We start from the raw sequence: 57,256 nt of genomic DNA on the forward strand, positions 1-57,256 counted from the left end.
GAATCGTCCCCCGCCGTGCTGACCGAGCAGGACGTGCTCGCCGGCCGGGGCGCCACCGGCACCCTGCCCGAAGGCCCCGACGAGGAGGCCGTGCTCATCGAGCGGGGCGACATCGTCGTGCCCGTCCTCGGCAGCGGCACCGTCGTCCGGGTGGCCTGCGACGCGCTCGCGGGCGCCGCGCTCGGCCGCAACCTCCAGCTGCTGCGCCCCGATCCGGCCGCGCTCGACGCCTGGTTCCTCGCCGGGTTCCTGCGCGGCAGCGCCAACCAGCGGCAGGCCAGCAGCTACGCGTCGACGGCCACCCGCCTCGACGTCCGCCGGATCCAGCTCCCCCGGCTGCCGCTGGCCGACCAGCGCCGCTACGGCGAACGCTTCCGCGCCCTCGCCGAGTTCGAGGACGCGCTCCGCCTCGCCGGCCGCCTCGGCGAACAGCTCGTGCAGGGCCTCTACGACGGCCTCACCGACGGGAGCGTCCTGCCGGAGTGACCCGGGCGCCGGGCCCCGCCCGGGTGCGGATTCGGGCGCGGGTCGGGGCGCGGGTCCGGGCGCGGATTCGGGCGCGGGTCGGGGCGCGGATTCGGATGCGGGTCGGGGCGCGGGTCCGGGCGCGGATTCGGGCGCGGGTCCGGGCGGGGCCCGGGCCGAGCTCCCGGTGCCGGGGCGGCGGGCGGCGGTTCCGGCCGGGCGGGAGTGATGTATCGGACAACCGTTCCGTACAACCCGCCGCGGGGTGTCGGTGTCGGTGTATACGCTTCAGTCCGCCTCAGTCAGCCTCAGTCCCGTCCGCCGCGTCCCCAGGCACCCCAGGAGCAGGAATGCACGGCCACGGCTTCGCGCCGCCGCAGCCCGCGCGCCCTTCGACAGCGCTGCTCGTCGTCGTGCGCATCGTCCTCGTGGCGCTCGCGCTGCTCAGCCTCGGACTGCTGGCCTGGGGCACGATGCTCCGCATCGCGATCATGCGCGGCAGGCGCATGGACTGGGTGCTGTTCTGGGTCTCCCTGGTCGTCGCCGTGACCGCGCTCGTGGTGATGGGGGAGTTCAGCACCGCGGGGGAGACGGCCTCGGCGCAGGAGGACCCGCGGGCCGTGGACTGGGTGTGCCTCGCCGCCCTGTTCGCCCTCGCGATCGGCGTCCCCGTGCACTACCTGGTCACCGACATCCGCCACCACCAGCCGCCCCGCCCGGGCACGGGCGCACCGCCGGCGGCCGGCTCCCCGTACGGCACCGCGGGCCGGTTCACGGGCCCCTACGCGACGCCGCCGCGGCAGACCGCGCCGCCCGCGTACGGCTATCCGCCGGTGGCCCCGCCGATATCCGCGGGGCCCGCGCCCGCGCACCACCCCACGCCGCCGCCCGGCTCCGCGCCCACGCCGCCGCCCGGTTCCACGCCCGGGTCCACGCCCGTTCCCGCGCCCGGTTCCGTGTCCGCGCAGACCCCGCCCCCCGGGCGGACCCCGCCCCCCGGCACCCCGCGCATCGACCAGGTCCGCGCCGAACTCGACGAGCTGAGCGACCTGCTGCGCGGCACCGACCGCCGGGACACCGGGCACGAGGACCGGGGCGGCGCCCGGTGAACGGACGCGTCGTCGGGGGCCGTTACGAGCTCTCCGCACTCATCGGACAGGGCGGCATGGGCCAGGTCTGGACGGCCTACGACGGCCGGCTCGACCGCCGGGTCGCCGTGAAGCTGCTGCGCCCCGACCACATGGCCGCCGCCACCGCCGCCGACGAGATGCGCCGCCGCTTCGTGCGCGAGTGCCGGGTGACGGCCCAGGTCTGCCACCCCGGCCTCGTCACCGTGCACGACGCGGGCAGCGACGGCGACGACCTCTACCTCGTCATGCAGTACGTCGAGGGCGCCGACCTCGCCGACCACCTCGCCGAGCACGAGCCCTACCCGTGGGAGTGGGCCGTCGGGATCGCCGCGCAGCTCTGTTCCGTGCTCGGGGCGGTGCACGCGGTGCCGATCGTCCACCGGGACCTCAAGCCGCGCAACGTCATGGTCAAGCCCGACGGGACGGTCACCGTCCTCGACCTCGGCGTCGCCTCCGTGATCGACACCGACACCACCCGCCTCACCCACACCGGCTCGCCCATCGGCAGCCCCGCCTACATGGCCCCCGAGCAGGCGATGGGCGGCGCGGTCGGCCCCTACACGGACCTGTACGCCCTCGGCGTGCTGCTCCACGAACTCCTCAGCGGCACCGTGCCGTTCGCCGGTTCCACCGCGCTCGGGGTGCTCCACCGGCACCTCCACGAGCCGCCGCTCCCGGTGCGGCAGCTCCGCCCCGAGATCCCGGAGCCCCTGGAGGCGCTCGTCCTCCACCTGCTCGCCAAGGACCCGCAGCACCGGCCCTCCGGCGCGCAGGAGGTCTACCAGGCGCTGGCCCCCCTGCTGCCGTCGCCCGGCGGCCCCACCGGCCCGCTGGACCCGACCCGGCCCTTCGTGCGCCCGCACGCGCCGTGGCCGGACCGTGTGGGCCAGCCCCCGGCACCCGTCGTGCCCCCGGCCGTCCCCGCGCCCCGCCCGGACGTCGCCGCCGCGGTCGACGAGGTGAAGCGGCTGCTCGGCGAGGGCAGCATCACCCGGGCCGTGGACGTCCTCGGCGGCATACTCCCGGCCGCCGCCGCCGAACACGGCGAGCGGTCGCCCGTCGTGCGGATCCTGCGCAAGCAGTACGCGGCCACGCTGATGGACGACGGCCAGTACCGCCGCGCCCTGCCGGAGCTGCGGCGCCTCGCCGACGACCGGACGGCGGAGGCCGGCCCGGCCGACCCGCAGACGCTGCAGTTCCGCCACGACGCGGCCCAGTGCCTGGAGCAGCTCGGCGAACCCGCCGCCGCGCTGGCCGAGTACCGGGCGGTCCTGCCGTACTACGAGAGCACCGACCGCGACCGCGCCTTCCAGGTACGGCACCGGATCGGCCACCTGCTGCTGGCGGTGGGCGACCACACGGCGGCCCACGGCCAGTTCCGCTCCCTGCTGTACGACGCGGAACTGGCCTACGGCCCGTACCACCACCTCCCGGGGGAGCTCCGTCGAGCGCTGGAACACCAGCGGCAGTTCCGCACGTGATGCGTGCTGGGGGCCACTCCAGCCCGTAACGCCGGCGGGGCTGGTTTCACGGGGCCGGCCACGCCCGGGTATCTCAGCCCGTCCGGCGCTTGAGGACACGGCCGCAGGCCGTGCCGCGGCCACGGGCGCGGAGCCGGGTCCGGTGAGGTCGGCTCCCCGGGCTCGGCCGGGTCCGGACCCGTGCCCCGGTCCGGCGGGGCTCCGCCCCGCACCCCGCGCCTCAAACGCCGGCGGGGCTGGAGAGGTTCGGGTCACTTCAGCCCGTCCGGCGCTTGAGGACACGGCCGCAGGCCGTGCGGGCCCACCGGCGTGCAGCCGGGTCCGGTGAGGTTGGTTTCCCGGGCCTGGCCGGGTCGGGACCTGTGCCCGGGTCCGGACCTGTGCCCGGGTCCGGACCCGGACCCGTGCCCCGGTCCGGCGGGGCTCCGCCCCGCACCCCGCGCCTCCATCGCCGGCGGGGCTGGTTTCACGGGGCCGGCCATGCCCGGGAATCTCAGCCCGTCCGGCGATTGAGGACACCCGCGCGCAGCGGGGGTGCGGGCACACTCCCACCCGCACCCGAGCCGGCCTCACGGCCAGGCCCGGAGGCGCGGCGCCGGGCGACGGCCACCGTGACGAGCAGCCCGAGCAGCGCCCCCACCCCCGCTCCCGCCCCCGCGAGCAACCCCGGAGGGCGGAAGGAGCAGCTCACCGTGGTGCGGGTGCCGTCGAGGGGGACGGCGACCAGGCCGAGGTGGGCGTCCGCCGGGCGCCCGTCGCAGGACCATCCGGCGATCCGCGGTGCCGCGAGCACCGCCACCCCCGTGCTGCCCGGCGGCAGTTCGGCCCTCACCCCGTGCGCGGAGACCTCGACGGAGACCGCGCCCGTCCGGCGGAGCCCGTCCACGGCGGCGGAGAGCCGGGCCGGGTCCAGGCAGCCGATCTCGGCGTCCCGGGGCGCCTCGCCGCTGTAGACGACGGGCGTCCCGGGCGCGGTGGCCGTGCCGAGCGGGGTGAGCGCGGCCCGCCGCCGGGGCTCCCCGCCGAGCAGCCGCTCCCCGGGGTTGTCGCCGAGGCGCGCGGTGCCGGTCCACTGGGGCGCCCACAGGAAGACCTCGGTGCCGGCCCGGCACACCCCGTCCACCGCCGGTTCGTAGACGCGGGCGCCCAGCAGCAGTTCCTGGTTGCGGAACGGCGAGTCCCCGTAGACGGGCTCACCTCCCGCCGGCCGGACGGTCACCAGCGGCGGCACCTCCCGGCGGACGGTCAGCGGCTGTCCGCCGGGCGCGGTGCGCAGCCGGGCGCCGACCGAGAACACGGCGTCCGTGACGGGGTTGTCCAGGGACTGGAGGCTGCGCCCGCGCGACGTCCAGCCGCCGCCGAGCGCCGAGAGGGTGCGGGTCCACACGTCGGCGGTGTGGCTGCTGTAGTACGCGCCGCCCTGCCCGCCGAGCAGCAGCGCGTCGTTGGCGGTGAGCTGGGTGCGGCCGGGGTCGGTGCGGTGGGCGGGCCAGCCGTCGGCGGCGGCGACGGCGGCGGCGCGGGCGTCGTGCCCGGCACCCCACTGCGGATAGTGGTCCAGCCGCAGCGGCCGTTCCCGGTCGGCGTACGCGGTGGTGGCCGCCGCCTGGCCCGCCACGGCGCCGGTGAGCAGCACGGCGGCCACCACCAGGGCCCGCCCGCGTGCGGCGAGCAGCAGTCCGGCGACGACGGCGGCGAGGCCCGCCGCGAAGAGCAGGTACGCGTCGCGCCCGGCGAGTTGGCTGCCGGTGGCGCCGAGCGCGAGGGCGAGCACCGCCGCGGTGCCGCCGGCCAGCGCCCGGCGGTCCGGCCAGCCGCGGGCGACGCAGGTCCAGGCGGTGATCACGGCGAGGCCCGCGAGGACGAAGGTCTGCCGGTAGGGGCTGCCGTTCGGGGTGGCGAAGGCGTGCCACAGCAGATGGGTGGGCCCCCACTGGAGGGAGAGGGCGACGGCGGCGGTCAGCACCGTCCACACCATCCGCTCCCGCCGGGGCGCGGCCCGGTGGAAGGCGAGGGCGAACGCGAGGAGCAGCGTCGCACCGCCCACGAAGACGGCCGGGCTGAAGAAGCTGTACGTGGCGGGCAGCGTCCGGGCGAACACGTCCGTCCAGGGCGCGGGCGCGAACTCCTTGGTCCAGCCCGGGTACGCGTGCGTCGAGCCGAGGAACACCGGGACGAGGACCGGTGCCGCGAGCCCGACCCCGAGCAGCACCGTCCGTGTCGCGCGCAGCAGCGCCCCGATCCGCTCCCGGCCGCCGGTGCCGTCGAGCAGCAGCCGGGTGGCCAGGACGAGTGCCGCGCCCAGGGTGGCCATGTAGGCGGTGTAGAAGTTGGCGGTCCACGCGAGGGCGACGAGCACGGGGCCGAGCAGCGGACGCCGGCCGGTGCGCGCCCACTCGGCGGCCAGGCACAGCAGCGGGAAGGCGATCAGCCCGTCGAGCCACATCGGGTTGTACGACGCCTCGGTGACCGACCAGCCGCACAGGGCGTACGAGGCGCCGAGCACGCCCGCCATCCAGCGGCGTCCGCCGCCCCGGTGGAGGGCGGTGAGCAGCCAGGCCATGGCGGCGGCCGCCACCGCGGTCTTGACCAGTGTGACGACGTACACGGCCAGGTCGATCTCGTCCCGCGGGAAGAGGCCGACCAGCAGCGAGAACGGGCTCGTGAGGTAGGTGCCGAGGTCGGTGAGCGCGTTGCTCCCGTAGCCGGACTGCCAGTCGAGCAGCACGCCGCCGTCCGCCCGCCCGTGGAGCAGGTCCCACAGCCGGGCGTGGAACGGGACGAACTGGTTGCCGAGGTCGTTCACGCTGCGGGTGTGCGGGCCGAACGGGAAGGTGCGGGCGGCGAGGTCGCCGGCCGTCACCGCCCCGACCGTGATCAGCGCTGCGAAGGCGGCGGCCCGGCCGCGCGCGGAGGACAGATTCCACATGATGGGCTCGAATATGCCAGCGCCGATGACGAAATCACCGGCCGCGAAGGGCAGTTCACTCAATGGTCGCCGGGAGGTCATGTGGAGCACCGGGAAGCGACATTCGGGCCGGTTGTTGTTCTTCCGTGCTGATCTCGATAGTGGTCCCCTGTTTCAACGAAGAGGAGATCATCGGCCGCTTCCACGCCCATGTGACCGCCGAACTCGACCTGCTCGGGCAGGAATTCGAGCTGGTCTACGTGGACGACGGAAGCCAGGACCGGACACTCGACCTCCTCCAGGAGATCGCCGGCGCCGACTCCCGTACGCGATACGTCTCCTTCAGCCGCAACTTCGGCAAGGAGGCGGCGATGCTCGCCGGCCTCCAGCACGCCGACGGCGACGCGGTGGTCATCATGGACGCCGACCTCCAGCACCCGCCGGAGCTGGTCCGCCGGATGCTGGCGCTGCACGAGGACGGATTCGACCAGGTCATCGCCAAGCGCACCCGCAAGGGCGACCGGGTCACCCGCACCGTCACCGCGCGCGCCTACTACTGGCTGATCAACCGGCTGGTCGACGTCGAGCTGGTGGACGGCGTCGGCGATTTCCGGCTGCTGTCGCGGCGGACGGTCGACGCGATCCTGGAGCTGACCGAGTACAACCGCTTCTCGAAGGGCATTTTCGCCTGGGTCGGATTCCGTACGACGACGTTCGAGTACGAGAATGCGGTGCGTGAGCAGGGGCGCTCCAAATGGAGCTTCGGGAAACTGCTCAACTACGGCCTGGACGGCCTTCTGTCGTTCAACGACAAACCGCTGCGCGCCGCGATCTATCTGGGAATGCTGCTGCTCGGCGTGGCCATGGTGTACGCGTCCTGGATCGTCGGTGTCGCCATGGTGAACGGCGTGGACACCCCCGGGTATGTCACCCTGCTGGTGGCGGTCATCGCGCTCGCCGGTGTGCAGATGCTGATGCTGGGGGTGGTCGGCGAGTACGTCGGGCGCATCTACTACGAGGTGAAGCGCAGACCGCACTTCCTGGTGAAGGCGACCAACGCCGGCCTTCCCCGGCGGGACGACGACCGCAACAGGCGTGCGGGGGAACTGGTAGGCCGATGACCCTACGGGGCCAGATCGTCAGATTCGCGTCGGTCGGGGTGGTGAACACCGGTACGTACTACGGCCTCTACCTGGTGCTGCTGCGGTGGCTGCCGTACGTGGCGGCGCATGTGGTCGCCTTCCTGGTGAGCATGGTCGGCTCGTTCTTCCTGACCTCGTACTTCACCTACCGGACGCGTCCCACCTGGCGAAAGTTCCTGCTGTTCCCGCTGACCAACGCGGCCAACTTCGCCGTCACCACCGGCGGGGTGTGGCTGCTGGTGGACGTGCTCGGGCAGAACCGCACGTACGCGCCGCTGATCGCCGCCGCGGCGGCGATCCCGGTCACCTTCGTGGTCTCCCGCACGATCATGCTCGGCCCCGACCGCCGCCCGCCGGAGCTCACGCGCGAGCCGGTGGCGTAGGGCCTCCGGCCCCTCCCGGGGCACGGGCACCACGCCTCACCGCCCCCCGCCGGCCGCGCCCGCATCCGACCGCCTGGCGAATCGTTTGGCGAATCAGTGGCCCACGCCACTCCGACTGCCTACCATCGATCACCGCAAGGCCTTGTGCACCGATGCACAATCTCGCCCCGGGAGGCTCCTTTGCACCGCCGTCGTCGCACCGCGCTCACCCTCTCCGCCGCACTCGTCGCCGCCGTGCCGCTGCTCGCCGCCTGCGGCAGCGAGGCCCACCCCGGGGCCGCCGCCGTGGTCGGCGGGCAGCGCATCGAGGTCTCCACCGTGCAGGCCCAGGTCAGGGACGTGCGCGACGCGCAGCAGTCGTCGGAGCAGGCCGCGGAGCTCATCAAGGGCACCGGCCAGCTCGGCCGCGCCAAGCTCTACGACCTGATCGTCGACCGGGTGGTGACCAAGGCGGCCGAGGACGCGGGCGTGAGCGTCAGCCGCAAGGAGATCCAGGCGGCCAGGGCCGCGCTCGCCCAGCAGTCGGGCGGCGACGAGCAGATGGCCGCCATGTACCTCCAGCAGCGCGGCGTCGCCCCCGACCAGCTCGACGACGTGGTCCGCCGCGACGTCATGGTCGGCAAGATCGCCGAGGCCATCGGCGCCACCAACACCCCCGAGGGCCAGCAGAAGATGAACGAGGCCTTCACCGCGGCGGCGAAGGCCCTCGACATCGACGTCAACCCGCGCTACGGCGCCTGGGACGACGCCAAGCTGGAGCTCGGCGCCTACAAGGCGCCCTGGATCACCCAGGTCACCAAGGACGAGGAAGCCGCCCCCGAGGGTGCCTGAGCGGCCGTCGGCACGGCCCCCGGGGCGGCGCGGTAGGTTCGACGGGTGACCGAAGAAGCATCCGTCGACACCGGCCGAATCGTCCTGCTCACCGCCAGCCACCGGGTCGCCCCCGGCCTGCTGTCGTGGCCCGCCTGGCAGGTGCTGCGCGCCGCCGACCTGGTGCTCTGCGCCGACGACGCGCATCCGCAGCTTCCGTACCTGCGCGAGGCGGGCGTCACGGTGGAGCTCCGGGTGCCCGGCGCCGAGGACCTGGTCGCCGCCTGCGCGGGCGGGCGGACGGCCGTCGTCGTCACCTCCGGCGCCGGCGAGTCCGCGCTGACCGACGGCTTGGCCCGCCTCGGCGGCTCGGGCCGGGTCGCCATGCCGGACCTGGAGCTGCTGCCCGGCTCGTACGACCTGCCGGGCGCACGCCTGCTCGACCTGGTCGAGGTCATGGACCGGATCCGCCGCGAGTGCCCCTGGTCCTCCCGGCAGACCCACCAGGGGCTCGCCAAGTACGGCATCGAGGAGGCGTACGAACTCGTCGAGGCGATCGAGGACGGCGACCGCACCGAGCTGCGCGAGGAACTGGGGGACGTCCTGCTCCAGGTCGTCTTCCACGCCCGCATCGCCGAGGAGGACGCCGGGGAGCCGTTCTCGGTGGACGACGTGGCCGCCACGATCGTCGAGAAGCTGATCCACCGGCACCCGCACGTCTTCGGGGACGAGAAGGCCGAGACCCCCGAGGAGGTCAAGGCCCACTGGCTGCGCACCAAGGCGATCGAGAAGCAGCGGGAGTCGGTCACCGACGGGGTGCCGCTCGGCCAGCCCGGCCTGGCCCTCGCGGCCAAGCTCGCCTCCCGGGTCCGCACGGCGGGGCTGGACGTGACCGCCCCGTCCGGCGAGGGCGTCGGCTACGAGCTCCTGGCCCTCGCCGTGCGCGCGGAGGCGGCCGGTACCGACCCGGAGGCCGCCCTGCGCGCGGCCGCCCGCACCTACCGGGACGCCGTCCGCGCGGCGGAGGGCCTCGGCGGGCCGGACACCGGGGCGTAGGGCCGCGGCGGTCCGGACACCGGGGTGTAGGGAGCGGGCGGGCCGGACACCGGGGCGTAGGGCCGCGGCGGTCCGGATACCGTCGGGGGGTGAACGCCCCGGAAGACCCGCACACCGCCGCCCCCGAACTCTTCACCTGGGAGTTCGCCACCGACCCCTACCCGGCCTACGCCTGGCTGCGGGAGCACGCGCCCGTGCACCGCACCACGCTGCCCTCCGGGGTGGACGCCTGGCTGGTCACCCGGTACGCGGACGCCCGGCAGGCCCTCGCCGACCAGCGGCTCTCCAAGAACCCCGCGCACCACGACGAGCCCGCGCACGCCCGGGGCAGGACCGGCATCCCCGGGGAGCGCAAGGCCGAGCTGATGACCCATCTGCTGAACATCGACCCGCCGGACCACACCCGGCTGCGGCGGCTGGTGTCGAAGGCGTTCACCCCGCGCCGGGTGGCCGAGTTCGCGCCGCGGGTGCAGGAGCTCACGGACCGGCTGATCGACGGCTTCGCGGCGAAGGGGAGCGCGGACCTCATCCACGAGTTCGCCTTCCCGCTCCCCATCTACGCCATCTGCGACCTGCTCGGCGTCCCGCCCGAGGACCAGGACGACTTCCGCGACTGGGCGGGCATGATGATCCGGCACGGCGGAGGACCGCGCGGCGGGGTGGCCCGCTCGGTGAAGAAGATGCGCGGCTATCTCGCCGAGCTGATCCACCGCAAGCGCGAGCAGCCGGGCGACGACCTGATCTCCGGTCTCATCAGGGCGTCGGACCACGGCGAGCACCTGACCGAGAACGAGGCCGCCGCGATGGCCTTCATCCTCCTCTTCGCGGGTTTCGAGACCACGGTGAACCTCATCGGCAACGGTGTGTACGCGCTGCTGCGCCACCCCGTTCAGCGCGAACGGCTCCAGGCCTCGCTGGCGGCCGGCGAGAGCGCCCTGCTGGAGACCGGGGTGGAGGAACTCCTGCGCTACGACGGGCCGGTGGAGCTGGCCACGTGGCGGTTCGCCACCGAGCCGCTCACCGTCGGGGGGCAGCCGATCGCCGCCGGGGACCCGGTGCTGGTGGTCCTCGCAGCGGCGGACCGGGACCCGGCGCGGTTCGCCGAGCCGGACACCCTCGACCTGTCCCGGGCCGACAACCAGCACCTGGGATACGGGCACGGCATCCACTACTGCCTCGGCGCGCCGCTCGCCCGGCTGGAGGGGCAGACGGCGCTCGCCACCCTGCTGAGGCGTGCGCCGGATCTGCGGCTTGCGGTGGATCCGGACGATCTGCGCTGGCGGGGCGGGCTCATCATGCGTGGATTGCGTGCTCTGCCCGTCGAGTTCACCCCCGCCGGCAACTGACGGAGCATCAGAAATGTGACTTTCACGTGATCTGCGCTGCATCGACTTGTGACTTGCGTTCGAATGCGGCTACGTTCACCCCCACCCGAGGACCTCATCCGGTCACACGGGCCTCAGCAGTCACGCGAAAGGCAACCGCATGCGCTCCGGGAACGGACGTCACCGCCGCCCCCGTCAGGCACCGGCCATCGTCGTCGCGGCGGGGGTGACCGGATCGGCCATCGCCATCCCGCTGCTCGGGGCGGGCTCCGCGTCCGCGGCCGACGCCTCCACCTGGGACCGGGTCGCCGAGTGCGAGTCCGGCGGCAACTGGTCCATCGACACGGGCAACGGCTTCTACGGCGGCCTCCAGCTCTCGCAGGAGTCGTGGGAGAGCTTCGGCGGCACCGCGTACGCGCCGAGCGCGGACCTCGCCAGCCGCTCGCAGCAGATCGCCGTCGCGGAGAAGGTGCTCGACGCCCAGGGGCCCGAGGCGTGGCAGGCGTGCTCGATCGTGGCCGGTCTGGTGGACGACGGCTCCGACAGCGGCGTCGACCCGGGCGGTCTGCCCGGGGACCTGCTGACGCCGGAAGCCGGCGCGAGCGAGGGCGCGCGGGACACCACCAAGCGCGAGGTGGCCCCCGAGCGCGAGTCCGGGTTCGGCAAGAAGCCGGAGAAGAGCGCGACGCCGAGCCCCGGGGCCACCGGCCCCGCCGCCACCCCCGAGGCCGGCGAGAAGGAGGCGTCCGAGGACGCGGACGCCACCGAGGAGGCGCCCGCGCCAGCCGACGGCGCCACGGGCAAGCACCGCGGCGAGCCCGCCCGCGAGGACGCCGGGGCGGAGGGCCAGACCGATGGGGCCAGTGGAAGCAATGAGGGCAATGCGGACAAGGAGCGCGAAAACGCCCGTCATGCCTCACGGGGTGACGGATCTGCACGCAACGGTGTGACCGACTCCGCTCCGGCCGGGGCGTACACGGTGCAGGCCGGCGACAGTCTCTGGGCGATCGCCGACGAGCGCGAGGTCCCCGGCGGCTGGACCGCGCTCTACCAGGCCAACGAGGCCACCGTGGGCGACGACCCCGACCTCATCCTGCCCGGTCAGAGCCTCGATCTCGGCCTGGAGCAGGAGTAGTTCACGGAGTCGTCCGGCGGGTTGGTTCGCTGGTAAATGTCCGTTCTGTGCGAGTGAGACAAGGGTCTCTTTGCCGCAACTCGCCCTTTTCGGCGGCCGATTTCGGTCATCTCGGCCACGACCTGCGGAAACACCCCTGACATCGACGGCGGTTCGTCCGAATTCTCCCCGATGTTCGTCTTTGAACATCGGGGAGCGGTGTGTTTACGGTCGAATCGCTCGCCACCGCGGGCACCGCTGACCGAAACGCCGAATCCTGCCGTCGGTCGGGGGGAACAGTCGACGCTCGAAAAGCGCCGAAGGCAGGAGCGGGGGACCCAGGTAGGTGCCGGCCCGGCCGTCCGACGAGGACGCCGGTGACGGCTAGGGGTGGAGCCGCGCGCAAGGACGCGCGGCCGGGCAACTTTCCGGCCCGAACCCGACAGCTCACCTCGCAGGCGTCGGTGAGGAGTACTTCATGCTGCGTTCCGGCATCGCCAAGCACCGCCGCCCGTCGAAGTTCGCCCGCGTCGCCGCGTTCGCCGGCGTCACCGGCGCCGTCATCGCCGCCCCGCTGCTGGGTGCCGGCTCCGCCTCGGCCGCGACCGCCTCCGAGTGGGACAAGGTCGCCCAGTGCGAGTCCGGCGGCGACTGGTCCATCAACACGGGCAACGGCTACTACGGCGGCCTGCAGTTCTCCGCCTCCACCTGGGCGGCCTACGGCGGCACCGCCTACGCGTCCACCGCCGACCAGGCCAGCAAGGCCCAGCAGATAGCCGTCGCCGAGAAGGTCCTCGCCGGCCAGGGCAAGGGTGCCTGGCCGAGCTGCGGCGTCGGCCTGTCCAGCGCCTCCTACGACGGCGGCGCCGCCGAGCAGCCCGCCGAGAAGCCCGCCGAGAAGCGCGCCGAGGCCCCGACCACCCGCTCCGAGCGCGCCGAGGCCCCCGCGCCGAAGAAGGCCGCCGAGGCCAAGAGCTTCAAGAAGGGCGACGGCGAGTACAAGGTCGTGGCCGGCGACACCCTCAGCTCGATCGCCACGGCCGAGAAGGTCGAGGGCGGCTGGAAGAAGCTGTTCGAGCTCAACAAGGACGTCGTCGAGGACGCCGACGTGATCCACCCGGGCCAGCAGCTCCACCTGCGCTGACCCGCTCCCTCCCCCCACCGCTCCCGGCCCGGCGCCCCCTTCCCCCGAAGGCGCCGGGCCGGGCCCGTGTGCGGCCCCTTCCCGCCCGGCCGCCCCGGGCGCCCCCCCCCCCGCCCCGCCGGGCGCCCCGGTCCGCCGGCGCCCCCGTCCCCACCCGCACCCCAAAACGCACCCGCACCGCGCCGTCCCCACCCGCACCGCCCCCGGTCCCGTCGGGGTCCACCCCGGTTACCGCCGGGTAGAAGCAGAGGGTTTGTCCGTCCGCGAGGGTCTTGATGCCCTTTTTCGTCCCAGGGGGCGGGCATCGGCCCGGCGTACGCCGCCGCGCCGGTTAGGCTCTTGTCGCAAGGCCAAGCAGACCTCTGCACTTTTCTCGCGTCACATCCCAGAAGGAGATGCTCGTGCCGTCCATCGACGTCGTCGTAGCCCGGGAAATCCTCGACTCCCGAGGCAACCCCACGGTCGAGGTCGAGGTTGGCCTCGACGACGGCAGCACGGGTCGTGCTGCCGTTCCGTCCGGCGCCTCCACCGGTGCGTTCGAGGCCCTCGAGCTCCGCGACGGTGACCAGAACCGCTACCAGGGCAAGGGCGTCGAGAAGGCCGTCCTCGCCGTCATCGAGCAGATCGGCCCGGAGCTCGTCGGCTACGACGCCACCGAGCAGCGGCTGATCGACCAGGCGATGTTCGACCTGGACGCCACCCCGGACAAGTCCTCGCTCGGCGCCAACGCCATCCTCGGCGTCTCCCTCGCCGTCGCGCACGCCGCCTCCGAGGCGTCCGACCTCCCGCTCTTCCGCTACCTGGGCGGCCCGAACGCGCACCTGCTGCCCGTTCCGATGATGAACATCCTGAACGGCGGCTCGCACGCCGACTCCAACGTGGACATCCAGGAGTTCATGATCGCGCCCATCGGCGCCGAGTCCTTCTCCGAGGCCCTGCGCTGGGGCACCGAGGTCTACCACACCCTCAAGAAGGTGCTGAAGACCAAGGGCCTGTCCACCGGCCTCGGCGACGAGGGCGGCTTCGCGCCGAACCTCGACTCCAACCGCGCCGCCCTCGACCTCATCCTCGAGGCCATCAAGGAGGCCGGCTACGCCCCGGGCAAGGACATCGCCCTGGCGCTCGACGTGGCCGCGTCCGAGTTCTACAAGGACGGCGTCTACGAGTTCGAGGGCAAGTCCCGCTCGGCCGCCGAGATGACCGAGTACTACGAGGAGCTCGTCGCCTCCTACCCGCTGGTCTCCATCGAGGACCCGCTGTTCGAGGACGACTGGGCCGGCTGGAAGGTCCTCACCGACAAGCTCGGCACCAAGGTGCAGATCGTCGGCGACGACCTCTTCGTCACCAACCCGGAGCGCCTGGCCCGCGGCATCGAGGACGGCGCCGCCAACGCCCTGCTCGTCAAGGTCAACCAGATCGGCTCGCTGACCGAGACCCTGGACGCCGTCGAGCTCGCCCAGCGCAACGGCTTCAAGTGCATGATGTCCCACCGCTCCGGCGAGACCGAGGACGTCACCATCGCCGACCTGGCCGTCGCCACCAACTGCGGCCAGATCAAGACCGGCGCCCCGGCCCGCTCCGAGCGCGTCGCCAAGTACAACCAGCTCCTGCGCATCGAGGAGATCCTCGACGACGCCGCGGTGTACGCGGGCCGCTCCGCCTTCCCGCGGTTCCGCTTCGCGGACTAGGCACAAGCGTTCCGGGGGCCGAGCCCCCGGAGCCGAGCGCCCCGGCGAGGGCCGACGCCCCCGCCTCCGTACGTCCCCGGCCGCGGTCCCGTACCGTGTCCGGGGACGTACGCGCGTAACGGGGAGGCGAGACCATGGCCCGCAGGCCGCCGGGGGACCAGGACCGGTTCTCCACCGCGACCAGGATCCGGCTGCTCGGCGAGCAGACCGCGGCCCGCGTCTACCGGTCCCAGAACCGCCGCCAGGCACGCCGCTCCCGGCTCACCGGCCGGGCCGCCTTCCTCGCGCTGGTCGTCTGCTCGCTGGTCGTGGCGCTCGCCTACCCGATACGGCAGTACGTCTCCCAGCGCGCGGAGATCGCCGAGCAGGAACGCCTCATGGAGGAGGCCCGTGACGAGGTCGAGCGCCTCCGGGACGAGAAGGCCCGCCTCCAGGACGACATGTACGTCCGGCGGCTCGCCCGCGAGCACCTGCACTACGTCTTCCCCGGCGAGACCTCCTACACGGTGATCGACCCGGAGGCGGCCGAGGAGCGGCGCGCGGACGACGGCGCCGCCGACCGGCCCTGGTACTCGAACGTGTGGAACGGCGTCGACGAGGCCGACCGCGAGTAGCACCACGGCACGGGCCGCGCCCGCGCCACCGCCGTCCGACGGCGGGCACAGCATCCCGACAGCGAACACAGCATCAAGGCAGGCATGGAAACCCCTCCTCCCACCACCGAGCACACCGAGCCGACCGACGCGGACATCGCCGCGTTCGAGCAGCAGCTCGGCCGGCCGCCGCGCGGACTGCGCGCCATCGCGCACCGCTGCCCCTGCGGCCGGCCGGACGTCGTCGAGACCGCCCCCCGCCTGCCGGACGGGACGCCCTTCCCGACGCTGTACTACCTGACCTGCCCGCGTGCCGCGTCCGCGATCGGCACCCTGGAGGCCAACGGCGTCATGAAGGAGATGCAGGGCCGGCTCGCCACCGACCCCGAGCTGGCCGCCGCCTACCGGGCCGCCCACGAGGACTACATCGCCCGCCGCGACGCCGTCGAGGTGCTCCAGGGCTTCCCCAGCGCCGGCGGCATGCCGGACCGGGTCAAGTGCCTCCATGTGCTCGTCGGCCACTCCCTCGCCGCCGGCCCCGGGGTGAATCCGCTGGGCGACGAGGCGATCTCGATGCTGCCCGAGTGGTGGCGCAAGGGCCCCTGCGTGACCGGCTGCGCCACCGGGGAGGAGTCCGAGTGACCCGTGTCGCCGCCATCGACTGCGGCACCAACTCCATCCGCCTGCTCGTCGCCGACGTGGACCCCCGGACCGGGAGCCTCACCGACCTCGACCGCCGGATGACCATCGTCCGGCTCGGCCAGGGCGTCGACCGCACCGGCCGCCTCGCCCCCGAGGCGCTGGAGCGCACCTTCGCCGCCTGCCGCGACTACGCGCGGGTGATCAAGGAGCTGGGCGCCGAGACGGTGCGCTTCGTGGCAACCTCCGCCTCCCGCGACGCGGAGAACCGCGACGCGTTCGTGAGCGGGGTCCTCGGCATCCTCGGCGTGGAGCCGGAGGTCATCACCGGAGACCAGGAGGCCGAGTTCTCCTTCACCGGCGCCACCCGCTCGCTCGCGGGCCGCTCCGACCTGGCCACCCCGTACCTGGTCGTCGACATCGGCGGCGGCTCGACCGAGTTCGTCGTCGGCGACGAGCACGCGCGGGCCGCCCGCTCCGTCGACATCGGCTGTGTGCGGCTCACCGAGCGCCACGCGCCCGACAGCCCCGCCACGCCCGCGCAGATCGCCGCCATCGGCGCCGACATCGAGGCGGCGCTCGACCTGGCGGCCGAGACCGTCCCGATCGGCGACGCGGGCACCCTCGTCGGCCTGGCGGGCTCCGTCACCACCGTCGCCGGGATCGCGCTCGGCCTCGACGCCTACGACTCGGAGCGCATCCACCACGCGGTGGTCTCCTACGAGCAGGTCGAGGAGATCACCACGATGCTGCTGGGTTCGACCCACGACGAGCGCGCGGCGATCGGCGTGATGCACCCCGGCCGGGTGGACGTCATCCAGGCCGGGGCGCTCGTCCTGCTCACGATCATGCGGCGGACCGGCGCCCGCGAGGTCGTCGTCAGCGAGCACGACATCCTGGACGGCATCGCCTACAAGGCCGCCGAGGGCTGGTTCTGAGCCCCACCGCGTGCTGAGCCCCACCGCGCGAGCGGGACGACCGCGTCAGGCGCCCGGCGCGCCCGGAGCCGGCGGGGCGGGGGTCAGCACGACGAACTCCGCCCCGGCCGGGTCGGTGCAGACCGCCAGCCGGCCGACGCCCTCCGCGTCCTCCGGGCCCATGGACACCCCGCCGCCGCCCTCGCGCACCCGGGCGACCGTGGCGTCGCAGTCGGAGGTGCCGAAGACGGGGTGCCAGTAGGGCTTCACCTCGCCCGACGCGAACATCTCCGGCATGGCCATCACACCGCCGAACATCCGCTCCGGCGGCTGCCCCGCGGGCGTCACCATCGTGTACGTGCCGCCGCCCCCGGGGAGTTCGGTGTCCTGGCCGGTCCAGCCGAAGACACTGCCGTAGAAGCGCTGCGCGGCGGCCGAGTCGGTCGTCATCAGCTCGACCCAGCCCAGGCTGCCCGGGCCGTCGGTGGCCCCGATGCCGGGATAGGCGCCCGCCTGCCAGACCGCGAACTGCGCGCCCTGCGGGTCGGTGAGCTGGGCGAACCTGCCCTCCTCGGACACCTCGGACGGCGGCATCCGCACGGTGCCGCCCGCCTCCTCGACGGCCTTGACGGTGGCCTCGATGTCACGGGTGTCGTAGTAGACCATCCAGGCGGAGCGCGCGCCCTGTTCGGTCAGCTTCCCGACCGCGGCCACCGTCTTCCCGTCGAGCTGGAACATCTGGTAGTCGCCGCCGCCGTCGCCCATCGACTGGGCCTGCCAGCCGAACACTCCGCCGTAGAAGCGGGCCGCCGCGTCGACGTCGGGGGCGCCCAGGTCGATCCAGCAGGGCTGACCGGGCACGAAGTCCGTGGTGATCATCTCTCTGTCGCTTTCTCCTGGTTCCTGCACACATCCGCCCTTTCAGCCTGTCACCAGCCGCGAACGGATGCGCGCCGAACCGCCGGGCGCACGGGGGCGCCCGGAACGCCGGGCGCCCGGCCGGCCCCCTGAACCGGCCGGGCTTCTCCGGCAGCCCCGCAGGGCCTCCTCTGTGCCGGATCACACGGTGGACTGCGTGATCACGGACGACATGATCAGAGGGTGGACTTGAACAGCAGGCGGTTCGGCGTCCCGCTCACGTTGCCGCCGATCACGTTGGCGGTCGCGTTGTTGATCAGCCAGGTGTTGACGGTGGCGCTGGACGCGTCGCCGTACGTCGCCTTGTAGAGCGCGGCCACCCCGGAGACGTGCGGCGACGCCATCGAGGTGCCGCTCATCGAGGTGGAGCCGCCGCCCGCGCGGGCCGAGGTGATGCTCACGCCGGGCGCGTAGATGTCGGCGCAGCCGCCGTAGTTGCTGAAGCTCGCCTTGCGGTCCGAGGAGTCCGACGCGGCGGCCGTGATGGTTCCCGCCGCGCTGGCCGGCGAGTAGTTGCAGGCGGGCTGGTTGTCGTTGCCCGCGGCCACGGCCAGGTGCACACCGGAGTTGGCCAGCGCGGTGGCGGCGTTGTTCATCGCCGAGGAGTAGCCGCCGCCGAGCGAGGCGTTGGCGACCGCGGGCTTCACCGCGTTCTGCCGCACCCAGTCGAAGCCCGCGATGATGCCGGAGTAGGAACCGGAGCCCTGGCAGTCCAGCACCCGCACGCCGCGGAGCTGCACGCCCTTGGCCACGCCGTAGGTGGTCCCGCCGACGGTCCCCGCGACATGGGTGCCGTGCCCGTTGCAGTCCGCGCCGTTGCCGCCGAAGGCGTCGAACACGTTCCGCGCCCGGCCGCCGAAGTCCGCGTGCGCGGTGTCGATGCCGGTGTCGATGATGTAGGCGGTCACCCCGGAGCCGTTGCGGGTGTAGGTGTACGAACCGTCCCGCCCGCTGCGCTGGTCTATGCGGTCCAGGCCCCAGGGGGCGTTGTACTGCGTGGCGGTGGAGACGATCCGCTGGTCCTCCTCGATGGAGGCCACCCGCGCGTCGCCGCGCAGCCTGGTGAGCTGAGCGGGCGTCAGATCGGCGGCGAAGCCGTTGATGACGTCCTCGTACACGTGACGGGCCTTCAGCGAACGGGCCTTGAGCAGGCCCGCCGGGTCGGCGTCCGCCTTGAGGGTGACGATGTAGCGGCCCGCGATCTCCTGCGCGGCGGGGGCCTGGGCGACACCGACGAGCGGGGCGGGGGACTCGGCGGCGGCGACCGCGGGGGTCAGGGCCAGGGCCAGGGGCAGGGCGACGGCGAGGGCGCCGATGTGGGTTCTGCGCATGGGGAAGCTGACACCTTTCGTGGGGCCGGCCGCGGGGTGCCGGGGCCGGCGGGTGGGGGAGCGCACGGTCCGCCCCGCCGGGCGGTGGGTGGCCGGCCGGCGGTGTGGGCGGGGCGTGACGCGGAAGGTGGGACAGCACGCTGTGCGGGGGGTGCGCCGGGCACGTGCGGGCGGGGACGAGGCCGCCCGGTGCCCTCCCGTCCCTCGTGACGGGGGCGTCCGGTGCGCACCGCTCACCGGCCGGGGGGACGGGGTCGCCGTCCGCCGGCGCGGTGGAAGTCGCGGTGCGCGGCGAAAACATACTGGGGGTGACGGGAGGTTGACCACGGCCGAATCAGGCGTGACCGATTGCGGTCATCCGCCCCCCTCGGGCCGTCCGCCGCCCCCGGGGCGTGTTCCGGCCATGGCCAAGGCGCCCCGCGCCGCCCTAGGGTCGCCCCATGCCGGACAGCGACCCCCACGACCCCGGCCCCCACGACGCGCTCGGGGGCGTGCCCGAGGAGGTGCGGGCCTGGCTCGTCGCGCACCGGCTCGCCGCCGGTGACGGGCGCCGTGTCGCGACGCCCGAGCGCGCCCTGCACGAACTGGTCGACGAGCAGCGCCGCCGGCTCGACGCCCTCCACCAGGGGTTCGACGCCTTCGACGACGTCCTGCGCCTGCTGCCCGACCTGCGCCGCACCGGGCGCGAGACGCTGGAGGCCGAGTTCTACGACGACCGGGTCCGGCTGCGGCAGCGGATGGAGGACCTGGACGCGCTGTGCCGCGACGAACTCCTCGCCATGCGGGCGACGTTCCCCGCCCCCGAGGTGCTGGAGGCGGGCCTCGCGGACGATCTGCGGTCGCTGGAGCGGGGCGTCGCCATGCTGCTGCTGGTCTCCGCGCGCGCCGCCCGGAGCACGGGCGCGGCCCGCTACCTGGCGGCGCTGCTCGACCACGGCGCGCAGATACGCGTCGCCACGACCGTGCCGCTCCACCTGAACGTCGTCGACCGCGCGGTGACCGTGATGGCCCTCGGGCCCGCGCCGCTGCGCGGGGAGCGGGCGGAGGACGTGATCCTGCACAGCGCCCGGCTCGCGGACTGCTTCGCCCGCGTCTTCGACCACCACTGGAGCACCGCCCGCCCCTACGAGGACGGCGCGGCCTCCGAGGAGTGGTCGCCGCGGGAGCGGGAGGTGCTGGCGCTGCTCGCGGCGGGCGCCAAGGACGAGGCGATCGCGCGGCGCCTCGGCTGCTCGGAGCGCACCCTCCGCCGCCTCCTCGCCACCCTCGTCGCCCGCCTCGGCGCGGACAGCCGCTTCGCGGCGGGGGTGCGCGCGGCGCAACTGGGCCTGGTGGACTGACCTTCCGGGCCTTCGGCCCGGGTGCGTTCCCGGGCCGGGGCACCCCAGCCCTCCGGGCCGCCGATGGGCCGGGCAACCCAGCCCGTCCGGCGTTTGAGGACACCGCGCGCAGCGTGGTGCCGTGCCCACCGGGCCGCACCGCCCCCGTGCGCGCGACCGGGTCCGGCGGGGCTCTGCCCCGCGCCCCGCGCCTCAAGCGCCGGCGGGGCTGGAGGCAGCCCGGACGGCGCGTGGCCCCGGGGCCGGGCATCCCAGCCCGTCCGGCGTTTGAGGACACGGCCGCAGGCCGTGCTGCGACCACCGGGCCCGCGCCCGGTAACGCGCGTTCCCGACGTGCGGCCGGGTGGTCGCCGCACCACGCTGCGCGCGGTGTCCTCAAGCGCCGGACGGGCTGGGATGCCGGCTCCCGGCGCGGGGCGTTTCCGACGTGCGGCCGGGTGGTCGCGGCACCACGCTGCGCGCGGTGTCCTCAAGCGCCGGACGGGCTGGAAGGCACGCGCTCGGAGTCGTGCCCCAAGCGCCGGACGGGCTGGGAAGGCACGCGCCCGGCACGGGGCACCCACGCGCCGGACGGGCCGGAAGAGCCCGCTCCTGGCACGGGGCACCCACGCGCCGGACGGGCTGGAAGAGCCCGCTCCTGGCACGGGGCACCCACGCGCCGGACGGGCCGGAAGAGCCCGCTCCCGGCACGGGGCACCCACGCGCCGGACGGGCCGGAAGAGCCCGCGCCCGGCACGGGGCACACAAGTGCCGGACGGGCTGAAAAGGCCCGCAAGCGCCCCCGCGAGCCCCCGCCCCGAGGGAAAGTTCGTGAACTTCTTCACAAGGATTTCGGTCCCCATGACCCCCTAGCACCCCCGAAACCCCCTCCCTCCGCCCCCGTTGGGCTTCGGAACAGGGACCGCAGGTGCTCGTGGGGGCATCGGCCGAGTGGGCGAAGGGCCCGCGGCGGGCCCTTCGCGGAGGCTTGCGGGCCAGCTCACGAGGGGTGAACAACGTCCTCCCCCACCTCGGGGTTCCCGGGGTGGGTCATGACCTGGGTCACGTGGGCGGCGGAGTGTAGCAGAGGTGGCCCACAACCTTGTGAAGGGGCTCACGAGCACCCCCTCGGGGTGGGGTGGATACTCGATGGCATGAGCACCACGGAGCGTCCCAGGATCCTCGTTGTAGGCGGTGGGTACGTAGGCCTGTACGCGGCACGTCGCATCCTGAAGAAGATGCGCTACGGCGAAGCGACCGTCACGGTCGTCGACCCGCGCTCGTACATGACGTACCAGCCCTTCCTCCCCGAAGCTGCCGCCGGCAGCATCTCGCCTCGGCATGTCGTCGTCCCGCTGCGGCGCGTGCTGCCCAAGGCTGAGGTGCTCACCGGCCGGGTCACGACCATCGACCAGGACCGCAAGGTCGCCACCGTCGCGCCGCTGGTCGGCGAGGCGTACGAGCTGCCCTTCGACTACCTGGTGATCGCGCTCGGCGCCATCTCCCGCACCTTCCCGATCCCCGGCCTCGCCGAGCAGGGCATCGGCATGAAGGGCATCGAGGAGGCCATCGGGCTGCGCAACCACGTGCTGGAGCAGCTCGACAAGGCCGACTCGACGACCGACGAGGAAGTCCGCCGCAAGGCGCTCACCTTCGTCTTCGTGGGCGGCGGCTTCGCCGGTGCCGAGACCATCGGCGAGGTGGAGGACCTGGCCCGCGACGCGGCCAAGTACTACACCAACGTCAAGCGCGAGGACATGCGCTTCGTCCTCGTCGACGCCGCCGACAAGATCCTCCCCGAGGTCGGTCCGAAGCTCGGCAAGTACGGCAAGGAGCACCTGGAGGGCCGTGGGGTCGAGGTCTACCTCTCCACCTCCATGGACTCCTGCGTCGACGGCCACGTGGTGCTGAAGAACGGCCTGGAGGTCGACTCCAACACCATCGTGTGGACCGCCGGTGTGAAGCCGAACCCGGCGCTGGCGCGCTACGGCATCCCGCTCGGCCCCCGCGGCCACGTGGACTGCAACGAGAAGCTCCAGGTCAACGGCACGGACTACATCTGGGCCGCCGGCGACAACGCCCAGGTGCCGGACATGGCCCTGCGCAAGGCCGGTGTCGAGAACGCCTGGTGCCCGCCGAACGCCCAGCACGCGCTGCGTCAGTCGAAGGTCCTCGGCGACAACGTGATCTCCGGGATGCGCGGCTTCCCGCAGAAGACCTACGAGCACGCCAACAAGGGCGCGGTCGCCGGTCTCGGCCTGCACAAGGGCGTCGCGATGATCGTCGTCGGCAAGATGAAGATCAAGCTCAAGGGCCGTCTCGCCTGGTACATGCACCGCGCGTACCACGGCATGGCCATGCCGACCTGGAACCGCAAGATCCGTGTCTTCGCGGACTGGACGCTGGCGATGTTCCTCAAGCGCGAGGTCGTCTCCCTCGGTGCGATGGAGACGCCGCGCGAGGAGTTCTACGAGGCCGCCAAGCCGACCCCGCCGCCGGCCGCGGCGGTGAAGCCGGAGGCCGAGAAGGCCAAGGCGTCCTAGGACACCGCACGCCGAAGGGCCGCCCGCCATCCGTGGTGCGGGCGGCCCTTCGGCGTGCCCGGGCACCCGCGCCCGGCTCCGTGGGAGGCCGCGGGGGCTTTGCCCGCACATTACGTGGCACGGGAAGCACGCGGGGTGGTCACCCTGTTGTCGGTAGTGCGCGTTTCGCGAGAGAGCGTTTCGTGGGAACCACCGTCACGGAGGTGTGTGCCATGGCCGATGCCGCGCTGCGGCTGACCACTCTTGCCGGGGAGCTGCTGGGGTCCCCGTTCCCGGTCCGGATCCGGGCCTGGGACGGCAGCGAGTCCGGGCCGCCGGGCGGTCCCGTCCTCGTCGTGCGCCACCGGCGGGCGCTGCGCAGGCTGCTGTGGCGGCCCGGCGAGCTGGGCCTCGCCCGGGCCTGGGTCGCCGGGGAGATCGACGTGGACGGCGACCTGTACACGGCGCTCGACCGCCTCGCCGGCATCCTGTGGGAACGCGGCCCGGCCGGCCCCGGCACGCCGCTCCGCCCGCTGCGCGACCCGCGCCTGCGGGCCGCGGCCCGGGGCCTGCTCTCGCTGGGCGGCCCGCTGCCGCCGCCCCCGCCGCCCGCCGAGGAGTCGCGCCGCCGCCCCGGCTCCCGGCACACCAGGGGCCGCGACAGACGGGCCATCAGCCACCACTACGACGTGGGCAACGACTTCTACGGGCTGGTGCTCGGTCCGTCCATGGTCTACTCGTGCGCCTACTTCGACGAGGCCGGCGGCACCCTGGAGGACGCCCAGCGGGACAAGCTCGACCTGGTGTGCCGCAAGCTCGCCCTGAAGGAGGGCGACCGGCTGCTGGACGTCGGCTGCGGCTGGGGCTCCATGGCCGTGCACGCGGCCCGCGAGTACGGCGCCCGGGTCACCGGGATCACCCTCTCCCGCGAACAGGCCGCCTGGGCCCGCAAGCGGGTCGCCGACGAGGGCCTGACGGACCGGGTCGAGATCCGCGTCCAGGACTACCGGGACGTGTCCGACGGCCCGTACGACGCGATCTCCTCGATCGGCATGGCGGAGCACGTCGGCCAGGTGCGCTACCGCGAGTACGCGGACCTGCTGCTGTCGCTGCTGGTGCCGGGCGGCCGGCTGCTCAACCACCAGATCGCCCGCCGTCCCGAGCCGGACGAATCGGCGTACGAGCTGGACGCGTTCATCGACCGCTACGTCTTCCCCGACGGGGAGCTCTCGCCGCTCGGCCGCACGGTCGCCGCGCTGGAGGACGCCGGCTTCGAGGTCCGGGACGTGGAGGCGATCCGCGAGCACTACGCGCGCACCCTGCGCGCCTGGGTGGGCAACCTGGAGGCCGCCTGGCCCGGTGCCGTGCGGCTGGTCTCGCCCGGCCGGGCGCGGGTGTGGCGGCTCTACATGGCGGCGTCGGCCGTCGCCTTCGAGCGCAACCACATCGGGGTCAACCAGATCCTCGCCGTCCGCACCGCCGCCTCGGGGGCCTCCGGGATGCGGGCGCGGACCCGCGACTGGAGGTAGCGCGGAGGCACGACAGGGGTGTGCCCCCGGCCGGAGCCGGGGGCACACCCCTGTCCGTCCGCCCTCGGGGCGGCTACTCGGTCTTGATGGCCGTCAGCATGTTCAGCCGCGCGGCGCTCCGCGCGGGCCACATGGCGGCGAGCACACCGACCACGCCGGCCAGCAGCAGGAAGATCCCGATCCGGTCCCACGGCAGCACCAGCGCGTAGCCGGGGATCTCGCCGCGGATGGTCTCGCCGATCGCCCAGCCGAGGAAGGTGCCCAGGCCGATGCCGATCACCGCGCCGAAGAGGGAGATGACCACGGCCTCCAGCCGGATCATCCGCTTCACCCGCCGGCGGTCGAGGCCGATGGCGCGCAGCATGCCGATCTCCTGCTGGCGTTCGAACACCGACATGGCCAGGGTGTTGACGACGCCGAGGACCGCGATCAGCAGGGCCATCGCCAGCAGCCCGTACATGATGTTCAGCGCGGTGTTGATGAAGCCGCCGAAGAGGTTGCGGATGTCCTGCTGGTCCATGACGCTGATCGCCGGGTTGTCGCCCAGCGCGTCCACCAGCGCCTGCTCGTTGGCGTCGCTCGCGCCGCCGTCCATGGCGACCCAGATCTCGGGGATGTACGGCTTGGTCTCGTACGGGGCCACCAGCGAGGTCGGCACCAGCACCGGGGAGAGGAACTCGTTGCCGCGGTAGACGGCGCCGACGGTGAGCTCCTCGGCGTGCGGCTCGTCCTCGCTGCCGACGTTGGCCTTGAGGGTGTCGCCCACCTTGTAGCCGTTGGACTTCGCGGTGTCCTCGGCGACGGCGATGCTGCCCCGGCCGAGGCTGGCCAGCGAGCCGGAGACCGTCTTCAGGTCGAAGACCTTCTCCACGTCGCCCGGGGTCACGGCCGACGCCGAGTGCCAGGTGTCGCCGATCTCCAGCGAGGTCGCCTGCTGCGGCGAGACCGCGGCGACGCCCTTCGCCTTCTCGATCGCCTCCAGCGCCGAGGCGTCGAGCGCCCCGCCGGAGGCCATCGAGATCATGTAGTCGGCGCGGATGTTGTCGGTGGTCATCTTGTCGATGGCCTGGCCGAGGGTGACGCCCAGCACCGAGAGGCCGGTGACCAGGGTCAGGCCGATCGCCAGCGCGGAGGCGGTGGCGCCGGTGCGGCGCGGGTTGCGGACCGCGTTCTGTCCGGCGAGCTTGCCGGCGACGCCGAACACGCCCTGGAGCAGCGGACGGAAGAGCGCGATCACCGGCCGCGACAGCAGCGGGATCAGGATGATGACGCCGATCAGGGCGAAGAAGGCGCCGGCGCCGATGAGCATCCGGCCGTCGCTGCCGCCGGTGGCCGCACCGCCGCTGATGCCGGCCGCGCCGAGCAGGGTGATGACGCCGCCGATGCTGTTGCGCAGGACCAGCGACTTGGTGGAGGCCACCGCGTGGACGCTGCTCATCGCCGCCACCGGCGCGATCTTCGCGGCCCGGCGGGCGGGCAGCCAGGCGGCCAGCATGGTGATCAGGACGCCCACGGCGAGCGCCGCGCCCACCGCCGTCGGGGAGACGATCAGCGGACCGGCCGGCACCTTGGCGCCGAACGCGCCCATCGCGGACCGCAGTCCGGTCGCGAGGCCGACGCCCAGCGCGAAGCCGACCACCGAGGCGATGACGCCGACCAGCGCGGCCTCCAGGATGACCGAGCGCTTCACCTGGCGGCGGGAGGCGCCCACGGCACGCATCAGCGCCAGTTCCCTGGTGCGCTGGGCGACCAGCATGGTGAAGGTGTTGGCGATCAGGAAGACGCCCACGAACAGGGCGATGGCCGCGAAGGCGAGCAGCATGGTGTTGAGGTTGCTCAGCCCGCTCTCGATCGACTCGGCCTGCTCGTCGGCGAGTTCGCTGCCGGTCTGGGCCTCGGCGTCCTTCGGGAGCAGCGGTTCGACGGCGGCGAGGATCTCGCTGTCGGATGCCCCGGCGGCCGCGGCGACGGTCACGTCCTGGTAGAAGCCGGGCCGGAGGTAGAGCTGCTGCGCGACCTCGGTCGGGAACAGGACCAGGCTGCCGCCCGCGTTGACCGCGCCGTCCTCGGTGGTGAACACCCCGGCGAGGGTGAACTCCTTCACGGGGCCGTTGGTGGCCACCCGGACGGTGTCGCCGACCTGGTAGCCGCCCTTCTCGGCGGAGTCCTCGTCCAGGGCGACGGTGTCGGCCGACGCCGGTCCCGCGCCCTCGGTGAAGTCGTAGGCCGGGTCCTTGCCGTCCTTGCCGGGGGCGTAGTTGCCGCCGGTGTTGGACCAGCCGTTGCCGATCAGCTTGCCGTCCTTGTCGGCGACCCCGGCGAAGCCGGAGACCCGTCCGGTGGCTCCGGCGACGCCGTCGAGGGCGCGGATGCCCTCCAGCGTCCGGTCGCTGATGCCGTCGTCCTTCTTGCTGTCGTCGGGGTCGGCGTAGGTGCTGACCGCGACCGCGACGTCGTCGTAGCTCTTCGCTGACTGGTTGCGGTAGGCGTTGCCGAGGGTGTCGGTGAAGACCAGGGTGCCGGAGACGAAGGCGACGCCGAGCATCACGGCGAGCACGGTCATCAGCAGCCTGGCCTTGTGCGCGAGCACATTGCGCAGGGCGGTACGGAACATGGTGAGTCCTGGAGGTGGTGCCGGCGCATGCCGGACAGGGCCGGCGGCCGGGCCGCGGGGCCTTGGGTGGAGGGGGACGGTGCCGCGGGGGCCTGCCGTCCGGACCGGGGCCGGCGGGCCCGGCGGGATCCGGGGGCAGGGGCCCCGGGCGTCAGCTCGTGCGGCCCTTGGCGTCGAAGGCCTTCATCCGGTCGAGGACGCCGTCGGCGGTCGGGTCCGGCATCTCGTCGACGATCCGTCCGTCCGCGAGGAAGATCACCCGGTCCGCGTAGGAGGCGGCCACCGGGTCGTGGGTCACCATGACGACGGTCTGGCCGAGTTCGCGCACCGAGTTCCGCAGGAAGCCGAGGACCTCGGCGCCGGAACGGGAGTCCAGGTTCCCGGTCGGCTCGTCACCGAAGATGATCTCCGGCCGGGAGGCGAGCGCACGGGCCACGGCGACACGCTGCTGCTGTCCGCCGGAGAGCTGGGTGGGCCGGTGGCCGAGCCGGTCCCGCAGGCCGATCATGTCGATGACCCGCTGCACCCACTCCTTGTCGGGCTTGCGGCCCGCGATGTCCATCGGGAGCGTGATGTTCTCCATCGCCGTGAGCGTGGGGAGCAGGTTGAACGCCTGGAAGATGAAACCGATCTTGTCCCGCCGCAGCTGCGTGAGCTGCTTGTCCTTGAGCGTGCCGAGCTCGGTCTCGCCGATGCGCACCGAGCCGGAGCTGAAGGTGTCCAGGCCCGCGACGCAGTGCATCAGGGTCGACTTGCCGGAGCCGGACGGGCCCATGATCGCGGTGAACTCGGCCTGGCGGAAGTCGACGCTGACGTTGTCGAGCGCGACCACCTGGGTCTCGCCCTGGCCGTACACCTTGGACAGGTCCGTGGCGCGGGCGGCCACGGAAGTGGCGCGGTGAGCGATGGGTGTGGTGGTCACGTGGGGCTCCTCGTCGGCGTTGCTCGGGGACGTGTCCATCCTCTCCGCCGTGCGGCGCCGGATCGTCACTCCGGATACCCGTCTTCGGGGCCCTCTCGGGTCGGACGCGGCGGTACGCGGCGTCATCCTTGGGTATGACAGGACCCCTGAGAGGTCCCACGGCACGTCACCCCCGTGCCGGGCCGCCGGAACGGCGGCATTTTTCCGTCAATCCACGCAGCCCCCGGCGGCCACGGGCGAGGGCGCGCGCCGCATGCCCATGCGCCCCCACCAGCCCTGACGCCTCATCAAGCATCAATAAAATCAGACAACATCGGGCCATCGCCCCGAAGAGTGGGTCGATCTCCACCGATAGGCTCCTGAACCGACGCTGACCGCGTGCACGCCCGGATGGTGGAATGCAGACACGGCGAGCTTAAACCTCGCTGCCCCTCGGGGCGTGCCGGTTCGAGTCCGGCTCCGGGCACAGCGTCACCCGGCCCGAGCCCCGTTTCCCCCACCGCTCCCGGCGCCGCTCCCGACACCTCCGCCGCTCCCGGCGCCGCCGCCGCGCGCCCCGGCCGTGCGGGCGCGCGGCGGCGGGTGCGGTCAGACCGCCGGGAGGGCGCTCAGCTTCCGGGCGTGCAGGGCTGCCAGGCGCCGGCCCGCCGAGACGACGTACCACTGCTCCACCGAGCCCGAACCGTCGTTGAAGGTCCAGCGCAGCTTCCCGGTCCGGGCGTCGTAGGCGTGGACCCCGCCGTCCTTGTCGAACCGGGTCGCCCCGTAGAGCGTGTTCCCCGCCTTCGCGAACTGCACCGGGTAGGCGGAGTCGAGCAGGTCCTCGTTGCGCCACAGCCGCTTGCCCGACACCGGGTCCACGGCCCACAGCGAGCGGGCGCTGTCCGAGACGAACAGCACGCCGTCCAGCACGGCCGGGCCGTTGTAGGTGCTGAACTCGTCGGTCGCCAGCGACCAGCGCTCGGCGCCGGTCTCCAGGGCGAAGGCGCGCAGGGTCCGGCCGTCCGAGACGATCACCAACCCGTCGTGGACGATGAGCCGGTCGAAGTTGGACCGGCTCAGCTTCTTCGTCCAGAGCTGCCGGCCGGTCACGGTGTCACGGACGGTCACGTTCTCCCGCTGGTCGGTGTAGACCAGGCGCCTGCCGCTGACGGTGGAGTGGATCCCGTGCTCCTCGGTGCCCGCGTCCCGGCGCTCGCTCCAGGCCACCTTCCCCGTCCGGACGTCGATCGCCGCGATCACGTTCTTCGACGAGCTGTGGTCCTTCTCCCGCACGCCGGCGATGACGTAGACCCGCTCCGCGTCCGCCCCGACCGGCCGGGGCTGGTTGTAGCGCCCGCCGAGCCGGCTGCGCCAGACCTCGTCGCCGGTGGCCGGGTCCAGCGCCACCACGTCCCCGTCGTACCGCGCGCTGGCCAGGTGGAGCCGGCCGCCGCCGAGGATCATGCGCGCGCCGGGCACCGCCGTGTCCGGGCGGGACCAGCGCTCCTTCCCGGTGGCGAGGTCGCGGCCCACCAGCGGGTCGCCCGAGACGAGGACGACGTCCCCGGCGATCGCGAGGGTGTCCAGGCTGCCGAGGGCCCCGGCGGCGGCCTCCGCCTGCCACAGGGGCCGGGGCGCGGTGCCGGGCGGCGGGGTGGTGAAGGTGTCGCCGTCCGGCTCGGGGGAGCCGCCGCCCTTGCCGCCCTCCGCGCCGCCGCCGGTGTCCACCTCGGTCTCCGGGGTGCAGCCCGTCAGCGCGGCGGTGGCCAGGAAGAGCCCCGCGCCGGCCATGCCCAGCAGCCGTCTGCGCGCCACGGCGGCGCCCCGGACGTCCCCCGCGGCTGCCCCGCCCACTCGCTGCGTCTTCACGGTCCTTCTCCCCACCCCGTGCCCGGACCGCCCCACCGGCGGCCCGTGGCGGGGACAGCCAACCATCGGAATCCGGACACGGCCGGTGGCGGTACGGTCCCGGGACAGCGCTGTGAAGCATCTGTCACACCCGTCACAGCCTGCGGGTGTGACGCATACGGCGGGGATTCCCGAAAGATCCTCCCTGGGCACTAGGGTGATTCTTTTGCTTCCGCATTACTCTTGACCCAAGGCCGCGCAGGGTGGCCATGGAGGAGTGAGATGAGGAGCAGCAACCCGGTCTTCTCGCGACGGGGGTTCAGCCGCGACAACGGCTACGCCGGCTTCAACGCGCAGCAGCCGCAGGCCGGGGGCCCCGCCGCAGGTACGAACCCGTACGCGCAGGCTGCGGGCAGCAACCCGTACGCCCAGGCCCCGGCCAACCCGTACGCGACCAACCCCTACGCCCCGGCGGACACGCAGCACGGCGCTCCGCCGCAGGCGCCCGCGGGCGCCATGACGATCGACGACGTCGTCACCCGCACCGCCATGACGCTGGGCACGGTCGTCCTCACGGCGATCCTGTCCTGGGTGCTGCTGCCGGTCGACGAGGCCAACATCGGCAAGTCGTACGGCATCGCCATCGGCGCGGCCCTGGTCGCGATGGTGCTCGCCCTCGTCCAGTCCTTCAAGCGCAAGGCCTCGCCCGCGCTGATCCTGTCGTACGCGGCCTTCGAGGGCGTCTTCCTCGGCGTCATCTCCAGCGCGGTCTCCACGTACATCTCCAACGGCGTGGTGGCCCAGGCGGTGCTCGGCACGATGGCCGTCTTCGCCGGTGTGCTGATCGCCTACAAGATGCGCTGGATCCGCGTCACGCGCCGTTTCTACGGCTTCGTGATGGCGGCCGCGATGGGCTTCGTGCTCCTGATGATGGTGAACATGCTGTTCGCCGTCTTCGGCGGCGGTGACGGCCTCGGCTTCCGCAGCGGCGGCCTCGGCATCCTCTTCGGTGTCATCGGCATCATCCTCGGCGCCTGCTTCCTGGCCCTCGACTTCAAGCAGGTCGAGGACGGCATCGCGTACGGCGCCCCGCGCGAGGAGTCCTGGCTGGCGGCCTTCGGCCTCACCCTGACCCTGGTGTGGATCTACCTGGAGATGCTGCGTCTGCTGTCGATCCTCCAGGGCGACGACTGACGCACCACCGCTCCGCGTCCCTGACGCACGAAGGGCCCGTCCGGCAGAAGCCGGGCGGGCCCTTTTCGTCGCGCGTGCGGCGAAGCCGCTACAGCAGCTTGCGGGCGGCACGTCTGAGGTCGTACTCGTGGATGATCGCCTTGGCGTGCCCGTAGGCGAGGCCGTGCTCCCCGCGGAGCCAGCTGACCTTCTCCTCGAAGCGGAACAGGGACGGACCCTCGTCGACCATGCGCAGCCAGTCGGAGATCTCACGACCGGTGCACTCGGGGATTCGGGAGAGCAGATTTCGATGGGTCTCTTCGGAGAAGACTTGGGACATCGGCGCCTCCGGACGCATTGCGCGTGTGCTCTTCACGCCACCGTGCCTGAGGGGGCGCGTATTGGCAACAGCCCCGCACGGACGCGTAGGGTCGCGGCGTGCTGGATACGACGGAACTGACCGACGCGGTGGAGCGATTCTCGGACCGGCTGAGGGCGGCTCCGCAGAGCCGGCTCCAGCGGGGCGCGGCGGCGGAGGGACTGGCCCTCGCCAGGGAATTGTCCGTACGGGCCCAGCGCCTGGAGGCCCCGGGGGAGCGGCCGAGGATCATGCCGGACGCCGGCGTTTTCGCCGTCGCCGATCAACTTCTGGTGGCCGGCCGCGATTTGGCCGAGGTCTTGCGCACCGCCCCGCAGGAGGCGGCGGACACGCCCGCCGCGGCGGACGGGGAGGAATCGGTGGACCGGAGCGCGGCGGCGGACGCGGTGGGCGCGGTGGACCGGAGCACGATGGACGCCGCCGTCGCCCTCGTGCGGGCAGCGGCGGCGCGGGCGGAACTCTGACGCGGGGCCGGGCCCGGCCGCGGCCGGGCCCCGGGGCGGTTCAGTGGGAGGCGATCACGCGGTCGGCGAGGATGTAGACGCTCTCTTCGCCGCAGGTGAACGTCAGGGCGTAGGCGCCGGAGACACCGGACCCGCCCAGCAGGACCGGGGCCGTGCCCGCGCGCAGCGCCTCCGCGAGACGCTCGGCGGTCTCCCGGTGACCGGGGGTCATGCACAGGGTCGTGCCGTCGGTGAAGACGTACACGTCCAGGGTGCCCAGCGGGCCGGGCCGCACGTCGGCCAGTTCGGTGCCCGCGTCGGCGAGCTCCTCCAGCCGTGCCACCGTCCGCTCGTGGTCGGTGACCACGGGAGTCTGGACCGGGACGAAGTCGGGGTGCGAGGGGTGGCGACGGCGGGCGGCGGCCAGCTCGGGAGAGTCCTCGGCGAACTCCGTCAGCTCCGGCAGCTCGGCCAGGCCGACGGCGTCGGCCGTGTCGGACAGGCCGTCGAGGGCCTCGACCGCTTCCACGGCCTCCAGGTCCATCGCCTCCAGCCCGGCGAAATCGGCCTGGCGCGGCACGTAGAACGGCGTGATGTCGTCGCCGCCGCCGGTGAGCCCGCTCAGCAGCGAGGAGTCGCCCGGGAAGCGGGCGGAGGTGTCGGCGGCGTCCCTGGCCTCCTGCGCGGCCCAGAAGGCCCGCGCCTCGGCCAGCTCGCGCTCCCGCTCCTCGGCGAGGGCCTCGGCGACCGCCGCGCGTATCTCGGCGGTGTCACTGCTGCGGGCCTGGGGGACGGACGCGGTGGGACCGGTGCCGCAGGACGACGCGGCGAGTTCGGTGCGCAGCGCGGCGACCTGCCTGCGGAGCCCGTGGGCGGCGTGCAGGGCAGCGGCGCCCACGGCCGTCGCGGCGGCCGTGGTCAGCAGCAGGGCAAGAGACATGGCGCTCACTGACGTACTCCCGGTTTCACTCGATACCCCCGACTTCCTACATCAGCTTGCGGTGCGACCGCGCCTCCTGTCAGTGCATTACGTCACGAATTGGACAGGACTTTGTGCCTCGTGTTTAGCCCTGAAACGGGGATGACCTGCTGAAACGGTTCTCCCCCAGGAGATAGGTCACATCCTGGGGGAGATTGAGTCACGAACCGGGGTAGGCGGCCTCGGGCCGGAGCCCGTGCCTCGGGCGACCCCTACCCTCCGCTACGGCTCAGCTGAGCCGCTCGATGACCATGGCCATGCCCTGGCCGCCGCCCACGCACATCGTCTCAAGGCCGAACTGCTTGTCGTGGAACTGGAGGCTGTTGATCAGGGTGCCGGTGATGCGGGCGCCGGTCATGCCGAAGGGGTGGCCGACCGCGATGGCGCCGCCGTTGACGTTGACCTTGTCGATGTCGAAGCCGAGGTCCCGGTAGGACGGGATGACCTGCGCCGCGAACGCCTCGTTGATCTCGACCAGGTCGATGTCCGAGGTGGTGAGCCCCGCGCGGCTCAGCGCCTGCTTCGACGCCTCGACCGGGCCGAGGCCCATGATCTCGGGGGAGAGGCCGGAGACGCCGGTGGAGACGATGCGCGCGAGCGGGGTGAGGCCGAGCTCGCGGGCCTTGGTGTCGCTCATGATGACGAGCGCCGCGGCGCCGTCGTTCAGCGGGCAGCAGTTGGCCGCGGTGACCAGGCCGTCGGGGCGGAAGACGGGCTTGAGGCCCTGGACGCCCTCCAGCGTGACGCCCGCGCGGGGGCCGTCGTCCTTGCTGACGACGGTGCCGTCGGGGGTGGTCACCGGGGTGATCTCGCGCTCCCAGAAGCCGTTCTTGAGGGCTTCCTCGGCGAGGTTCTGCGAGCGGACGCCGAACTCGTCCATGTCCTGGCGGGTCACGCCCTTCCAGCGGGCGAGGTTCTCGGCGGTCTGCCCCATCGCGATGTACGCGTCGGGCACCACGCCGTCCTCGCGCGGGTCGTGCCAGGTCGAGCCCTCGGACTCGGCGACGGCGACCGTGCGGGCCTCGGCCTCGGCGAAGAACGGGTTGTGCGTGTCCGGCAGGCTGTCGGAGTTGCCCTTCACGAAGCGGGACACCATCTCGACACCGGCCGAGATGAAGACGTCGCCCTCGCCGGCCTTGATGGCGTGCAGCGCCATCCGGGAGGTCTGGAGCGAGGAGGAGCAGTAGCGGGTGACGGTGCAGCCCGGGAGGTGGTCCATCCCCATCTGGACGGCGACGATCCGGCCCAGGTTGTTGCCCTGCTCGCCGCCGGGCAGGCCGCAGCCGAGCATCAGGTCGTCGATGTCGCGCGGGTCCAGCTCGGGGACCTTGGCGAGCGCCGCCTGGATGATCGTGGCGGTCAGGTCGTCGGGCCGCAGCTCCTTCAGGGAGCCCTTGAAGGCCCGGCCGATGGGCGAACGGGCGGCAGAGACGATCACGGCTTCGGGCATCACGGCTCCATGAGGGAAGGGGGACGGGCTGTCTGGGAAGTTACCCGTACGTATGCCCGCGGTCACGGTGCGGACCGTGTGATGCGGGCCTCTTTTCTAAGCGGGCGCTTGCTCAGTACCGAGTGTGCCACGTCACCGCCCCTGCGCGCCGGTGTCCCCGGCCGCCCGTTCCCCGCCCGCCCCGGTGGCCCGCCCCGCCGTGGAGCGGACCCGGCGGGGCCCGGGTGTCAGGACGGGCCGGCGCGGTCCTCGGCCGGCGCCGTGTGGTCGGCGGGCTCGTGGGACGCGGCGTCCGCGGCCGGCAGCCGGCGCCGCCGCCGGTGCTTGAGCAGCGCCCAGGGCGCCCGGGCGCCCGTGACCTCGGTGCCCGCCTCCGACGCCGCGGTCGCCGCCGCCCGTGCCACCGGCAGCATGTCCTCGTCGCGGTCGACGTCCAGTGCGTCGCTCTCCGGCCACAGGCCGAGGGCCGCGCACAGCGTCGGCAGCATCGCCATCGCGGCCGTCGCGTAGCCCTCGGCCGAGGGGTGGTAGTTGTCCGCTCCGAACATCTCCCGCGGATTGGCCGCGAACTCGGGCCCGAGCAGATCGCCCAGCGAGACCGTCCGTCCGCCCTGCTCCACCACCACGATCGTCTGGGCCGCCGCGAGCTGGCGGCTGACCCGGCGGGCCAGCCAGCGCAGCGGCTGGTACACCGGCTCGATGGTGCCGAGGTCGGGGCAGGTGCCGACGATCACCTCGGCCCCGGCCGTGCGCAGCCTGCGCACGGCCGACGCCAGGTACCGCACCGACTGCGTGGGCGGCATCCGGTGGGTGACGTCGTTCGCCCCGATCATGATCACGCAGGCGTCCGGCGTCCGGGTGCGGTCCGCCAGGAGCTGGGTGACCTGGCGCTCCAGGTCGTCCGAGCGCGCCCCGGGCAGGGCGATGTTCCTGACCTCGACCGGGCGCTCGGCGACCGCCGCCAGCCCGGACGCGAGCAGGGCGCCGGGGGTGTGCCCGGCCCGGCGCACCCCTTGGCCCGCCGCCGTGGAGTCGCCCAGGACGGCGAGATGGAGCGGGTTCTCCCGGCCGAAGGAGAGCCCGTACAGGCCGTTGCCCCGGGGTGGGATCGGCGCCGTGCCGCCTCCCACCGAGCGTTTCGCCAACTGGACCTCCGCCAGCAGCACCCCCACGGCCGCCGCGCCGATGAGTCCGACGCTGCCGCCGCCGTATGCCGCACCTGCCGCGATGCGCCTGGCCACCCTCGCCCTCGACACAGCCACCTCCTCGCGATCGTCCCGGACCGCCGTCGTGCGCGTACAAGACGTAACTGCCCCGTAGCCGCCGTCGCCCAATCACCCGCGTATCCGGCATACGCTGGCCGCACCATTACGGAGACCCCGGAGAACATTGTGCGTATCCACGACTCGATGATCAGTCTCGTCGGCGACACCCCGCTGGTGCGGCTGAACAACGTGACCGAAGGCATCTCGGCGACCGTCCTCGCCAAGGTCGAGTACTTCAACCCGGGCGGTTCGGTGAAGGACCGGATCGCCCTGCGGATGATCGAGGCCGCCGAGCAGAGCGGCGAGCTGCGGCCCGGTGGCACCATCGTCGAGCCCACCAGCGGCAACACCGGTGTGGGACTGGCGATCGTGGCCCAGCAGAAGGGCTACAAGTGCATCTTCGTCTGCCCGGACAAGGTGTCCACCGACAAGATCAACGTGCTGCGCGCGTACGGCGCCGAGGTCGTCGTCTGCCCCACGGCGGTCGACCCGGAGCACCCGGACTCCTACTACAACGTCTCGGACCGGCTGGTCCGTGAGACGCCGGGCGCCTGGAAGCCCGACCAGTACTCCAACCCGAACAACCCGCGCTCGCACTACGAGACGACCGGTCCCGAGCTGTGGGAGCAGACCGACGGCCGGATCACCCACTTCGTCGCGGGCGTCGGCACCGGCGGCACCATCTCCGGCACCGGCCGCTACCTCAAGGAGGTCAGCGACGGCGCGGTGAAGATCGTCGGCGCCGACCCGGAGGGCTCCGTCTACTCCGGCGGATCCGGCCGCCCCTACCTCGTCGAGGGCGTCGGCGAGGACTTCTGGCCGAGCGCCTACGACCGGACCGTGACCGACGAGATCGTCGCGGTGTCCGACAAGGACTCCTTCCAGATGACCCGCCGCCTCGCCAAGGAGGAGGGCCTGCTCGTCGGCGGCTCCTGCGGCATGGCCGTGGTCGCCGCGCTGCGGGTCGCCGAGCGGCTCGGCCCCGACGACATCGTGGTGGTGCTGCTGCCGGACAGCGGCCGCGGCTACCTCTCCAAGATCTTCAACGACGAGTGGATGGCCGACTACGGCTTCCTGGAGAGCGGCGGCGCCAGCGTCGCCGAGGTGCTGCGCCACAAGGAGGGCGGCGCGCTGCCCAGCCTCGTCCACATGCACCCCGAGGAGACCGTGGGCCAGGCCATCGAGGTGCTCCGGGAGTACGGCGTCTCGCAGATGCCGATCGTCAAGCCGGGCGCCGGCCACCCGGACGTGATGGCCGCCGAGGTCATCGGCTCGGTGGTGGAGCGCGAGCTGCTGGACGCGCTGTTCACCCAGCGGGCCTCGCTGCACGACCCGCTGGAGAAGCACATGTCCGCGCCGCTGCCCCAGGTCGGCTCCGGCGAGCCCGTCGCGGACCTGATGGCGGTGCTCGGCGAGTCGGCCGACGCGGCGATCGTGCTGGTCGAGGGCAAGCCCACCGGCGTGGTGAGCCGTCAGGACCTGCTCGCCTTCCTCGCGGGCGACGTGAAGTGACGCCGTGCGCCGGTCCGGAGTGACGCAGGCCCCCACGGGCCGGCGCCCTTCGCGCAACCGGCGCCCTTCGCGGCACCGGCGCTCTTCGCGCAACCGGCGCCCTTCGCGGACCGGCGTCACCGGCGTCCTTCGCACAAACGGTACGAGCACGTCACGTACGCGCAGCACCCGCTTAACACGCGTCCTGCACAGTGAACGGTGTCGGCAGGGGGACCGGGCAGGTGACCCGGCCGGCAAGGACGGCGTCCAGGACTACGGAGCGGCTCCCGGACCTCCAGGACGCCCAGGACGCGTAGACCGGCCCTGACCCGGTCCGTGTCCCTCGCGGGGACCGCCGTCGTCCCGCCCTCCGGTTCGCCGGGGGGGCGGCGGTCCCCGCGCCAACTTCCCGGCACGGGGACGCCGTGGTCAGTCCTCCCAGTCGGACGCGCGGCGCCGGTCGGCGGCGCGCTGCCACGGCCACAGATGGGCCGCGTTGGCCACGTTCACACCCACGATGCCCAGCCAGGTGACGACCAGTCCGGCGAGGTCCGCGTTGGCCACGCCGATCGCCGACAGCGGGATCGCCAGGACCATGGTGACGACGGCGAAGCCGTAGCGTTCGCCGAAGTGGGAACCGGCCGGGCGGCCGGGCTGCGCGCCGCCGCGCGCCACCACCATCTGCTGCTCGGCGAGCTGCCGGCGCACCCTGCGGTCCACCGTGCCGTCCACTCGCTGCTCGATCTTCTCCAGGAACGACTCCACGAGCGCGGAGTCGTACTCCTCGCCCAGGTCGCGGCGGGCGTGCAGGGTGGCGTCGAGCTCCTTCTTGAGCTCTTGGTCGCGGGCTTCCATAGGGGGAAATGTAGAAGAGCGGGATGCGTGCGTCAGTGGGGCTAGCACCCCTCTTGGGGTGGGGAGCCCCCGCCGGGGCCGCGGACCGGCCCGCCGCGGGCCCGCTGGTACGGACCTACCCGTCCGTACCGCTTGCCGCGCCTGTATATCGTCATGCAGAGTTCTTGATGACTGAATACGGGGCCGGACGAGGGCCCCGGGCCCTAGGGGGATGGCAATGAGCGACAGCCCTGCCGCACGGCTGCAGCTTCTGTTCGAGGGGCACCGGCTCACCCCCACCCAGCGGCGCATCGCCCACAGCATGGTCCGCAGGGCGGCGGACGTGCCCTTCCTCTCCAGCGTCGAGCTCGCCGACCTCGCGGGGGTCAGCCAGCCCTCCGTCACCCGCTTCGCGGTGGCGCTCGGCTTCGACGGCTACCCGGCGCTGCGCAAGCATCTGCGGGACGTCGCGCCCCCGGAGACCGCGACGGCGCACGGCGACGAGCTCAACGAGTACCAGCAGGCGGTGCAGGCCGAGATCGAGAACCTGCGGCAGCTCTCCGCGATGCTCGCCGACCCCGCGCCCGTCGCCCGCGCGGGGCGCCTGCTCGCCGCCTCCCGCCCGCTGCCCGTGCTCGGGCTGCGCGCCGCCTCCTCGCAGGCCCGCGGCTTCGCCTACTTCGCCGCCAAGGTCCACCCCGACGTGCGGCTCCTCGACGAGGGCGGCTCGATGCTCGCGGACCGGGTCGACGCCGCGCGCCGGGCGGGCGCCACGGCGCTGATCTGCTTCGCGCTGCCCCGCCACCCGCGGGAGGTGGTGGCCGCGCTGGAGTACGCCCGCTCCACGGGGCTGACCGTCGTCACCGTCGCCGACTCGGCCTTCGCGCCCGTCGCCGCCCACAGCGACCTGCTGATCCCCGCCGCCGTCGGCACCGGTCTCGCCTTCGACACCGCCTGCGCCCCGATGCTGCTGGGCCGGGTGCTGCTGGAGGCCATGTGCGACGACCTGCCGGACGCGCAGGCGCGGCTGGAGGACTTCGACACCCAGGCGGCGGCCCGCGGCCTGTTCACGGACTGAGCCGCCGGGGCGTCGCGTCCGGCGGGACCGCGGGACCGCGGGACCCTCGGGCCGGAGGCTCGGCCGGACCGCCGGACCGCCGGACCGCCAGACCGTCGAGCCGGTGGCTTCCGAGGCCGCCGGACCGTCGGGCCGGTGCTTCCGAGGCCGCCCCTCCGTCAGGACCGGCCGGCCCGCCGGGCCGCTCTCATGGTGCGCTCAGAATGGCCCACTACCGTCCCTCGCCGACGGAACGCGATGCCGTCCGGCAGGACGCGGGGCGGCGACGGAGGGAGTGGGCGAGTGGGGCGCGGTCGGGTGCGGTCCCGGGCGGGACGCGGCGCGGTGACGGGGGAGAACGGGCGCGGGACGCAGTCGCTGGCGCGGGTGGCGGTGGCCGTCCGGGCGGGCGCGGCGCCGCTGTGGTGGGCCGGGGTCCTCGCGGCCGGGGCCGGGATCTGGGCGCCCGGGCTGACGGGGCGCCGGATCGGCGTGTGGGCCGGGGCGGCCCTCTTCCTGCTGACCGCCGTCGCCGTCGCGCTGGTGCGCCGCCGGCGGTACACCCACTTCGCGGGGTGCGGCACCCGGGCGGGCCGCCACGACGTGCTCCAGGACCGCCGGGTGACGCTGCGGATGCGGCGCCGTGCCCTGAGCCGGTGGCTGCCGGCCGCGTTCGCCGTGGCCGTCGGCTCCTCGTTCGCGGTGCCCGCCGCGGGCGGCGCGGTGCTCGCCGGGGCGGGGGCCGGACTCTGGGCGAAGGCGGTGTGGATCGGCCGTGCCGAGCGGGACGGTGACACGCTGCTGTGGGTACGCACGGACCGGCTCGCGGGCGGACCGGTGGGCAGCCGGGTCAAGGGCTTCCGTACGACGGGCATCGCGGCGGGCGACGCCGCGCCCGGCGGGGCGCGGCGCCGACGCTGACGCCGGACGGTCGCTCAGACCTCCAGCTCGGCCTCGATCTTCCGCAGCTGGTGACGGGACATCGCGAGGTTGGCGCGCTGCTTGTCGAGCGCCAGGTAGAGGAACAGCCCGTTGGAACCACGGCTCTTGAGCAGCCGGATCATGTGGTACTGGGTGTCGAGGGTGATCAGGATGTCCTCGATCTCCTCCTTCAGCCCCAGGTGCTCCATGGTGCGCACCTTGGCGCGGACCACGTCGGTGTTGCCGGCGGCCGCGACGTTGAGGTCGAGGTCCTTGCCGCCGCCGATGGTGCCCAGCGCCATGCCGCTGGTGTAGTCGACGAGGGCGGCCCCGATCGCTCCGTCGATGGTCATCGCTTCCTTGAGCGCTGCTTCGGTGTTGGCCACGGCGGGCGCACCTTCCTTCCGTCTGGTCCGGCTCCGGCCGGCTGTCGTTGCGTTGCGTGCGGGTTGTCTGGCGGGGGTGGCAGCCATGTCAGGCGTCCTGTGTCCGTTCGAGCGCGCCGTCGACGAGCTCGCCGATGCGGGCGCCGGCGCGGCGGGCTTCGAGATGGAGCCGGCCGACGTTGATCCTCGGCTCGGCCAGTACCGTGAGCACGGCCGCGGAGCCGGCCGCGTAGGTGGCGACGTATCCCCTCTCGCCGCGGACGAGCAGTTCCTTGAAACCGCCCTGGCCGGTCGCCTCGGTCAGGCGCAGCGCGACACCGAGCGCGGCGGCGGTGAGGGCGGCGACCCCTTCCGCCTCGGCGGTGTCCGACGCCAGCACCAGGCCGTCGGCGCTCGCCGCGAGTGCTCCGGTGAGCTGCGGCACCCTGGCGCGCAGCCGTCTGATCTCGCCGAGCACGTCGGCCTCGGCCGTCATGAGCTGTCTCCTCTCGGCGCGCAGCCGCAGCGCGCGCCTCATGACGGGACACGCCGGGCCCGGTGGGTCGGGCGGCGGTGATTCACAGGCTTGCCTCCAGTGCGTCGCGGAGCCGGCGGAGCAGGGCGATGTCCGGATCGGCGGGGAACTGGGAGACCCAGCCGGGGAGTGGGTCGGCGGCTTCCACCACCGGCTCGGACGGTGTCTCGACGAGTCCGGCGGCGGCCATCCGCCGCACCTCGACCAGGGTGTTGAAGGCGGGCCGGCCGAGTGCCCTGGCGATGGCCGACGGGGTGCGCACGCCGTCGGCCATCGCCAGCAGGTCCTGCTGGCGCCGGGACGCCCCGGCGCGCGCCGAGCCCCGGACGAGGGGCGCGGTGTCGACCTCGGGGTAGGGCCACACGGTCTCCAGCAGGCCGCGGCGTCGGCGGGCCTCGCGGGCCACGTCCGCCGCGGGCACCGGGCGGATGCTGCCGATCCAGTGCGCCACGCCGTAGCGGAAGCGGGTGGGGCCGCTGGTCGGGGCGAGGGCGAAGAAGGCGGCGTCGTGGAGGGCGGCGAGATGGCAGATCTCCAGTTCGCCGTCGGCGAGCTGGCCGCTGTCGACCAGGAAGCGGGCCACCTCGCGCCGGGCGCCGGCCCGGGCGACGGCCTCCTCCCAGCCGGTGCGCGGCAGCCGCCCGCTCGCGGTGAGCAGCACGTCGATGCCGGGCGCCGCCGGGCTCTCGGCGTGCACGACCTGGCCGTCCGCCAGGTACAGCGCGCCGTGGTCGCGGACGAGGACGCCGGTGGCCCGCTCCTCGGCGAGCCGGGCGAGCATCGGGGAGACGGCCGTCGCCGCGGAGGTCATCCGAGGACCAGCCGCTCGGCGATGTCGGCCATCCGCAGCCGGGCGAGGGCCAGGTTGCCGGTCTCCCGGTCGAGCCACAGATGGAGGAAGACGCTGCTGTCGAAGGTGGTCTCGACGAAGCGGATCACGTGATAGCCGTTGCGGGTGGTGACGATGAGGTCCTCCACCGGTAAGCCCTTGACGCCGCGCTCCGCGGGGGCGGTGTCGTCGGGGGCGAACGACGGGTACTCGGCGGCCATCCGGGCCAGTTCGGCCGTCTCCGCCGCCGTGGCCTCCACATCGCCGCCGGGCGTCTCCCCGATGGCGCCGAGCGCGAGCCCGCTGGTCCAGTCCACGATCGCCGCTCCGCGTGCCCCCGGCACCACCATCGCCTGCAGCAGGCATTCGTCGATTCCGGGCACGCGGAACTCCCCTCCCCGCCTCGGTACGGCCCGCACGGATGCTGGCCGGTGACGGAGAGGCTACGCAACGTGGTCCCCGCTGTGGGCAGTTCTGGCAAATTCACGTGGGACATGCCCCGTCGGCGATAAGGTCCGCGGCCGAAAACCGCCGACGGGGCGGACGCGGCGGCCCGCGCCGCCGCTCAGCCCTCCGGCCGCAGCTTCAGGAACAGCTTGTTCAGGCCCCACAGCAGCACGCCGATGCCGATCAGCCCGCCCGCGCGGATGTAGACCTCCGCCGCCCGGTCGGCGAGCGGACTGGCCAGAACCAGTGCGGTGAGGGCGCCGAGGACGGGCAGGACGGTCGGCGTCCGGAAGTGCGCGTGGCCGACCCGGTCCTTCCGGAGCACCAGGACGGCCACGTTGACCACCGCGAAGACGCAGAGCAGCAGGAACGAGGTGGTGTCGCCGAGCCCCTCGATCTCGCCCGTCGACACCAGTCCGATGGCGAGCACGGTGACGAAGACGATCCCGGTGACCGGGGTGCGGCGGCGGGGGAGCACCTTGCCCATGGCCTTGGGCAGGACGCGTTCGTTGGCCAGTCCGTAGCAGAGCCGGGAGGCCATCATGATGTTGATCAGGGCGGAGTTGGTGACGGCGAAGAGGGCGATCAGCGCGAAGAGCTTGGGCGGGAAGTCGACTCCGCCCGCCTTCACGACCTCCAGCAGCGGGCCGCTGGAGCCCTCCAGGGTGCGGTGGTCGACGAGCAGCGAGGACACCAGCGCGACGAGCACGTAGATGGTGCCGGTGACGGTGACGCCGATGAAGATGGCGCGGGGGAAGGTGCGGACGGGATCCTTCGTCTCCTCGGCCATGTTGACCGAGTCCTCGAAGCCGACGAAGGCGAAGAAACCGAGCGCGGTGGCGCCGAGCACGCCGGTGATCAGCGCGTATCCGGTGCCCGACGACTCGAACTCGGTCAGCCGGGCGGGCTCCCCGTCGCCGCTCATGACGGCCCAGGCGCCGATGCCCAGGATGATCGCCAGGCCGGTCAGCTCGACCGCGGTGAGCACCACGTTGGTCTTCACCGACTCCGAGACGCCGCGCAGCGCGAGGCAGGCGAGGGCGACGATGAAGACGATCGCGATCAGGGTGGCCGGGATCGCGTCGGTGAACTCCTGGAAGTAGTCGCCGCTGAAGGCGCGGGCCGCCGCGCTGGCGGACGACAGTCCCGAGCACATCACCATGAAGGCGACGATGAAGGTCAGGAACGGCACCTTGAACGCCTTCTGGGTGTAGAGCGCGGCGCCCGCGGCCTTCGGGTACTTCCCGACGAGTTCGACGTACGAGGCGGCGGTCAGCAGGGCGACCACGAAGCCGATGAGGAACGGCAGCCACAGGGCGCCGCCCACCTTGCCGGCGACCTTGCCGGTGGTGGCGTAGATGCCCGTGCCGAGGATGTCGCCGATGACGAAGAGGATGAGCAGCTTCGGGCCGATGGCCCGCTTCAGGGAGGGCGAACCGTCCGCCTCCTCCGTCGTCGCCGTCGTCTCTGTCTTCTCCGTGCTGGGCCGTGGGCCGGATCCGCTCATCGAGGTCCTCTTCCGCTCGCCGGTGGGGATTTTTCTGCCCGGTGCGGCCGAGGTGATTCCCCCCGTCCTCGCACGGCTGTGCGGTGGCGGTGCGGCGGGGGTGCGGTGGTGTCAGTGCGCGCGGTGCTCCACGGCGAGCGCCACGTCCGCCAGGTCGCGGGCGATCGCCCGCCGGACGGCGCGGGCGCCCAGTGCCCCGAACGCCTTGGCCAGCAGCCCCTTGACGCCCCCCGGGGGCACGGCGGTGAAGGTCATGTGGACGGTGGTCGTCTCGGGGCCGGCGGTGAGCAGGCGGAACTCGGAGATGTACCGGGTGCCGTGCGACTCGGCCTCCACCCGGTAGCGCTCGGCCGGTTCGACGGCCGTCACCCGCATCTCCTCGGTGGCCTCCTTGCCGAACATCCGGCGGGTCTCGCGCCAGCGGGTGCCGACGCCGAAGCCGCCCGGGGTGAGCACCTCGACCTTCTCGACGCCGCTGAGCACGGACTCCCATGCCGTCAGGTCGGTCATCGTCTCCCACACCCGCCCGGGAGGCGCCTGGATCACGCGTTCGACCACGACCGTGCTGGTTGCCATGTCTTCCATGGAACCACCGGGGTGCGGCCCCCGCCCCGCCTCAGGTGCCGAGCAGGGCGTCCCGGTGCTCCGCGCCCGCCTCCGCGACGAGCAGCTCCACGGACTGGGCCTCCCGCACGAGGGTGAAGGACATCCGGTCCGGGCCGTCCGCGGTGAAGCCGCGCACGGCGACCCGGGGGAGGCTGTTGTAGCCGTAGTGGCTGGTGAAGCAGTACGCGCCGGTGTCCGGCAGGGCGATCACGTCGCCCCGTTCCAGCAGCGGCAGCGCCCGCCGCTCGGCGATCAGATCGCCCGCGAAACAGGCGGGGCCGGCGATGTCCTGGGCCACCGGCGGCCCGGTGCGGGGCCTGCCCGCGGCGTCGTAGGCGAACACGCGCAGCGGCCAGGACACCGGGTCGTACACGGTGCGGGTGGCCACCTGGACACCGGCGTGGGTGACGGCGATCGGGCGGCCGCCCGCGGTCTTGGCGTACTCGACCCGGGCGAGGAGGAGCCCGTGCTTGGCGATCAGGGAGCGGCCGAACTCGGTCACCAGGCCGTAGCGCCCGTCGAACAGGCCCGGGACGTGCTTTTTCATCAGCCGGGCGTACTCCTCGTACGTCGGCGTGTGGTCGTCGCCGGTGAAGTCCACCGGGAGGCCGCCGCCGATGTCCACGGTGTCGACCCGGCGGCGCCCGGCCGCCGCGTTGATCTCCTCGGCCAGTTCGTACACGGCCCGCACACCTTCCGCCATCCGGGTGAGGGCCATGCCCTGGGAGCCCGAGTGGACGTGCAGGCGGGTGAGCCGGGGGCGGTCGAGGAAGGCGCGGACGACCCGCTCGCGGGCCCCCGGGTCGGCGAGGGCGAAGCCGAACTTGGAGGTGGCGGTCGCCGTGGACAGCGCGCCGATGGAACCGCCGCCGAGCTGCGGGTTCACCCGCAGGCCGAGGGGCGAGGCGGAGGCCGCGGCGGCCGGCAGGGCGTCCAGGAGGGCGAGCTCCTGCGGGTTGTCGGCGTTGACGGCGACGCCCAGGGCGAGGGCTTCCCGCAGCTCGTCCTCCGTCTTGGCGGGGGAGTCGAGCACGGTGCGCGCCGGCTCGATCCCGGCCGCGCGGGCGAGCGCCAGCTCGCCGGGGCTCGCCGCCTCCGCGCCGATGCCCTCGGAGCGCAGCAGCGCGAGGACGGGCACGAGCGGCGCCGCCTTCACGGCGAAGGCGTGCAGGACGGGCGCGGTGGTGACGGCGGCGAAGGCCCTGCGCAGCGCGGCCGCCGACGCGCGGATTCCCGCCACGTCGAGCAGGCCCACGACGGGTGGGCCCCCGGACAGGAGCCCCTGCTCCACGGCGGTGCGGACGGCCAGGTCACGGAGTTCCGGGCGCATGGCCGCCAGCCAATCACCGGCACGTGCCCGGCGCAGTGGTTGACTAGAACTATTCATGCGGCCAGGATGTGAATACAGAGTTGAACAGTCAGCGCCCGCGACCGCGGACGCCGGGTGACGCGAGGAGGCATCGCCATGTCAGGACCCCGCCCCGTACGGGCACCGCGCGGTACGGAACTGAGCGCCCTGGGATGGCAGCAGGAAGCCGCCCTCCGCATGCTCCAGAACAACCTCGACCCCGAGGTCGCCGAGCACCCCGACAAGCTCGTCGTCTACGGCGGCACCGGAAAGGCCGCCCGCGACTGGCGCTCCTTCGACGCCATGGTGCGCACCCTGCGGACCCTCAAGCAGGACGAGACGATGCTCGTCCAGTCGGGCCGCCCGGTCGGCGTCATGCAGACCCACGAGTGGGCCCCGCGCGTCCTGATCGCCAACTCCAACCTGGTGGGCGACTGGGCCAACTGGGAGGAGTTCCGGCGCCTGGAGGCCCTCGGCCTCACCATGTACGGCCAGATGACGGCCGGTTCCTGGATCTACATCGGGACCCAGGGCATCCTCCAGGGCACCTACGAGACCTTCGCCGCCGTCGCCGCCAAGAAGTTCGGCGGCACCCTGGCCGGCACCATCACCCTCACCGCCGGCCTCGGCGGCATGGGCGGCGCCCAGCCGCTCGCCGTCACCATGAACGACGGCGTCGCCATCTGCATCGACTGCGACCCCCGCGCCATCGACCGCCGCATCGAGCACCGCTACCTCGACGTGAAGGCCGACAGCCCGGCCCACGCCCTCCGGCTGGCGACCGAGGCGCGCGACGCCCGCCGCCCGCTCTCCATCGGCCTCCTCGGCAACGCCGCGGACCTGCTGCCGCGGCTGCTCGCCGAGGGCGCGCCGATCGACATCGTCACGGACCAGACCTCCGCCCACGACCCGCTGGCCTACCTGCCGTCGGGCATGGCCTTCGAGGACATGGCGGACGCGGCGGCCAAGGACCCGGCGGGCTTCACCACCCGCGCCCGCGAGTCCATGGCGCGCCACGTCGAGGCGATGGTCGGCTTCATGGACGCGGGTGCCGAGGTCTTCGACTACGGCAACTCGATCCGCGGCGAGGCCCAGCTCGCCGGCTACGACCGGGCGTTCGCCTTCCCCGGCTTCGTGCCCGCCTACATCCGCCCGCTGTTCTGCGAGGGCAAGGGCCCGTTCCGCTGGGCGGCGCTGTCCGGCGAGGCGTCCGACATCCACCGGACGGACAAGGCGATCCTCGACCTCTTCCCGGAGAACGAGTCCCTGCACCGCTGGATCAGGATGGCCGGCGAGCGCGTCCACTTCCAGGGCCTGCCCGCCCGCATCTGCTGGCTCGGCTACGGCGAACGCGACCGGGCCGGCGAGCGCTTCAACGACATGGTCGCCTCCGGGGAGCTCCAGGCCCCGCTGGCCATCGGCCGGGACCACCTCGACTGCGGCTCCGTCGCCTCCCCGTACCGCGAGACCGAGGCCATGCTCGACGGCTCCGACGCCATCGCCGACTGGCCGCTCCTCAACGCCATGGTCAACGTCGCCTCCGGCGCCTCCTGGGTCTCCCTCCACCACGGCGGCGGTGTCGGCATGGGCCGCTCCATCCACGCCGGCCAGGTCACGGTCGCCGACGGCACCGCGCTCGCGGGCGAGAAGATCCGCCGGGTGCTCACCAACGACCCCGGCATGGGCGTCATCCGCCACGTCGACGCGGGCTACGACATCGCCGAGTCCGTGTCCGACGCCAAGGGCGTCCGTGTCCCGATGCGGGAGGACGACTCCGCGTGAGCGAGACCTTTCACGCCATGTGGCGGTCGCTGCGGCCCATCGGCCGCAGCGCCGCCTCCGGCGGCTACCGCCGCTACGCCTGGACCGGGGCCGACGCCGACTGCCGGCTGTGGTTCCGGATGCAGGCGGAGGCCCGGCGGCTGGACTACGAGGTCGACCGGAACGGCAACCAGTGGGCCTGGCTCGGCGACCGGGAGGCCGGCGACGCCGTGGTCACCGGCTCGCACCTGGACTCCGTCCCCGACGGCGGCGCCTTCGACGGGCCGCTCGGCGTGGTGTCCGCCTTCGCCGCGCTCGACGAACTGCGCTCCCGCGGCGCGCTGTTCCGGCGCCCCTTCGCCGTCGTCAACTTCGCCGACGAGGAGGGCGCCCGCTTCGGCCTCGCCTGCGTCGGCTCCCGCCTGGTCTCCGGGCAGCTGACGAAGGCGCAGGCGTACGCGCTGCACGACGCCGACGGGATCAGCCTCCCCGAGGCCATGGAGGCCGCCGGGCACGACCCCGCGGGCATCGGCCCCGACCCGGCGCGGCTCGCCCGGATCGGCGCCTTCGTCGAGCTCCATGTGGAACAGGGCAGGGCCCTCGACCTCTCCGGGGACGCCATCGGCATCGCCTCGGCGATCTGGCCGCACGGCCGCTGGCGCTACGACTTCGCCGGCGAGGCCAACCACGCGGGCACCACCCGTCTCGTCGACCGCCGGGACCCGATGCTCACCTACGCAGAGACGGTGCTCGCCGCCCGGCGCGAGGCCGAACTCGCGGGCGCCGTGGCCACCTTCGGCAAGATCGCCGTCGAGCCCAACGGGGTCAACGCCATCCCCTCCCTCGTCCGCGGCTGGCTCGACGCCCGGGCCGCCGACCACGCGGCGCTCGACACGGTCGTCGCCGGGATCGAGGCCGCCGCGCGCGAGCACGCCGCCCGCCAGGGCATCGACCTGACCGTCGTCCGGGAGTCGTTCACCCCGGTGGTGGAGTTCGCGCACGCGCTGCGCGACGAGCTCGCGGGCATCCTCGGCGAGAAGACCCCCGTGCTCGGCACCGGCGCGGGACACGACGCCGGAATCCTCTCCGGATCCGTCCCGACCGCCATGCTGTTCGTACGGAACCCCACCGGCGTCTCGCACTCCCCGGCCGAGACCGCGGCCGAGGACGACTGCGTCGCCGGGGTCCTCGCACTCGCCGACGTCCTGGAGGGTCTCGCGTGCAGGTGACGTACTGGCTGGAGCACGCCTGGCTCGACCCGGACGTCGAGCCGGGCGTGACCCTGACCGTGTCGGCCGGCGGCTCCGGCACGGACGGCCGGATCACCGGGGTGCGCACCGGGGAGGCCACCCCGCCGCCCGGCGCCGTCGTCCTGCGCGGACTGACCGTGCCCGGCCTCGCCAACGCCCACTCGCACGCCTTCCACCGGGCGCTGCGCGGTACCGTCCAGGTCGGCTCCGGCACCTTCTGGACCTGGCGCGAGGTGATGTACCGGGTCGCCTCCCGCCTCACCCCGGACACGTACCACGACCTCGCCCGCGCGGTGTACGCGGAGATGGCCCTGGCCGGGATCACTGCCGTCGGCGAGTTCCACTATGTGCACCACGCGCCCGGCGGGACGCGCTACGCCGACCCCAACGCGATGGGCGAGGCCCTCGTGGCGGCGGCCGCCGACGCGGGGATCCGGATCACCCTGCTCGACACGGCCTACCTCTCCTCCGGCTTCGGCGCCGCCCCCGGCAAGCACCAGCTCCGCTTCTCCGACGGCACGGCCGACGCCTGGGCCGAGCGGGTGTCCCGGCTGAAGGACCGGGACGGCGCACGCATCGGCGCGGCCGTCCACTCCGTCCGTGCCGTGCCCGCGGACCAGCTCGCCACCGTGGCCGCCTGGGCCGCCGAACGCGGCGCACCGCTCCATGTCCACCTCTCGGAGCAGACGGCCGAGAACGACGCCTGCCTCGCCGCGCACGGCCGCACGCCCACCGAACTGCTCGCCGAGCACGGGGTGCTGGGCCCGCGGACCACGGGCGTCCACAACACCCATCTCACCGAGCACGACATCGCGCTCCTCGGGAACTCGGGCACCGGCACCTGCATGTGCCCGACGACCGAACGCGACCTCGCCGACGGCATCGGCCCCGCCGTCGCCCTCCAGCGCGCGGGCTCCCCGCTCTCGCTCGGCAGCGACAGCCACGCCGTCGTCGACCTGCTGGAGGAGGCGCGGGCCATGGAGCTGAACGAGCGCCTGCGCTCGCGCACCCGAGGTCACTGGACCGCGGCGGCCCTGCTGCGGGCCGCGTCGGCCGACGGCCACGCCGCACTCGGCTGGGAGGAGGCGGGCAGACTGGAACAGGGCGCGCTCGCCGACTTCACCACGATCGCCCTGGACTCCGTCAGGACAGCGGGGCCGGTGCCGCGTCTGGCAGCCGAGACGGCGGTATTCGCAGCGTCGGCAGCGGATGTGCGGCACACGGTCGTGGGAGGACGCCATGTCGTACGGGACGGCGCCCACCGCTCCGTACCGGACGTGGCCCGCGCCCTCGCGGACTCGATCGCCGCCCTGCGCGGCTGAAGGAGGCACCTCTCACCATGAACACGGGCCCCGCCGCGACGAACAGCCCGGTGGCCACCCCCGGACCCACGAGCGCGAACAGCGCCGTGGCGACGGAGGCCACCGCCATCGTCAACATCGCCAGTCTGGTCACCAACGATCCCTCCCTCGGTGAGGGAACGCCCCTCGGTCTGATCAGGGACGCGGCCGTCGTCGTCGAAGGCGACCGTGTCGTCTGGGTCGGTGGATCAAGCAAAGCACCCGCCACTGACAACCGGATCGACGCCGGGGGACGGGCGGTGATCCCCGGCTTCGTGGACTCCCACTCGCACCTGGTCTTCGCCGGCGACCGCACCGCCGAGTTCAACGCCCGGATGTCCGGACGCTCCTACTCCGCCGGCGGCATCCGCACCACGGTCGCCGCCACCCGCGCCGCGAGCGACGAGGAGCTGGAGGCCAACCTCGTCCGCCACCTCGACGAGGCGCTCCGCCAGGGCACCACCACCTTCGAGACCAAGTCCGGCTACGGGCTCACCGTCGAGGACGAGGCCCGGGCGCTGCGGATCGCCGCGCGCCACACGGACGAGGTGACCTACCTCGGCGCCCACATCGTCGCGCCCGAGTTCGCGGACGACCCGGCGGCCTATGTCGCCCTGGTCACCGGCGAGATGCTCGACGCCTGCGCGCCGCACGCCCGCTGGGTCGACGTGTTCTGCGAGAAGGGCGCCTTCGACGGCGACCAGGCCCGGGCGATCCTCACGGCGGGCAGGGCCAAGGGCCTGGTGCCGCGCGTGCACGCCAACCAGCTCACGTACGGCCCCGGGGTGCAGCTCGCCGTGGAGCTCGGCGCCGCCTCGGCCGACCACTGCACCCACCTCACCGACGAGGACGTCGACGCCCTCGCGAACGGCTCCACCGTGGCCACGCTGCTGCCCGGCGCGGAGTTCTCCACCCGGGCCGAGTGGCCCGACGCCCGGCGGCTGCTCGACGCGGGGGCCACCGTCGCCCTGTCGACGGACTGCAACCCCGGCTCGTCGTTCACCTCGTCGATGCCCTTCTGCATCGCCCTGGCCGTACGGGACATGGGCATGACGCCCGACGAGGCCCTGTGGTCCGCGACCGCCGGCGGGGCGGCGGCCCTGCGCCGCACGGACATCGGCCGCCTCACCCCGGGCGCCCGCGCCGACCTGGTCGTCCTGGACGCCCCGAGCCACGTCCACCTCGCCTACCGCCCGGGCGTCCCCCTGGCCCACCACGTCCTCCGCGCCGGCCTCCCCATCCCCACCGGCGTCTGAGACGACCGCACCGCGGGGCGCGGTGCTCCCCGTACCGGGGGCCCGGTCGCTTGTTCCAGCCCCGCCGGCGTTCGAGGCGACCGCGCGGAGCGCGGTGCCGCTCGTGCCGGGGCGCGGCGGCACACGTCCCGCAGCGCCCACGGGCCCCGGCAGGGGCATGCCGGGGCGCGGTGCCGCCCGGGCCCGCTCACGGCACCTGGCGGCTGTGGGGGTGCCCCGTGCGCGGTGCCGCTCGTGCCGGGCTCGGCGGCACGCGCCCCGCACCGCCCACGGGCCCCGGCAGGGGCGTGCCGGGGCGCGGCGGCACGCGCGGCCGGTGAACGCCCCGCACTCTCAGCAGCGCCCCCGCCAGGCCCCTCACCCCAGCAGATGCGCCCAACTGCGCGGGTGCGCCGCCAGGTAGGCGCGGAGCGACTGGGCCGGGTGCCCGGCGAGCCGGGGCACCGCGTCCGAGACGAGGGCCATCTCGCCCGCGCCGATGGCCTCGTAGGACGTCACCCAGCCCGTGACCTCCCACTCCTCGGCTCCGTACCCGGCGCGGGAGGCGAACGCCTCGTCGTGGGACTCGGAGAGGTAGCGGACGGTGCGCCCGGTGGCGAGGGTGAGTTCCGCCGCGGCCTCGGCGAGCGAGAACGCGGACGGCCCGGTGAGGTCGTACACCGTGCGTTCGTGCGCACCCGTCGCGTCCAGCAGCACGGCGGTGGCCGCGTCGGCGATGTCGTCGTGCGCCACCGCGGCGACCCGGCCCTGCCCCGCCGGCCCGCGCAGCACCCCGTCCGCGCCGGTCATCGCCGGGATCGCGGCCAGGTAGAAGTTGTCCCGCAGGAAGGTGTGGCGCACCCCTGCCGCCCGGATGTACTCCTCGGTGTGGAAGTGGTCGCGGGCGAAGGTGAAGGTGGCCCGCGGGGCCGCTCCCACGAACGAGAGGTACACGATCCGGCCCACGCCCGCCGCGAGGGCCGCGTCCACGGCCGTGTGGTGCTCCCGCACCCGGTCGGGGGCCTCGTGGGCGGAGACCAGGAAGAGGGTGTCCGCGCCGTCCAGCGCCCGGCGCATGGCCTCGCCGTCGCCGTAGGCGGCGGCGGGCGCGGCCACCGCGCCCGGCAGCCGGGGCAGCCGGTCCGGGTCGCGGCCGATCAGCCTGGTCGCCGCACCCGCCTCGGCGAGCCGGCGCGCCACCTTGCCGCCGACCTGCCCGCGGGCTCCGGTGACTGCGATGACCTCGGGCATGACACGGTCCTCTCGACGACGGCACGGCACGACACGCACCTCACGGCACGACACCTCACGGCACGACACCTCACGGCACGGCACCTCACGACACGGGCACCGCACCACGCGGCACGACCGTGCGGAGTGCTCCAGTGTCACCGCGCCTCCCCGGGGCCGCGCGGCACGACATGCGCTCCCGGGAGGCGCGAACGACGCGCGAACGACGCGCGGGGGCCCGTTCCCTGACGGAACGGGCCCCCGCGCGTCGTGCACAGGCCGTGGTCGGCGACCGGCTCACTGCTCGACGGTGAGCCCCTTGCGCAGCTTGACCAGAGTCCTCGTCAGCAGCCGCGAGACGTGCATCTGCGAGATGCCGAGCTCCTCGCCGATCTCCGACTGCGTCATGTTCGCCACGAAGCGCAGGCTGAGGATCGTGCGGTCGCGGGCCGGGAGGGAGGCGATCATCGGCTTGAGGGACTCGACGTACTCGATGCCCTCGATGCCGTTGTCCTCGTAGCCGATGCGGTCCGCCAGCGCGCTCTCGCTGTCGTCGTCCTCCGGCTGGGCGTCCAGCGAGCTGGCCGTGTAGGCGTTGCTCGCCGCCATGCCCTCGGCGACCTCCTCACGGCTGATCCCGAGGTGCTCGGCCAGCTCGCCGGCGGTCGGCGCGCGGTCGAGGCGCTGGGACAGCTCGTCGCCGGCCTTCGCCAGTTCGAGCCGCAGCTCCTGGAGCCGGCGCGGGACGCGCACGGACCACGAGGTGTCGCGGAAGAAGCGCTTGATCTCGCCGATGATGGTCGGCATCGCGAAGGTCGGGAACTCGACGCCACGGCTGAGCTCGAACCGGTCGATCGCCTTGATCAGCCCGATCGTGCCGACCTGGACGATGTCCTCCATCGGTTCGCTGCGGGTGCGGAACCGCGACGCGGCGAACTTGACGAGTGCCAGGTTCAGTTCGATCAGGGTGTTGCGTACGTATGCGTGTGCGTGGGTGCCCTCTTCGAGGACGGCCAGCCGGTCGAAGAGCGTCTTGGACAGCGCGCGCGAGTCCAGCGTGCTCAATTCGCCGGGGTGGGGAATGTCCGGCAGGCCTTCGAGCCCGTCCGGGAGCCCCGCCGCGGTCCGGTACTCCTCGTCGTGGAGTTCCGCCGTGGCGAAGTCGTACGTTGCCGACGGCGCGGTGGGGGTACGCGAATCGTCGAGCCGGGGTGACATGGTCTCCTCCATCGTTCTCGGCATATGGCTGCCGAAGCCGTGCATGCTGCTGCGGTGAGCGGCGCCTCCAAAGCCGGCCTGTTTCGGATGTGTCCCTACTAGGCCTACCGGTTCCGCGGGACGGGTGGCAAGTGACGTCGCTTTGATATGTCCGTATTGTCGGGTAGTTCGGCTACCCGGCGGTGCGCGGAGGGCGGTAGTGTTCGGGGGTGTGCGCGACATCCGCAGGGATGTTGTGACATGCGGCACGAATACGGTGGACGAAGCAGCGACGACACGGCGAAGAGGGACGGGCATGGACCGCGAGACGGTCGGCAGCGTGAATCGGGGCCGACTCCAGGTCGAGGTTCGGACCGAGGGACGCAGCGAAATCGTGAGGCCGGCGGGTGAGTTGGATCACCACACGGCCGAACTGCTGCGCGTGCCCTTGGAAGAGGCGGTCGACCGGGGCCGGGTACGGCTGGTGGTCGACTGTTCGCAGCTCGATTTCTGCGACTCCACCGGACTCAATGTGCTGCTCGGCGCCCGGCTGAAGGCCGAGGCCGGCGGGGGAGGGGTTCATTTGGCGGGGATGCGGCCCGTGGTGGCCAGGGTCTTCGAGATCACCGGCGCCGAAGCCGTCTTCACCGTGCACGGCACGCTGGAAGACGCCCTGGCGGACGACTGAACGGTCCCCCTTCCGTGCCCGTACGTGCCGAGCGTCACGTGGGTCACGGAGACCGGTGGGTGTCGTCACGTCCCCTCCGGGCAGGAGACCCCCGCGGGGCGCCGCAGGCGGACCTCGTGAACACATGCAATGGCGAACTGGTGATTCGGTGAATCGGTGAGGTGAAGCGCTGATGAGCACCACCCGGCAGCAGCCGCCGGGCGAACTGGGCCCCGAGCCCGGCGACGCGGGCGCGGCACCGGCCGTTTCCGCACCGGCGGGCGGCGCGGTGCGCCGTCTCGCGCTCGGCAGTGCCAGCGGCATCGTCCCGCTCGCCCGCGACTTCACCCGGCAGGCCCTGTACGACTGGGGCTGGCTGCCCGCCGGGAGCGCCGAGCGCAGAGCGGCCGCCGAGGACGTCCTGCTGGTCGTCTCGGAGCTGGTCACCAACGCCTGTCTGCACGCCGACGGCCCGGAGGAGCTGCGCGTCGCGTCCGACGGCAAGGTGCTCCGCCTGGAGGTCACCGACCGCGGCGCGGGCCAGCCCGCCCCGCGGACGCCCCACCGGGCGGGTCGCCCCGGAGGCCACGGGATGTTCATCGTCCAGCGCCTCTGCCTCGACTGGGGCGTCGTGCGCGCCCCCGGCGCCCCCGGCAAGACGGTCTGGGCCGAACTGGCCGCCCCCGCCTGACGGGCACCCACGCGCTCGCCCGGCCCGCGCTCCCGCGCCGCCACCGCACCCGCAGAACGCCGAAGGGCCGCCGCACCGTTTCCGGTGCGGCGGCCCTTCGGCGTATGCGGTGGGGCCGGGGTCAGTGGACCTCGCCCATCATCGCCTGGACCTTCTTGCGGTACATGAAGACCGCGAGACCCGCGGCGACCGCCAGCGATGCCTGCATCGCGATGATGCCGGTCCCGTTGAGGTCCACGCCCGCGAGGGACAGCAGACCCGTGGTGCAGTCACCGGCGGTGACGGCGAGGAACCAGACACCCATCATCTGGGAGGCGTACTTCTGCGGCGCCATCTTGGTGGTGACGGAGAGTCCGACCGGGGACAGGCACAGCTCACCGATCGTCTGGATCATGTAGATCGAGACCAGCCACATCGGCGAGACCTTGGTGCCGTCGCCCGCCATCCCCATCGGGACGACGAAGACGAAGAAGGACGCGCCGACCAGGACCAGGCCCATCGCGAACTTCACGATGGTGTTGGGCTCCTGGTTCTTGCGGGCGAGCCACAGCCACAGCCAGGCGAAGACCGGCGCCAGGGCCATCACGTACAGCGGGTTCAGCGACTGGTACCAGGTGGCCGAGAAGTCGATGCCGAGGACGCTGCCCGCGGTCTTGTCGTCCGCGAAGAGCGACAGGGTCGAGCCGCCCTGGTCGTAGATCATCCAGAAGATCGCGGCGGCCACGAAGAACCAGATGTAGCCGTTCATCTTGGACTGCTCGCCGGCGCTCAGGTCCTTGTCGCGCTTGATGCGGACGAGGACGGCGACGGGGATGATCAGGCCGGCCAGGGTCAGCGGCACGAGCGCCCAGTTCAGGGTGTACATGCCGAGCGCGACCACGCCGCCGTAGAAGACCGCGGCGACGACCAGCGCACCCACGACCTTGGTGACGACCGCGCGGCGCTCCTCGGGCGACAGCGGGTTCGGCACCTCGTTGCTCTTCGGGCTCAGGTGGCGCGTGCCGATGAGGAACTGGAGCAGACCCAGGCCCATGCCGACCGCGGCGAGCGCGAAGCCGAAGTGCCAGTTGTGCTCCTTGCCGACCGTGCCGATGACGAACGGGGCGACGAAGGCACCGAGGTTGATGCCGATGTAGAACAGCGTGAAGCCGCCGTCCCGGCGCGGGTCCTCGGGACCGTCGTAGAGGTGGCCGACCATCGTGGAGATGTTGGCCTTCAGCAGGCCGGAGCCGGCCGCCACGAGCGCGAGGCCCACGAAGAACATGGCCTGGCCGGGGACGGCCAGGGCGACGTGACCACCCATGATCACGAAACCGGCGATGGCGACCGTCTTGCGGGCGCCCCAGACGCGGTCGCCGAACCAGCCGCCGGGCATGGCCATCAGGTAGACCATGGAGACGTAGACGGAGTAGATGGCCGTGGCCATCGCCGCGTCCATCGCGAGGCCGCCGCCCTGGCTGCCCGTCGCGGCGTCGGCGCCGCCGGAGACGATGTAGTACACGAGAAGGGCGCGCATGCCGTAGTAGCTGAAGCGCTCCCACATCTCCGTCATGAAGAGTGTGGCCAGGCCGCGGGGGTGGCCGAAGAAGGTCTTCTCGCTGCCAGGGGTACTGGCCGATGCCTTCGTCAGGCTGGACGCCATGGTCGATCCTTGTTGTGTCGGGACGCGGTGCTTCGTGAGCGGGAACGCGCCCGGTGGGGGCAGCCGGCACCGGCCGGTCCGTCCACCGCCCCACGCCTCGGGGCGCACCGCTCCTCGGGAGCCGGCACGGAACGGACCTCACCGGGATCCACACCCCGGTGCGTCACCGCACGGGGCCCGGCCCACAGGTCATTCACTTGGGCTGTCGCGCGGGCCGGTGGGGCCGGCCCCGGACAGAAGAAGAGACCTTTGGTGCGGATGCGCTCCAAAGGCCCCCGGATACTACTTCAGGCGTCTCGCCACCATACGACACGACAGTGCGGCATATGGAAGGACTTGAGACATCAATCACAGGCAAGTGTGGAACCGTCTGCCCTGAAACGAAGGTCCTGAGCAGGATCTCATCGCTGAGTCGAAGCCGTTGTCGATCACGCCCCGCCGGCTGAGGCACGCGGACTACCATCACCCTCATGACGCGTGTACTGCTCGCCGAGGACGACGCATCCATCTCCGAACCGCTCGCCCGCGCGCTGCGCCGCGAGGGGTACGAGGTGGAGGTGCGCGAGGACGGTCCGACCGCGCTCGACGCCGGACTCGCGGGCGGTGTCGACCTGGTCGTCCTGGACCTGGGACTGCCGGGCATGGACGGCCTGGAGGTGGCCAGGCGGCTGCGCGCCGAAGGGCACACGATCCCGATCCTGGTCCTGACCGCCCGCGCCGACGAGGTGGACACGGTCGTGGGCCTCGACGCCGGGGCCGACGACTACGTGACCAAGCCGTTCCGGCTGGCCGAGTTGCTCGCCCGGGTCCGGGCCCTGCTGCGGCGCGGCGCCA

Annotated in this window: 49 protein-coding genes, 1 tRNA gene, 1 pseudogene and 1 riboswitch (2 of these 52 cut by a window edge); of the genes and pseudogenes, 30 read left to right on the plus strand and 21 right to left on the minus strand. The window is 73.2% G+C overall.

Annotated features, from left to right (window positions below; genetic code table 11):
* The 3 genes from JE024_RS20855 to JE024_RS20865 all read left to right on the plus strand — a co-directional run.
* Positions 1-486 carry the 3' portion of an N-6 DNA methylase gene (locus JE024_RS20855; protein WP_205375042.1) on the plus strand. The gene continues 1,572 nt to the left of window position 1, outside the view, so the window shows 486 of its 2,058 coding nt (coding positions 1,573-2,058); its start codon lies off the left edge, out of view; it ends in the stop codon at positions 484-486.
* Between the two features lie 329 nt (positions 487-815).
* A complete protein-coding gene (locus JE024_RS20860) occupies positions 816-1,574 on the plus strand; it encodes a hypothetical protein (RefSeq protein ID WP_205375043.1) in 759 nt (252 codons plus the stop codon).
* A complete protein-coding gene (locus JE024_RS20865; RefSeq protein WP_205375044.1) occupies positions 1,571-3,076 on the plus strand; it encodes a serine/threonine-protein kinase in 1,506 nt (501 codons plus the stop codon). The genes JE024_RS20860 and JE024_RS20865 overlap by 4 nt, the downstream gene beginning before the upstream one ends.
* 493 nt (positions 3,077-3,569) lie before the next feature.
* On the opposite strand, the gene JE024_RS20870 is transcribed toward JE024_RS20865, so the two are convergent.
* A complete protein-coding gene (locus JE024_RS20870; protein WP_205375045.1) occupies positions 3,570-6,005 on the minus strand; it encodes a YfhO family protein in 2,436 nt (811 codons plus the stop codon).
* A 125-nt stretch (positions 6,006-6,130) separates the two neighbouring features.
* On the opposite strand from JE024_RS20870, the gene JE024_RS20875 reads away from it, so the two are divergent.
* The 11 genes from JE024_RS20875 to JE024_RS20925 all read left to right on the plus strand — a co-directional run bounded on the left by JE024_RS20875 (position 6,131) and on the right by JE024_RS20925 (position 16,816).
* Positions 6,131-7,105: a glycosyltransferase family 2 protein gene (locus JE024_RS20875; RefSeq protein ID WP_205375046.1), complete on the plus strand. Its 975-nt coding sequence runs from the start codon at positions 6,131-6,133 to the stop codon at positions 7,103-7,105.
* Positions 7,102-7,509, plus strand: a complete 408-nt coding sequence (locus JE024_RS20880) for a GtrA family protein (RefSeq protein WP_205375047.1) — start codon at positions 7,102-7,104, stop codon at positions 7,507-7,509. Before JE024_RS20875 ends, JE024_RS20880 begins: the two co-directional genes overlap by 4 nt.
* Before the next feature lie 180 nt (positions 7,510-7,689).
* On the plus strand, positions 7,690-8,340 hold the full coding sequence (locus JE024_RS20885; RefSeq protein WP_205375048.1) for a SurA N-terminal domain-containing protein: 651 nt from the start codon (positions 7,690-7,692) through the stop codon (positions 8,338-8,340).
* Between the two features lie 45 nt (positions 8,341-8,385).
* Positions 8,386-9,375 (plus strand): nucleoside triphosphate pyrophosphohydrolase, encoded by a 990-nt coding sequence (locus JE024_RS20890; protein ID WP_205375049.1) that lies wholly within the window; start codon positions 8,386-8,388, stop codon positions 9,373-9,375.
* Positions 9,376-9,464: 89 nt separating this feature from the next.
* Entirely contained in the window at positions 9,465-10,721 is a 1,257-nt protein-coding gene (locus tag JE024_RS20895; RefSeq protein ID WP_205375050.1) for a cytochrome P450 family protein, read from the plus strand.
* A gap of 139 nt (positions 10,722-10,860) precedes the next feature.
* A complete protein-coding gene (locus tag JE024_RS20900; RefSeq protein WP_205375051.1) occupies positions 10,861-11,835 on the plus strand; it encodes a LysM peptidoglycan-binding domain-containing protein in 975 nt (324 codons plus the stop codon).
* Between the two features lie 284 nt (positions 11,836-12,119).
* A riboswitch (cyclic di-AMP (ydaO/yuaA leader) is annotated at positions 12,120-12,290 on the plus strand.
* Between the two features lie 2 nt (positions 12,291-12,292).
* Positions 12,293-12,958, plus strand: coding sequence for a LysM peptidoglycan-binding domain-containing protein (locus JE024_RS20905; protein WP_205375052.1), 666 nt, complete (start codon positions 12,293-12,295; stop codon positions 12,956-12,958).
* A 401-nt stretch (positions 12,959-13,359) separates the two neighbouring features.
* Positions 13,360-14,646, plus strand: coding sequence for a phosphopyruvate hydratase (gene eno, locus JE024_RS20910; RefSeq protein WP_205375053.1), 1,287 nt, complete (start codon positions 13,360-13,362; stop codon positions 14,644-14,646).
* A gap of 134 nt (positions 14,647-14,780) precedes the next feature.
* The gene (locus JE024_RS20915) at positions 14,781-15,260 is read left to right on the plus strand and encodes an FtsB family cell division protein (protein WP_205375054.1); all 480 of its coding nucleotides are present in this window, start codon (positions 14,781-14,783) and stop codon (positions 15,258-15,260) included.
* A gap of 84 nt (positions 15,261-15,344) precedes the next feature.
* Positions 15,345-15,881 carry a DUF501 domain-containing protein gene (locus JE024_RS20920; RefSeq protein ID WP_205375055.1) on the plus strand — a complete coding sequence of 179 codons (537 nt, stop codon included), beginning with the start codon at positions 15,345-15,347 and terminating at the stop codon, positions 15,879-15,881.
* The gene (locus tag JE024_RS20925) at positions 15,878-16,816 is read left to right on the plus strand and encodes a Ppx/GppA phosphatase family protein (protein ID WP_205375056.1); all 939 of its coding nucleotides are present in this window, start codon (positions 15,878-15,880) and stop codon (positions 16,814-16,816) included. Before JE024_RS20920 ends, JE024_RS20925 begins: the two co-directional genes overlap by 4 nt.
* 45 nt (positions 16,817-16,861) lie before the next feature.
* Here JE024_RS20925 and JE024_RS20930 read toward each other — a convergent pair whose 3' ends face one another.
* Entirely contained in the window at positions 16,862-17,674 is an 813-nt protein-coding gene (locus JE024_RS20930; protein ID WP_205375057.1) for a VOC family protein, read from the minus strand.
* A 215-nt stretch (positions 17,675-17,889) separates the two neighbouring features.
* A complete protein-coding gene (locus JE024_RS20935) occupies positions 17,890-19,044 on the minus strand; it encodes a S8 family peptidase (protein WP_205375058.1) in 1,155 nt (384 codons plus the stop codon).
* Between the two features lie 440 nt (positions 19,045-19,484).
* On the opposite strand from JE024_RS20935, the gene JE024_RS20940 reads away from it, so the two are divergent.
* From JE024_RS20940 to JE024_RS20950, 3 genes are all read left to right on the plus strand, one after another.
* Positions 19,485-20,384, plus strand: coding sequence for a helix-turn-helix domain-containing protein (locus JE024_RS20940; RefSeq protein ID WP_205375059.1), 900 nt, complete (start codon positions 19,485-19,487; stop codon positions 20,382-20,384).
* Positions 20,385-21,517: 1,133 nt separating this feature from the next.
* On the plus strand, positions 21,518-22,906 hold the full coding sequence (locus JE024_RS20945; protein ID WP_205375060.1) for an NAD(P)/FAD-dependent oxidoreductase: 1,389 nt from the start codon (positions 21,518-21,520) through the stop codon (positions 22,904-22,906).
* 212 nt (positions 22,907-23,118) lie between these two features.
* Positions 23,119-24,414, plus strand: a complete 1,296-nt coding sequence (locus JE024_RS20950; RefSeq protein WP_205375061.1) for an SAM-dependent methyltransferase — start codon at positions 23,119-23,121, stop codon at positions 24,412-24,414.
* A 73-nt stretch (positions 24,415-24,487) separates the two neighbouring features.
* Here the strand turns inward: JE024_RS20950 and JE024_RS20955 are convergent, their stop codons facing one another.
* Together JE024_RS20955 and JE024_RS20960 are read right to left on the minus strand one after the other, a co-directional pair.
* Positions 24,488-27,028 carry an ABC transporter permease gene (locus tag JE024_RS20955; protein WP_205375062.1) on the minus strand — a complete coding sequence of 847 codons (2,541 nt, stop codon included), beginning with the start codon at positions 27,026-27,028 and terminating at the stop codon, positions 24,488-24,490.
* Between the two features lie 151 nt (positions 27,029-27,179).
* Positions 27,180-27,950: an ABC transporter ATP-binding protein gene (locus tag JE024_RS20960; protein ID WP_205375063.1), complete on the minus strand. Its 771-nt coding sequence runs from the start codon at positions 27,948-27,950 to the stop codon at positions 27,180-27,182.
* A gap of 384 nt (positions 27,951-28,334) precedes the next feature.
* Between JE024_RS20960 and JE024_RS20965 the strand changes: the two genes are divergently transcribed.
* A tRNA-Leu gene (locus JE024_RS20965) sits at positions 28,335-28,416 on the plus strand.
* A 122-nt stretch (positions 28,417-28,538) separates the two neighbouring features.
* Here JE024_RS20965 and JE024_RS20970 read toward each other — a convergent pair.
* Positions 28,539-29,723, minus strand: coding sequence for a PQQ-binding-like beta-propeller repeat protein (locus JE024_RS20970; RefSeq protein ID WP_244883200.1), 1,185 nt, complete (start codon positions 29,721-29,723; stop codon positions 28,539-28,541).
* Between the two features lie 339 nt (positions 29,724-30,062).
* Between JE024_RS20970 and JE024_RS20975 the strand changes: the two genes are divergently transcribed.
* A complete protein-coding gene (locus JE024_RS20975) occupies positions 30,063-30,974 on the plus strand; it encodes a Bax inhibitor-1/YccA family protein (protein ID WP_205375065.1) in 912 nt (303 codons plus the stop codon).
* Positions 30,975-31,062: 88 nt separating this feature from the next.
* Here JE024_RS20975 and JE024_RS20980 read toward each other — a convergent pair whose 3' ends face one another.
* Positions 31,063-31,293: a DUF4287 domain-containing protein gene (locus JE024_RS20980; protein WP_205375066.1), complete on the minus strand. Its 231-nt coding sequence runs from the start codon at positions 31,291-31,293 to the stop codon at positions 31,063-31,065.
* A 98-nt stretch (positions 31,294-31,391) separates the two neighbouring features.
* On the opposite strand from JE024_RS20980, the pseudogene JE024_RS20985 reads away from it, so the two are divergent.
* Positions 31,392-31,661: pseudogene (locus JE024_RS20985) on the plus strand (hypothetical protein); the annotation flags it as partial.
* Between the two features lie 175 nt (positions 31,662-31,836).
* Here JE024_RS20985 and JE024_RS20990 read toward each other — a convergent pair.
* The 3 genes from JE024_RS20990 to JE024_RS21000 all read right to left on the minus strand — a co-directional run bounded on the left by JE024_RS20990 (position 31,837) and on the right by JE024_RS21000 (position 35,445).
* Positions 31,837-32,715, minus strand: a complete 879-nt coding sequence (locus tag JE024_RS20990) for a hypothetical protein (protein WP_435813443.1) — start codon at positions 32,713-32,715, stop codon at positions 31,837-31,839.
* A gap of 268 nt (positions 32,716-32,983) precedes the next feature.
* On the minus strand, positions 32,984-34,204 hold the full coding sequence (locus JE024_RS20995; RefSeq protein ID WP_205375069.1) for an acetyl-CoA C-acetyltransferase: 1,221 nt from the start codon (positions 34,202-34,204) through the stop codon (positions 32,984-32,986).
* 227 nt (positions 34,205-34,431) lie between these two features.
* Complete coding sequence (locus tag JE024_RS21000) at positions 34,432-35,445, minus strand: SGNH/GDSL hydrolase family protein (RefSeq protein ID WP_205376646.1); 1,014 nt, start codon at positions 35,443-35,445, stop codon at positions 34,432-34,434.
* A gap of 150 nt (positions 35,446-35,595) precedes the next feature.
* On the opposite strand from JE024_RS21000, the gene JE024_RS21005 reads away from it, so the two are divergent.
* On the plus strand, positions 35,596-36,981 hold the full coding sequence (locus JE024_RS21005; RefSeq protein WP_205375070.1) for a cystathionine beta-synthase: 1,386 nt from the start codon (positions 35,596-35,598) through the stop codon (positions 36,979-36,981).
* 408 nt (positions 36,982-37,389) lie between these two features.
* Here JE024_RS21005 and JE024_RS21010 read toward each other — a convergent pair whose 3' ends face one another.
* Positions 37,390-37,815, minus strand: a complete 426-nt coding sequence (locus JE024_RS21010) for a hypothetical protein (protein ID WP_205375071.1) — start codon at positions 37,813-37,815, stop codon at positions 37,390-37,392.
* Between the two features lie 217 nt (positions 37,816-38,032).
* Here JE024_RS21010 and JE024_RS21015 point away from each other — a divergent pair, with 217 nt between their 5' ends.
* A complete protein-coding gene (locus tag JE024_RS21015; protein ID WP_205375072.1) occupies positions 38,033-38,872 on the plus strand; it encodes a MurR/RpiR family transcriptional regulator in 840 nt (279 codons plus the stop codon).
* A 366-nt stretch (positions 38,873-39,238) separates the two neighbouring features.
* Positions 39,239-39,772, plus strand: a complete 534-nt coding sequence (locus JE024_RS21020; protein WP_205376647.1) for a hypothetical protein — start codon at positions 39,239-39,241, stop codon at positions 39,770-39,772.
* A 14-nt stretch (positions 39,773-39,786) separates the two neighbouring features.
* Here JE024_RS21020 and JE024_RS21025 read toward each other — a convergent pair whose 3' ends face one another.
* The 7 genes from JE024_RS21025 to JE024_RS21055 all read right to left on the minus strand — a co-directional run bounded on the left by JE024_RS21025 (position 39,787) and on the right by JE024_RS21055 (position 45,391).
* Positions 39,787-40,158, minus strand: a complete 372-nt coding sequence (locus tag JE024_RS21025) for a hypothetical protein (protein WP_187740817.1) — start codon at positions 40,156-40,158, stop codon at positions 39,787-39,789.
* Positions 40,159-40,246: 88 nt separating this feature from the next.
* The gene (locus JE024_RS21030; RefSeq protein ID WP_372449821.1) at positions 40,247-40,633 is read right to left on the minus strand and encodes a roadblock/LC7 domain-containing protein; all 387 of its coding nucleotides are present in this window, start codon (positions 40,631-40,633) and stop codon (positions 40,247-40,249) included.
* Between the two features lie 82 nt (positions 40,634-40,715).
* Positions 40,716-41,483 carry a transcriptional regulator gene (locus JE024_RS21035; protein WP_205375074.1) on the minus strand — a complete coding sequence of 256 codons (768 nt, stop codon included), beginning with the start codon at positions 41,481-41,483 and terminating at the stop codon, positions 40,716-40,718.
* On the minus strand, positions 41,480-41,884 hold the full coding sequence (locus tag JE024_RS21040; protein WP_205375075.1) for a hypothetical protein: 405 nt from the start codon (positions 41,882-41,884) through the stop codon (positions 41,480-41,482). The genes JE024_RS21035 and JE024_RS21040 overlap by 4 nt, the downstream gene beginning before the upstream one ends.
* A gap of 182 nt (positions 41,885-42,066) precedes the next feature.
* A complete protein-coding gene (locus tag JE024_RS21045; protein ID WP_205375076.1) occupies positions 42,067-43,455 on the minus strand; it encodes an APC family permease in 1,389 nt (462 codons plus the stop codon).
* A gap of 111 nt (positions 43,456-43,566) precedes the next feature.
* The gene (locus JE024_RS21050) at positions 43,567-44,031 is read right to left on the minus strand and encodes an SRPBCC family protein (protein WP_205375077.1); all 465 of its coding nucleotides are present in this window, start codon (positions 44,029-44,031) and stop codon (positions 43,567-43,569) included.
* Between the two features lie 40 nt (positions 44,032-44,071).
* Positions 44,072-45,391, minus strand: coding sequence for a type III PLP-dependent enzyme domain-containing protein (locus JE024_RS21055; protein ID WP_205375078.1), 1,320 nt, complete (start codon positions 45,389-45,391; stop codon positions 44,072-44,074).
* A 135-nt stretch (positions 45,392-45,526) separates the two neighbouring features.
* Between JE024_RS21055 and hutU the strand changes: the two genes are divergently transcribed.
* Genes hutU through hutI form a run of 4 tightly spaced genes read left to right on the plus strand, consistent with a single transcriptional unit; the run spans position 45,527 to position 51,016 of the window.
* Complete coding sequence (gene hutU, locus JE024_RS21060; protein WP_205375079.1) at positions 45,527-47,191, plus strand: urocanate hydratase; 1,665 nt, start codon at positions 45,527-45,529, stop codon at positions 47,189-47,191.
* The gene (locus JE024_RS21065; protein WP_244883014.1) at positions 47,188-48,399 is read left to right on the plus strand and encodes an allantoate amidohydrolase; all 1,212 of its coding nucleotides are present in this window, start codon (positions 47,188-47,190) and stop codon (positions 48,397-48,399) included. The genes hutU and JE024_RS21065 overlap by 4 nt, the downstream gene beginning before the upstream one ends.
* Positions 48,390-49,742, plus strand: a complete 1,353-nt coding sequence (locus JE024_RS21070) for a formimidoylglutamate deiminase (RefSeq protein ID WP_205375080.1) — start codon at positions 48,390-48,392, stop codon at positions 49,740-49,742. Before JE024_RS21065 ends, JE024_RS21070 begins: the two co-directional genes overlap by 10 nt.
* Positions 49,743-49,759: 17 nt before the next feature.
* On the plus strand, positions 49,760-51,016 hold the full coding sequence (gene hutI / locus JE024_RS21075; RefSeq protein ID WP_205375081.1) for an imidazolonepropionase: 1,257 nt from the start codon (positions 49,760-49,762) through the stop codon (positions 51,014-51,016).
* 357 nt (positions 51,017-51,373) lie between these two features.
* On the opposite strand, the gene JE024_RS21080 is transcribed toward hutI, so the two are convergent.
* Together JE024_RS21080 and JE024_RS21085 are read right to left on the minus strand one after the other, a co-directional pair.
* On the minus strand, positions 51,374-52,246 hold the full coding sequence (locus tag JE024_RS21080) for an NmrA family NAD(P)-binding protein (protein ID WP_205375082.1): 873 nt from the start codon (positions 52,244-52,246) through the stop codon (positions 51,374-51,376).
* A gap of 276 nt (positions 52,247-52,522) precedes the next feature.
* Positions 52,523-53,455: an RNA polymerase sigma factor SigF gene (locus JE024_RS21085; protein WP_205375083.1), complete on the minus strand. Its 933-nt coding sequence runs from the start codon at positions 53,453-53,455 to the stop codon at positions 52,523-52,525.
* A gap of 283 nt (positions 53,456-53,738) precedes the next feature.
* On the opposite strand from JE024_RS21085, the gene JE024_RS21090 reads away from it, so the two are divergent.
* Both JE024_RS21090 and JE024_RS21095 read left to right on the plus strand, forming a co-directional pair.
* Complete coding sequence (locus tag JE024_RS21090; RefSeq protein WP_205375084.1) at positions 53,739-54,110, plus strand: STAS domain-containing protein; 372 nt, start codon at positions 53,739-53,741, stop codon at positions 54,108-54,110.
* 172 nt (positions 54,111-54,282) lie between these two features.
* Positions 54,283-54,780, plus strand: a complete 498-nt coding sequence (locus tag JE024_RS21095) for an ATP-binding protein (RefSeq protein WP_205375085.1) — start codon at positions 54,283-54,285, stop codon at positions 54,778-54,780.
* Between the two features lie 121 nt (positions 54,781-54,901).
* Here the strand turns inward: JE024_RS21095 and JE024_RS21100 are convergent, their stop codons facing one another.
* On the minus strand, positions 54,902-56,422 hold the full coding sequence (locus JE024_RS21100; protein ID WP_205375086.1) for a peptide MFS transporter: 1,521 nt from the start codon (positions 56,420-56,422) through the stop codon (positions 54,902-54,904).
* A 470-nt stretch (positions 56,423-56,892) separates the two neighbouring features.
* Here JE024_RS21100 and JE024_RS21105 point away from each other — a divergent pair, with 470 nt between their 5' ends.
* Positions 56,893-57,256, plus strand: partial view of a response regulator transcription factor gene (locus JE024_RS21105; RefSeq protein WP_205375087.1) — the 5' portion only. The gene runs 314 nt beyond the window's last position; only the first 364 of its 678 coding nucleotides appear in the window; it begins with the start codon at positions 56,893-56,895; its stop codon lies off the right edge, out of view.

The organism is Streptomyces zhihengii (genome assembly GCF_016919245.1).
Taxonomy (GTDB): Bacteria; Actinomycetota; Actinomycetes; order Streptomycetales; family Streptomycetaceae; genus Streptomyces; species Streptomyces zhihengii.

Bases quoted from the DNA above. Each gene is read 5' to 3' on its own strand.
- JE024_RS20930 (WP_205375057.1), bottom strand. From the start codon at position 17,674: ATGATCACCACGGACTTCGTGCCCGGTCAGCCCTGCTGGATCGACCTG.
- JE024_RS21080 (WP_205375082.1), bottom strand. From the start codon at position 52,246: ATGCCCGAGGTCATCGCAGTCACCGGAGCCCGCGGGCAGGTCGGCGGC.
- JE024_RS21055 (WP_205375078.1), bottom strand. From the start codon at position 45,391: ATGCGCCCGGAACTCCGTGACCTGGCCGTCCGCACCGCCGTGGAGCAG.
- JE024_RS21100 (WP_205375086.1), bottom strand. From the start codon at position 56,422: ATGGCGTCCAGCCTGACGAAGGCATCGGCCAGTACCCCTGGCAGCGAG.
- JE024_RS20975 (WP_205375065.1), top strand. From the start codon at position 30,063: ATGAGGAGCAGCAACCCGGTCTTCTCGCGACGGGGGTTCAGCCGCGAC.
- JE024_RS21050 (WP_205375077.1), bottom strand. From the start codon at position 44,031: ATGGCAACCAGCACGGTCGTGGTCGAACGCGTGATCCAGGCGCCTCCC.
- JE024_RS21030 (WP_372449821.1), bottom strand. From the start codon at position 40,633: ATGACGGCCGAGGCCGACGTGCTCGGCGAGATCAGACGGCTGCGCGCC.
- JE024_RS20935 (WP_205375058.1), bottom strand. From the start codon at position 19,044: ATGCGCAGAACCCACATCGGCGCCCTCGCCGTCGCCCTGCCCCTGGCC.
- JE024_RS20990 (WP_435813443.1), bottom strand. From the start codon at position 32,715: ATGTCTCTTGCCCTGCTGCTGACCACGGCCGCCGCGACGGCCGTGGGC.
- hutU (WP_205375079.1), top strand. From the start codon at position 45,527: ATGTCAGGACCCCGCCCCGTACGGGCACCGCGCGGTACGGAACTGAGC.
- JE024_RS20905 (WP_205375052.1), top strand. From the start codon at position 12,293: ATGCTGCGTTCCGGCATCGCCAAGCACCGCCGCCCGTCGAAGTTCGCC.
- JE024_RS20900 (WP_205375051.1), top strand. From the start codon at position 10,861: ATGCGCTCCGGGAACGGACGTCACCGCCGCCCCCGTCAGGCACCGGCC.
- JE024_RS20955 (WP_205375062.1), bottom strand. From the start codon at position 27,028: ATGTTCCGTACCGCCCTGCGCAATGTGCTCGCGCACAAGGCCAGGCTG.
- JE024_RS20945 (WP_205375060.1), top strand. From the start codon at position 21,518: ATGAGCACCACGGAGCGTCCCAGGATCCTCGTTGTAGGCGGTGGGTAC.
- JE024_RS20940 (WP_205375059.1), top strand. From the start codon at position 19,485: ATGCCGGACAGCGACCCCCACGACCCCGGCCCCCACGACGCGCTCGGG.
- JE024_RS20915 (WP_205375054.1), top strand. From the start codon at position 14,781: ATGGCCCGCAGGCCGCCGGGGGACCAGGACCGGTTCTCCACCGCGACC.
- JE024_RS21095 (WP_205375085.1), top strand. From the start codon at position 54,283: ATGAGCACCACCCGGCAGCAGCCGCCGGGCGAACTGGGCCCCGAGCCC.
- hutI (WP_205375081.1), top strand. From the start codon at position 49,760: ATGAACACGGGCCCCGCCGCGACGAACAGCCCGGTGGCCACCCCCGGA.
- JE024_RS20970 (WP_244883200.1), bottom strand. From the start codon at position 29,723: ATGGCCGGCGCGGGGCTCTTCCTGGCCACCGCCGCGCTGACGGGCTGC.
- JE024_RS20920 (WP_205375055.1), top strand. From the start codon at position 15,345: ATGGAAACCCCTCCTCCCACCACCGAGCACACCGAGCCGACCGACGCG.
- JE024_RS20860 (WP_205375043.1), top strand. From the start codon at position 816: ATGCACGGCCACGGCTTCGCGCCGCCGCAGCCCGCGCGCCCTTCGACA.
- JE024_RS21035 (WP_205375074.1), bottom strand. From the start codon at position 41,483: ATGACCTCCGCGGCGACGGCCGTCTCCCCGATGCTCGCCCGGCTCGCC.
- JE024_RS20995 (WP_205375069.1), bottom strand. From the start codon at position 34,204: ATGCCCGAAGCCGTGATCGTCTCTGCCGCCCGTTCGCCCATCGGCCGG.
- JE024_RS21045 (WP_205375076.1), bottom strand. From the start codon at position 43,455: ATGAGCGGATCCGGCCCACGGCCCAGCACGGAGAAGACAGAGACGACG.
- JE024_RS21085 (WP_205375083.1), bottom strand. From the start codon at position 53,455: ATGGAGGAGACCATGTCACCCCGGCTCGACGATTCGCGTACCCCCACC.
- JE024_RS20980 (WP_205375066.1), bottom strand. From the start codon at position 31,293: ATGTCCCAAGTCTTCTCCGAAGAGACCCATCGAAATCTGCTCTCCCGA.
- JE024_RS21010 (WP_205375071.1), bottom strand. From the start codon at position 37,815: ATGGAAGCCCGCGACCAAGAGCTCAAGAAGGAGCTCGACGCCACCCTG.
- JE024_RS21015 (WP_205375072.1), top strand. From the start codon at position 38,033: ATGAGCGACAGCCCTGCCGCACGGCTGCAGCTTCTGTTCGAGGGGCAC.
- JE024_RS20880 (WP_205375047.1), top strand. From the start codon at position 7,102: ATGACCCTACGGGGCCAGATCGTCAGATTCGCGTCGGTCGGGGTGGTG.
- JE024_RS20870 (WP_205375045.1), bottom strand. From the start codon at position 6,005: ATGTGGAATCTGTCCTCCGCGCGCGGCCGGGCCGCCGCCTTCGCAGCG.
- JE024_RS21090 (WP_205375084.1), top strand. From the start codon at position 53,739: ATGGACCGCGAGACGGTCGGCAGCGTGAATCGGGGCCGACTCCAGGTC.
- JE024_RS20950 (WP_205375061.1), top strand. From the start codon at position 23,119: ATGGCCGATGCCGCGCTGCGGCTGACCACTCTTGCCGGGGAGCTGCTG.